Source organism: Pantoea sp. VS1, assembly GCF_002207995.1.
GTDB lineage: Bacteria > Pseudomonadota > Gammaproteobacteria > Enterobacterales > Enterobacteriaceae > Pantoea > Pantoea dispersa.
Genome location: NZ_NHZE01000004.1, coordinates 228,612 through 284,997, shown reverse-complemented (window position 1 = coordinate 284,997; position 56,386 = coordinate 228,612). Strand labels below are relative to the sequence as shown.

55 protein-coding genes, 3 tRNA genes, 1 other RNA gene and 1 other annotated feature (2 of these 60 only partly in view) are annotated in these 56,386 nt (G+C 57.4%); of the genes, 30 read left to right on the top strand and 29 right to left on the bottom strand.

From position 1 onward, the window contains the following. From cho to CBW22_RS01960, 3 genes are all read right to left on the bottom strand, one after another. A protein-coding gene (gene cho / locus CBW22_RS01970; RefSeq protein WP_088515872.1) for an excinuclease Cho crosses the window boundary here: on the bottom strand, positions 1-346 show its beginning. Its footprint begins 515 nt before the window's first position; the window shows 346 of its 861 coding nt (coding positions 1-346); it begins with the start codon at positions 344-346; its stop codon lies off the left edge, out of view. 111 nt (positions 347-457) lie between these two features. Further along, on the bottom strand, positions 458-1,285 hold the full coding sequence (nadE, locus tag CBW22_RS01965; protein ID WP_088515871.1) for an ammonia-dependent NAD(+) synthetase: 828 nt from the start codon (positions 1,283-1,285) through the stop codon (positions 458-460). Positions 1,286-1,402: 117 nt separating this feature from the next. Continuing rightward, positions 1,403-2,593 (bottom strand): multidrug effflux MFS transporter, encoded by a 1,191-nt coding sequence (locus tag CBW22_RS01960; protein WP_058785642.1) that lies wholly within the window; start codon positions 2,591-2,593, stop codon positions 1,403-1,405. Positions 2,594-2,784: 191 nt separating this feature from the next. Between CBW22_RS01960 and osmE the strand changes: the two genes are divergently transcribed. Continuing rightward, the gene (gene osmE, locus CBW22_RS01955) at positions 2,785-3,120 is read left to right on the top strand and encodes an osmotically-inducible lipoprotein OsmE (RefSeq protein ID WP_021506259.1); all 336 of its coding nucleotides are present in this window, start codon (positions 2,785-2,787) and stop codon (positions 3,118-3,120) included. Between the two features lie 54 nt (positions 3,121-3,174). Here the strand turns inward: osmE and CBW22_RS01950 are convergent, their stop codons facing one another. The 4 genes from CBW22_RS01950 to hxpB all read right to left on the bottom strand — a co-directional run bounded on the left by CBW22_RS01950 (position 3,175) and on the right by hxpB (position 6,793). Beyond that, complete coding sequence (locus CBW22_RS01950; protein WP_031279187.1) at positions 3,175-3,561, bottom strand: DUF6515 family protein; 387 nt, start codon at positions 3,559-3,561, stop codon at positions 3,175-3,177. A gap of 196 nt (positions 3,562-3,757) precedes the next feature. Then, positions 3,758-5,149 carry an L-cystine transporter gene (locus CBW22_RS01945; protein WP_088515870.1) on the bottom strand — a complete coding sequence of 464 codons (1,392 nt, stop codon included), beginning with the start codon at positions 5,147-5,149 and terminating at the stop codon, positions 3,758-3,760. Positions 5,150-5,335: 186 nt separating this feature from the next. Then, positions 5,336-5,923, bottom strand: coding sequence for a metal-dependent hydrolase (locus tag CBW22_RS01940; protein WP_021506256.1), 588 nt, complete (start codon positions 5,921-5,923; stop codon positions 5,336-5,338). Between the two features lie 201 nt (positions 5,924-6,124). After that, positions 6,125-6,793, bottom strand: coding sequence for a hexitol phosphatase HxpB (gene hxpB, locus CBW22_RS01935; protein WP_058757670.1), 669 nt, complete (start codon positions 6,791-6,793; stop codon positions 6,125-6,127). A gap of 144 nt (positions 6,794-6,937) precedes the next feature. On the opposite strand from hxpB, the gene CBW22_RS01930 reads away from it, so the two are divergent. After that, the gene (locus tag CBW22_RS01930) at positions 6,938-7,474 is read left to right on the top strand and encodes a YniB family protein (protein WP_021506254.1); all 537 of its coding nucleotides are present in this window, start codon (positions 6,938-6,940) and stop codon (positions 7,472-7,474) included. 4 nt (positions 7,475-7,478) lie between these two features. On the opposite strand, the gene CBW22_RS01925 is transcribed toward CBW22_RS01930, so the two are convergent. Next, positions 7,479-8,372: a fructosamine kinase family protein gene (locus tag CBW22_RS01925; protein WP_058776250.1), complete on the bottom strand. Its 894-nt coding sequence runs from the start codon at positions 8,370-8,372 to the stop codon at positions 7,479-7,481. 90 nt (positions 8,373-8,462) lie between these two features. Further along, positions 8,463-8,753, bottom strand: a complete 291-nt coding sequence (ghoS, locus tag CBW22_RS01920; RefSeq protein WP_058757672.1) for a type V toxin-antitoxin system endoribonuclease antitoxin GhoS — start codon at positions 8,751-8,753, stop codon at positions 8,463-8,465. A 332-nt stretch (positions 8,754-9,085) separates the two neighbouring features. On the opposite strand from ghoS, the gene CBW22_RS01915 reads away from it, so the two are divergent. From CBW22_RS01915 to CBW22_RS01850, 15 genes are all read left to right on the top strand, one after another. Continuing rightward, positions 9,086-9,847: a DUF481 domain-containing protein gene (locus CBW22_RS01915; RefSeq protein WP_031279185.1), complete on the top strand. Its 762-nt coding sequence runs from the start codon at positions 9,086-9,088 to the stop codon at positions 9,845-9,847. A 246-nt stretch (positions 9,848-10,093) separates the two neighbouring features. Beyond that, a complete protein-coding gene (gene thrS, locus CBW22_RS01910) occupies positions 10,094-12,022 on the top strand; it encodes a threonine--tRNA ligase (protein WP_088515869.1) in 1,929 nt (642 codons plus the stop codon). A gap of 4 nt (positions 12,023-12,026) precedes the next feature. Next, entirely contained in the window at positions 12,027-12,569 is a 543-nt protein-coding gene (gene infC, locus CBW22_RS01905; RefSeq protein ID WP_058757673.1) for a translation initiation factor IF-3, read from the top strand. Between the two features lie 99 nt (positions 12,570-12,668). Beyond that, the gene (gene rpmI, locus CBW22_RS01900; RefSeq protein WP_006118955.1) at positions 12,669-12,866 is read left to right on the top strand and encodes a 50S ribosomal protein L35; all 198 of its coding nucleotides are present in this window, start codon (positions 12,669-12,671) and stop codon (positions 12,864-12,866) included. Between the two features lie 168 nt (positions 12,867-13,034). Continuing rightward, positions 13,035-13,391, top strand: a complete 357-nt coding sequence (rplT, locus tag CBW22_RS01895; RefSeq protein ID WP_088515868.1) for a 50S ribosomal protein L20 — start codon at positions 13,035-13,037, stop codon at positions 13,389-13,391. A 115-nt stretch (positions 13,392-13,506) separates the two neighbouring features. After that, positions 13,507-13,632 (top strand) — a sequence feature (Phe leader region). Further along, positions 13,512-13,556, top strand: coding sequence for a pheST operon leader peptide PheM (gene pheM, locus CBW22_RS25900; protein WP_121626058.1), 45 nt, complete (start codon positions 13,512-13,514; stop codon positions 13,554-13,556). (Overlaps the previous feature by 45 nt.) A 71-nt stretch (positions 13,633-13,703) precedes the next feature. After that, the gene (gene pheS, locus CBW22_RS01890; protein ID WP_021506248.1) at positions 13,704-14,687 is read left to right on the top strand and encodes a phenylalanine--tRNA ligase subunit alpha; all 984 of its coding nucleotides are present in this window, start codon (positions 13,704-13,706) and stop codon (positions 14,685-14,687) included. A 14-nt stretch (positions 14,688-14,701) separates the two neighbouring features. Continuing rightward, positions 14,702-17,089 carry a phenylalanine--tRNA ligase subunit beta gene (pheT, locus tag CBW22_RS01885; RefSeq protein ID WP_088515867.1) on the top strand — a complete coding sequence of 796 codons (2,388 nt, stop codon included), beginning with the start codon at positions 14,702-14,704 and terminating at the stop codon, positions 17,087-17,089. Between the two features lie 4 nt (positions 17,090-17,093). After that, entirely contained in the window at positions 17,094-17,396 is a 303-nt protein-coding gene (gene ihfA, locus CBW22_RS01880) for an integration host factor subunit alpha (protein ID WP_021506246.1), read from the top strand. A 133-nt stretch (positions 17,397-17,529) separates the two neighbouring features. After that, positions 17,530-18,513 (top strand): vitamin B12 ABC transporter permease BtuC, encoded by a 984-nt coding sequence (gene btuC / locus CBW22_RS01875; protein WP_021506244.1) that lies wholly within the window; start codon positions 17,530-17,532, stop codon positions 18,511-18,513. A gap of 39 nt (positions 18,514-18,552) precedes the next feature. Further along, positions 18,553-19,098: a glutathione peroxidase gene (locus CBW22_RS01870; protein WP_058769691.1), complete on the top strand. Its 546-nt coding sequence runs from the start codon at positions 18,553-18,555 to the stop codon at positions 19,096-19,098. Continuing rightward, positions 19,098-19,844: a vitamin B12 ABC transporter ATP-binding protein BtuD gene (btuD, locus tag CBW22_RS01865; protein WP_088515866.1), complete on the top strand. Its 747-nt coding sequence runs from the start codon at positions 19,098-19,100 to the stop codon at positions 19,842-19,844. Before CBW22_RS01870 ends, btuD begins: the two co-directional genes overlap by 1 nt. Positions 19,845-19,908: 64 nt before the next feature. Next, entirely contained in the window at positions 19,909-20,367 is a 459-nt protein-coding gene (locus CBW22_RS01860) for an NlpC/P60 family protein (protein WP_021506241.1), read from the top strand. A gap of 317 nt (positions 20,368-20,684) precedes the next feature. After that, positions 20,685-21,428, top strand: a complete 744-nt coding sequence (locus tag CBW22_RS01855) for an EAL domain-containing protein (protein WP_058757677.1) — start codon at positions 20,685-20,687, stop codon at positions 21,426-21,428. Positions 21,429-21,525: 97 nt separating this feature from the next. Continuing rightward, positions 21,526-22,965 (top strand): protein adenylyltransferase SelO, encoded by a 1,440-nt coding sequence (locus CBW22_RS01850; RefSeq protein ID WP_088515865.1) that lies wholly within the window; start codon positions 21,526-21,528, stop codon positions 22,963-22,965. A gap of 6 nt (positions 22,966-22,971) precedes the next feature. On the opposite strand, the gene CBW22_RS01845 is transcribed toward CBW22_RS01850, so the two are convergent. Both CBW22_RS01845 and ppsR read right to left on the bottom strand, forming a co-directional pair. Continuing rightward, a complete protein-coding gene (locus CBW22_RS01845) occupies positions 22,972-24,018 on the bottom strand; it encodes a 3-deoxy-7-phosphoheptulonate synthase (RefSeq protein WP_021506238.1) in 1,047 nt (348 codons plus the stop codon). A gap of 150 nt (positions 24,019-24,168) precedes the next feature. Further along, on the bottom strand, positions 24,169-24,996 hold the full coding sequence (gene ppsR, locus CBW22_RS01840) for a posphoenolpyruvate synthetase regulatory kinase/phosphorylase PpsR (RefSeq protein ID WP_021506237.1): 828 nt from the start codon (positions 24,994-24,996) through the stop codon (positions 24,169-24,171). A gap of 449 nt (positions 24,997-25,445) precedes the next feature. Between ppsR and ppsA the strand changes: the two genes are divergently transcribed. Next, entirely contained in the window at positions 25,446-27,833 is a 2,388-nt protein-coding gene (gene ppsA, locus CBW22_RS01835; RefSeq protein WP_088515864.1) for a phosphoenolpyruvate synthase, read from the top strand. A 140-nt stretch (positions 27,834-27,973) separates the two neighbouring features. Here the strand turns inward: ppsA and rprA are convergent. Beyond that, positions 27,974-28,081, bottom strand: an RNA gene (gene rprA, locus CBW22_RS01830) — antisense sRNA RprA. 330 nt (positions 28,082-28,411) lie between these two features. Continuing rightward, positions 28,412-29,524 carry an AI-2E family transporter YdiK gene (ydiK, locus tag CBW22_RS01825; RefSeq protein ID WP_021506235.1) on the bottom strand — a complete coding sequence of 371 codons (1,113 nt, stop codon included), beginning with the start codon at positions 29,522-29,524 and terminating at the stop codon, positions 28,412-28,414. A gap of 204 nt (positions 29,525-29,728) precedes the next feature. Here ydiK and ydiJ point away from each other — a divergent pair, with 204 nt between their 5' ends. Further along, a complete protein-coding gene (gene ydiJ, locus CBW22_RS01820) occupies positions 29,729-32,782 on the top strand; it encodes a D-2-hydroxyglutarate dehydrogenase YdiJ (RefSeq protein WP_088515863.1) in 3,054 nt (1,017 codons plus the stop codon). A 30-nt stretch (positions 32,783-32,812) separates the two neighbouring features. Here ydiJ and CBW22_RS01815 read toward each other — a convergent pair whose 3' ends face one another. Continuing rightward, positions 32,813-33,217: a hypothetical protein gene (locus CBW22_RS01815; protein WP_021506233.1), complete on the bottom strand. Its 405-nt coding sequence runs from the start codon at positions 33,215-33,217 to the stop codon at positions 32,813-32,815. A gap of 390 nt (positions 33,218-33,607) precedes the next feature. On the opposite strand from CBW22_RS01815, the gene sufA reads away from it, so the two are divergent. The 7 genes from sufA to CBW22_RS01780 all read left to right on the top strand — a co-directional run bounded on the left by sufA (position 33,608) and on the right by CBW22_RS01780 (position 40,278). Further along, positions 33,608-33,982, top strand: coding sequence for a Fe-S cluster assembly scaffold SufA (sufA, locus tag CBW22_RS01810; RefSeq protein WP_010616252.1), 375 nt, complete (start codon positions 33,608-33,610; stop codon positions 33,980-33,982). A gap of 7 nt (positions 33,983-33,989) precedes the next feature. Continuing rightward, a complete protein-coding gene (sufB, locus tag CBW22_RS01805) occupies positions 33,990-35,483 on the top strand; it encodes a Fe-S cluster assembly protein SufB (RefSeq protein ID WP_021506232.1) in 1,494 nt (497 codons plus the stop codon). Between the two features lie 39 nt (positions 35,484-35,522). Continuing rightward, positions 35,523-36,269, top strand: a complete 747-nt coding sequence (sufC, locus tag CBW22_RS01800; RefSeq protein ID WP_021506231.1) for a Fe-S cluster assembly ATPase SufC — start codon at positions 35,523-35,525, stop codon at positions 36,267-36,269. Then, on the top strand, positions 36,244-37,521 hold the full coding sequence (gene sufD, locus CBW22_RS01795; RefSeq protein ID WP_021506230.1) for a Fe-S cluster assembly protein SufD: 1,278 nt from the start codon (positions 36,244-36,246) through the stop codon (positions 37,519-37,521). The genes sufC and sufD overlap by 26 nt, the downstream gene beginning before the upstream one ends. Next, positions 37,518-38,741 carry a cysteine desulfurase SufS gene (sufS, locus tag CBW22_RS01790; protein WP_088515862.1) on the top strand — a complete coding sequence of 408 codons (1,224 nt, stop codon included), beginning with the start codon at positions 37,518-37,520 and terminating at the stop codon, positions 38,739-38,741. The genes sufD and sufS overlap by 4 nt, the downstream gene beginning before the upstream one ends. Positions 38,742-38,761: 20 nt before the next feature. After that, positions 38,762-39,178: a cysteine desulfuration protein SufE gene (gene sufE, locus CBW22_RS01785; protein ID WP_021506228.1), complete on the top strand. Its 417-nt coding sequence runs from the start codon at positions 38,762-38,764 to the stop codon at positions 39,176-39,178. Between the two features lie 62 nt (positions 39,179-39,240). After that, positions 39,241-40,278 carry a L,D-transpeptidase family protein gene (locus CBW22_RS01780; RefSeq protein WP_058757683.1) on the top strand — a complete coding sequence of 346 codons (1,038 nt, stop codon included), beginning with the start codon at positions 39,241-39,243 and terminating at the stop codon, positions 40,276-40,278. A gap of 75 nt (positions 40,279-40,353) precedes the next feature. On the opposite strand, the gene CBW22_RS01775 is transcribed toward CBW22_RS01780, so the two are convergent. The 6 genes from CBW22_RS01775 to CBW22_RS01750 form a co-directional block, all read right to left on the bottom strand. Further along, on the bottom strand, positions 40,354-40,590 hold the full coding sequence (locus tag CBW22_RS01775; protein WP_007374746.1) for a major outer membrane lipoprotein: 237 nt from the start codon (positions 40,588-40,590) through the stop codon (positions 40,354-40,356). 306 nt (positions 40,591-40,896) lie between these two features. Then, positions 40,897-42,309, bottom strand: a complete 1,413-nt coding sequence (gene pykF, locus CBW22_RS01770) for a pyruvate kinase PykF (RefSeq protein WP_021506226.1) — start codon at positions 42,307-42,309, stop codon at positions 40,897-40,899. 344 nt (positions 42,310-42,653) lie between these two features. Next, a tRNA-Val gene (locus CBW22_RS01765) sits at positions 42,654-42,730 on the bottom strand. A gap of 12 nt (positions 42,731-42,742) precedes the next feature. Beyond that, positions 42,743-42,819, bottom strand: a tRNA-Val gene (locus CBW22_RS01760). Positions 42,820-42,822: 3 nt separating this feature from the next. Continuing rightward, positions 42,823-42,899 (bottom strand) — tRNA-Val (locus tag CBW22_RS01755). A gap of 153 nt (positions 42,900-43,052) precedes the next feature. Then, positions 43,053-44,426 carry an MATE family efflux transporter gene (locus CBW22_RS01750; RefSeq protein WP_088515861.1) on the bottom strand — a complete coding sequence of 458 codons (1,374 nt, stop codon included), beginning with the start codon at positions 44,424-44,426 and terminating at the stop codon, positions 43,053-43,055. Positions 44,427-44,624: 198 nt separating this feature from the next. On the opposite strand from CBW22_RS01750, the gene CBW22_RS01745 reads away from it, so the two are divergent. Further along, positions 44,625-45,281, top strand: a complete 657-nt coding sequence (locus CBW22_RS01745; RefSeq protein WP_088515860.1) for a riboflavin synthase subunit alpha — start codon at positions 44,625-44,627, stop codon at positions 45,279-45,281. Positions 45,282-45,329: 48 nt separating this feature from the next. Here CBW22_RS01745 and cfa read toward each other — a convergent pair whose 3' ends face one another. Both cfa and punC read right to left on the bottom strand, forming a co-directional pair. Next, entirely contained in the window at positions 45,330-46,478 is a 1,149-nt protein-coding gene (gene cfa / locus CBW22_RS01740; RefSeq protein ID WP_088515859.1) for a cyclopropane fatty acyl phospholipid synthase, read from the bottom strand. Between the two features lie 310 nt (positions 46,479-46,788). Further along, complete coding sequence (punC, locus tag CBW22_RS01735) at positions 46,789-47,991, bottom strand: purine nucleoside transporter PunC (protein ID WP_088515858.1); 1,203 nt, start codon at positions 47,989-47,991, stop codon at positions 46,789-46,791. Positions 47,992-48,100: 109 nt separating this feature from the next. Here punC and punR point away from each other — a divergent pair, with 109 nt between their 5' ends. After that, complete coding sequence (gene punR / locus CBW22_RS01730) at positions 48,101-49,012, top strand: DNA-binding transcriptional activator PunR (protein WP_088515857.1); 912 nt, start codon at positions 48,101-48,103, stop codon at positions 49,010-49,012. Here the strand turns inward: punR and purR are convergent. After that, the gene (gene purR, locus CBW22_RS01725; protein WP_021506220.1) at positions 49,009-50,034 is read right to left on the bottom strand and encodes an HTH-type transcriptional repressor PurR; all 1,026 of its coding nucleotides are present in this window, start codon (positions 50,032-50,034) and stop codon (positions 49,009-49,011) included. The two genes, punR and purR, sit on opposite strands and share 4 nt — an antisense overlap. 273 nt (positions 50,035-50,307) lie before the next feature. On the opposite strand from purR, the gene cydH reads away from it, so the two are divergent. Then, a complete protein-coding gene (gene cydH / locus CBW22_RS25895) occupies positions 50,308-50,397 on the top strand; it encodes a cytochrome bd-I oxidase subunit CydH (RefSeq protein ID WP_021506219.1) in 90 nt (29 codons plus the stop codon). Between the two features lie 56 nt (positions 50,398-50,453). Here cydH and CBW22_RS01720 read toward each other — a convergent pair whose 3' ends face one another. Continuing rightward, positions 50,454-51,245, bottom strand: a complete 792-nt coding sequence (locus CBW22_RS01720) for a C40 family peptidase (RefSeq protein ID WP_088515856.1) — start codon at positions 51,243-51,245, stop codon at positions 50,454-50,456. Positions 51,246-51,611: 366 nt separating this feature from the next. Here CBW22_RS01720 and CBW22_RS01715 point away from each other — a divergent pair, with 366 nt between their 5' ends. After that, positions 51,612-51,944 carry a Grx4 family monothiol glutaredoxin gene (locus tag CBW22_RS01715; protein ID WP_021506217.1) on the top strand — a complete coding sequence of 111 codons (333 nt, stop codon included), beginning with the start codon at positions 51,612-51,614 and terminating at the stop codon, positions 51,942-51,944. A 53-nt stretch (positions 51,945-51,997) separates the two neighbouring features. Here CBW22_RS01715 and rnt read toward each other — a convergent pair whose 3' ends face one another. The 5 genes from rnt to eptA form a co-directional block, all read right to left on the bottom strand. Next, positions 51,998-52,666, bottom strand: coding sequence for a ribonuclease T (gene rnt, locus CBW22_RS01710; RefSeq protein ID WP_021506216.1), 669 nt, complete (start codon positions 52,664-52,666; stop codon positions 51,998-52,000). 108 nt (positions 52,667-52,774) lie between these two features. Continuing rightward, on the bottom strand, positions 52,775-53,182 hold the full coding sequence (gloA, locus tag CBW22_RS01705) for a lactoylglutathione lyase (RefSeq protein WP_021314698.1): 408 nt from the start codon (positions 53,180-53,182) through the stop codon (positions 52,775-52,777). Positions 53,183-53,283: 101 nt separating this feature from the next. Next, positions 53,284-54,381 carry an alkene reductase gene (locus tag CBW22_RS01700; RefSeq protein WP_058776267.1) on the bottom strand — a complete coding sequence of 366 codons (1,098 nt, stop codon included), beginning with the start codon at positions 54,379-54,381 and terminating at the stop codon, positions 53,284-53,286. A 49-nt stretch (positions 54,382-54,430) separates the two neighbouring features. Then, positions 54,431-55,027, bottom strand: coding sequence for a TetR/AcrR family transcriptional regulator (locus CBW22_RS01695; protein ID WP_031279165.1), 597 nt, complete (start codon positions 55,025-55,027; stop codon positions 54,431-54,433). A gap of 39 nt (positions 55,028-55,066) precedes the next feature. Then, on the bottom strand, positions 55,067-56,386 hold the 3' portion of the coding sequence (eptA, locus tag CBW22_RS01690) for a phosphoethanolamine transferase EptA (protein WP_088515855.1). The gene runs 318 nt beyond the window's last position; 1,320 of the gene's 1,638 nt are visible here — the last part of the coding sequence; the start codon falls outside the window, past its right edge; the stop codon is at positions 55,067-55,069.

Here is a 56,386-nt window from a genome sequence, read left to right as displayed (position 1 = left end):
GCTGGCGGTTTTTGCGCAGGCGCTTATTAAACAGTGGCTGCTGTGTTTTGATCATCTGCGCTTCGAGCAGCTGTGCGCCTACGTCCCCGGCGGTGGGGATCCAGCTGACGCGCCGCGCCTGGCGCAGCATACTGGCTTCATCCGCCGTGCGAAAATGGGCCATCACCCGGCTGCGCAGGTTGATACTCTTGCCGATGTACAGCGGCAGGTTGTCGTTATCACCGTGGAAAGTGTAAACGCCCGGCTGATTAGGCAAGCCTTCCAGCCACTGACGCAGATGTTCGGGATATTGATAGATAGCCGCCGCATCAAATTCGAGGCGATGGCGGTTTGCTCGTCTGACCAAAGAACGCTCCGCTTACTGGTTGTGCATACAGTATATCAGCGTGCGCGTTTTCCCGCCAGCGGGGACGTGAAGAGGCAGGCTTCCCGCCGGGGGAGCGGGAAGCCGCAGGGATTACTTCTTCCAGAAGTCGTCGAATACGGTGATCGGCGGACGACGTTTATGCTCGGTTTTGGTATACAAGCCTTCAATGATTTTCGCCGCGTCGGCGTCGATGGTTTTGCCTTCGAGGAAATCATCAATCTGCTGATAGGTCACGCCCAGCGCGACTTCATCCTGCAGACCGGGACGATCGTCCTCCAGATCGGCGGTGGGGTGCTTGAGATAGAGGTGTTCCGGGCAGCCGAGCGCTTCCAGCAGCTGTTTGCCCTGGCCTTTGTTGAGGCGGAAAATCGGGTTGATGTCGCTGCCGCCGTCGCCGTACTTGGTAAAGAAGCCGGTCACTGCTTCTGCGGCGTGATCGGTGCCGACCACGACACCTTTGGTCATGCCGGCAATACTGTACTGGGCTTTCATGCGTTCGCGCGCTTTCTCGTTGCCGCGCACAAAATCCGACAGGGCAATGCCCGCCTCCTGCAGCGCGCGCTCGCTGGCCAGTACCGCTTCTTTGATGTTGACCACCAGCGTGCGATCCGGCTGGATGAATGCCAGCGCATCCTGACAATCCTGCTCGTCAGCCTGCACGCCATACGGCAGGCGCACGGCGATAAAGCTGTAGTCGTGATCGCCGGTCTCTTCACGCAGTTCAGTAATGGCAGTCTGCGCCAGCTTGCCGGTCAGCGTTGAGTCCTGACCGCCGCTGATGCCGAGCACCAGGGTTTTGATAAACGGATGGGCTTTCAGATAGGACTTCAGAAAATCGACGCTGACGCGGATCTCCTGCTGCGGGTCGATAACCGGTTTAACACCCAGGGCCTGAATGATTTCCTGCTGCAGTGACATGAACCTCTCCTCAAGTCGGTAGCCTGACGGCACAATGCGAATCATGTGCTAAAGCTAACGCCTCCGCAGAAAAACAACAAGCCGAACGGCTTGTTGTCCGGTGTTTCTGTTGGCAATTCAGGCGCTTTTTGGTTTCTGCGCCAGCAGCATGAACATCACGATGGCCAGCATAAAGCAGCCAAAGATGGTGGCCGTCATGCTGATGACCGAGGTGCCGCCAAGGCCGGTGATCGGTACGCTGAGCGCGCCGAGCGAGAACATCGCAACGCCGATCACCGCCGAGGCGCTGCCGGCGCGGTGGCCCTGGCTCTGCATCGCCAGCGATGACGCGGTGGTGGCGATCACGCCGTTACTGGCGATGGTGAAGAACAGCGCCACCAGCACCAGCGGCAGCGGCGCGCCGCTCACGCCGGCCAGCAGCAGGCAGCTGGAGGCGACAAACGCCAGCGTCAGGCCGCCCTTCAGCACGCGATATTCGCCCCACAGCGGACAGAGCCGGGCGCTGGTCTGGGAAGCAATCACCAGGCCAATACCGTTCGCCGCAAAGCACAAGCTGAACGCTTGCGGTGACAGGCCGTAAATCTGCTGCAGTACAAATGGCGAGGCACCGATATAAGCAAACATGCCGGACATCATGAAGCCCTGCGTCAGGCAGAAGCCCATAAACGGCCGGTGGGTGATGACCTGGCCGAGCGCCGCCCAGGCGGAGAAGATCGATCCCTGGCTACGGCGTTCGGCCGGCAGGGTTTCGCGCAGCTTCCAGCGCGCCAGCAGAATCAGCAGCACGGCAATCGCGCCCAGCACTACAAAGATGCCGCGCCAGTTCAGCACCGTCATCAGCGCACCGCCCAGCACTGGCGCACCAATCGGCGCCAGGCCATTCACCAGCATCAGCAGGGCAAAAAAGCGCGTCAGCTCATGGCCGCTATACATATCGCGGGCAATGGCACGCGAGAGCACCGCGCCGCCGGCACCGGCCAGCCCTTCAAACAGGCGTGCCACCAGCAGAGCATGAATATCCTTTGCCAGCGCACAGCCAATCGAGGCGATGAACAGCAGCGCCAGCGACAGCAGCAGCGGACGAATACGACCAAACTTATCGCTCATCGGACCAAACAGCAGCTGTCCGGCGCCCAGCCCCAGCAGACCGGCGGTCAGACTTAGCTGGGCGGTGGCGGTTTCGCTACCGAGGTCGCGCGCCAGTTCAGGCAGGGCAGGCAGATAGAGATCGATACAAAGCGGCCCGAGCGCGGCGAGCAGGCCGAGCGTGATGGCATAAACCAGCCGGTTAGGGTGTGCAGGTGTCATTGATCCTCTGTGTTATTTTTGGCTTTAAGATGTATCTTGCGCCGCGATTATACGGAGCCGGTGACGGCAACACAGCATCTTTCGTAATCCTGACGCTTCAGAACTGACCGAAAGCACCGCCATTGAGTTGATAAATCTGGAATTATGTTCCAGGCTTAGTGGGACATGGACAAAGTATGAGGAACAACAAGATGAATAAAGTGCTGGGATGTATCGCTGCCGCTATGACGCTGGCAGCCCTGTCTGGTTGTACAACTTACGATCGTGCGGAAAGCTACGTGACTAAGCCTGTGGTGAAGGATGTGAAAAAAGGCATGACGCGTGAACAGGTGCGCCAGATTGCCGGACCGGCGTCAACCGAGATCACCATGGTTCACGCACGGGGTACCTGCCAGACCTACGTGATTGGTGAGCGTGATGGCAAACAGCAGACTTACTTTGTGAGCTATAACGACACCGGTCGCGTCATGAACTACGGCTTCCAGAGCTGTAAGGATTACGATACCGATCCGCAAGCCGCGCAGTAACGGCAGCAGAATAACAAACGGCCCGTCTCAGACGGGCCGTTTTTCTTTGTGCGCTTACAGCCCATACGGCCGCGGCACCTCAATGTAGCTGCCGCTGATCTCGCGCTGATAGTAGTGACCATCCTGCACGTAATAGCGTTTGCCGTTGTAATCCAGAACGCGCATGGCGCTGGCCGGTGGGCCATCCGGTGGCTGGACCACCACGTAGGTGTCGCCCTGCCGCTGGTAGTAGCTACCGTTCAGCAGGTAGTAGGTCAGTCCGCCAATCAGCACGGCGGTCGCGGCCTCCGGCAGAAAACGCAGCGGTCCGGGATGGCCCCAGCGGGGTCCCGGACCACCCCAGTGCGGGCCGGGGCCCGGACCCCAGCCATACGGATGAGCAAAACTTACAGTTGGCGCTATCAGGGTTAACGCCAGCATTGAGGCGATAACGTTTCTCATGAGGGTTCTCCTGCGGTAACTCCCCGCAGCATTCGCCTTTCAGCGCGCAAACTCAAGCAAAAAACCGTCTATTTTGCCTCCGTTTACCATGCTTAACGTTTTCCTGACGTTAGCGCCATGATTGCGGAAAAAAGTGCAGAAAACGGCAAAAAAAACGGCAGGCTTTGCGGCCTGCCGTCACGGGAAAACGGGTTACTTAGCGGTGCGCCAGTTCCGCGTGTTCGTCGCTCTCCAGCACTTTTTTGTCGGTCATACCCAGCCAGCGGCTGGTCAGTGAACCGGCGGTCATCGAGCCGTTAACGTTGAGCGCGGTACGGCCCATATCAATCAGCGGTTCGATGGATATCAGCAATGCCACCAGCGTGACCGGCAGTCCCATCGCCGGCAGGACGATCAGCGCGGCAAAGGTCGCGCCGCCACCGACGCCCGCCACACCGGCTGAGCTCAGCGTGACAATACCGACCAGCGTGGCGATCCATACCGGGTCAAACGGGTTGATACCCACGGTCGGCGCTACCATCACCGCCAGCATGGTGGGATAGAGGCCGGCACAGCCGTTCTGGCCGATGGTCGCGCCAAATGAGGCCGAGAAGCTGGCGATGGATTCCGGAACGCCCAAACGACGCGTCTGTGTCTCCACGTTCAGCGGAATACTGGCGGCGCTGGAACGGCTGGTGAAGGCAAAGGTAATCACCGGCCAGACTTTACGGAAGAAGCGCAGCGGGTTGATACCGTTGATTGACAGCAGCAGCGCGTGAACGCCAAACATGATCGCGAGGCCGAGATACGAGGCCACCACAAAGCCGCCCAGCTTGATGATGTCCTGGAGGTTGGAACCGGCAACCACTTTGGTCATCAGCGCCAGCACGCCGTACGGTGTCAGCTTCATGATCAGACGGACCAGCTTCATCACCCAGGATTGCAGGGTATCAATCGCCACCAGCACGCGCTCGCCTTTGGCTTTGTCATCTTTCAGCAGCTGCAGCGCCGCCACGCCGAGGAACGCGGCGAAAATCACTACGCTGATGATCGATGTTGGATTGGCAGCGGCCAGATCGGCAAACGGGTTTTTCGGGATAAAGGAGAGCAGCAGCTGCGGCGTACTCAGATCCGCGACTTTACCAACATAGTTGCTCTGGATGGCGCTCAGACGCGCGGTTTCCTGCGCGCCCTGTACCAGTCCCTCGGCGCTGAGGTGGAACAGGCCGGTCACCAGCACGCCCACCAGTGCGGAAATGGCGGTGGTAAACAGCAGCACGCCGATGGTCAGCACGCTGATTTTGCCCAGCGACGAGGCGTTATGCAGCCGCGCCACCGCACTGAGGATTGAGGCAAACACCAGTGGCATGACAATCATCTGCAGCAGCTGAACATAGCCGTTACCGACGATGTTAAACCAGCCAATCGACTCTTTCACCACCGGGCTGTTTTCGCCATAAATGGCCTGCAGTGCCAGGCCAAAGATCACCCCCAGCACCAGGCCGGTCAGCACACGCTTCGACAGGCTCCAGCTCTGGTTGCCGACGCGGTTTAATGCAATCAGCAGCGCGACAAATGCCACGATATTGATGATCAGAGGAATATTCATTGTTAACTCCTGAAGGTCGCCACGCGATCGCGCCGCGTAACCGAAAATAGCAGAGGGATCCTCTGTAACTGTCGCGGCATGGTACCAGTTGGCCCTGCGGGAACAATATATCTAAATCGTCTGGGTTATAACTAAATGGAATTTAAGGCGATTATTTCAGCAATCGCTGGCAGAAGGAAAAGCACTTCAGCGCGTACTGCCGTTCACCAGTCGGCCAATGCCGTTCTGCAGATTGTTGAACAGCTGCTCCGGCCAGCCGTTAGCGCCAAACGACGGCATACCGGGCGGAAACCACAGCGCATAGCCCACCAGAGCGAGGCACAGCGCGCGCTCCAGTTGATTACCTTGCTGGCTGTTGAGGATAGGCAGGCGAAAGCGCCAGCGGCACGGCCACAGCAGCGGCACGCCGGCGGGCGTCAGCATATCGGCGACAATGTGGCTCAGATAGCCGAGCGTCATGCCCTGCAGGACATCCGCTGGCAGGAACCAGTCAGCCGGCACGTTAATCTGAAACAGCCACAGGCTGACCGCCACCGCCAGCAGGCTATGGGTAAAGCCGCGATGGCCAAAAGCGCGGGCTATTGGCTGCGACAGCCACTTTAGCCGCTGGCCCAGCACCGATTTAGGGTGATCGATATCCGGCAGCAGGCAAGTCAGCAGCGCAGCCGGCACCAGATGCCACCAGTCGGCACTGGCCATCACCGGCGTCAGTTCGGCGCGTTTGGCAAATATCGCACTGGCGATGGCAAAAATGATATGGCCTTCGGCCGTCATGATGGAACCTGGCTGCAAAAACTGTCGATGCATCCAGTATAGGGATTTATCCAGTAAATGAGAACGGTGACGCTGTAACGAAGAGTGAATTTTTTGCTGACCCGCGCCTGAAAAAAGCGCGGGAAATTAACGGTCTGGCTTACTTTTGCACCTGGCAACCGGGCGAAACATCCGCCAGGCGTAACGCGCGATGCACACCGATCAGTTAAACAGATGTTCCGCCTGCAGCTGCGTCAGGTTTTCCAGTTGCACATTGGCCAGTGCCCAGCGCGCATCGTGGCGATGTTCGGCGGCAGGCACCACAATGGAACGCATGCGCGCGGCTTTACTGGCGATCATGCCGTTGAACGAGTCTTCCAGCGCCACGCAGTTGAGCGGATCAACCCCGAGCTTTGCCGCAGCATCCAGATACACCTGCGGATGCGGTTTGCTGTAAGGCAGCGCTTCAGCCGAGGCGAGGGCGCTAAAGTAGTGACGCAGATTGAACATCTCCAGCACGCGTTCCAGCATCGCCAGCGGAGACGCCGAGGCCAGCGCAATCGCCAGGCCCTGTTGCTGACACAGCTGCAGCGCCTGCTCTACGCCAGGCAACAGCGGCCGCGTCTCTTCGACCAGCGCCAGCGCGCGGGCAATAATGCGCTGAGTGACTTCGGCCTGATCCGGCCCGTTCCACGGCAGCGCTTCGTACCACATGCGCACGGTTTGATCGATGCGCAGGCCGAGCGTATCCGGCAGCTCGTGGCGGCGGCTAATATCCACATTCAGGCTGGCAAACACCTCCAGCTCGGCGCGATCCCATAGCGGTTCAGAATCAATCAGTAAGCCATCCATATCAAAAATAGCGGCCAGCACAGGGCGACGATAGGTCATACAACAGCTCCATTGACAGTTTGCCCTACCTTAACATGGGCGGCGGCGAAAACCGACTTACGGCAGGTTACGCATTTTTCAGGAAAATTTGCTGTAGTGCAGGTAGACTTAGGGCAAAACTACTGTTTGTGAAGGGAAGACACCATGACGTATCAACAGGCTGGCCGCATCGCCATCCTCAAGCGAGTGGCTGGCTGGGTGATTTTTATTCCGGCGCTGTTATCCACCCTTATCTCCATCTTAGGCTTCATGTTTAAACACAGCGAAAAGCAGCCCGGCATTGACGCCGTGATGCTCGACTTCGTGCATGTGATGGTGGATATGATTAAGTTCAACACGCCGTTTCTCAATGTGTTCTGGAACAATTCGCCGGTACCGGAGTTCAACGGCGGGGCCAATATTGGTTTCTGGCTGATCTATATCCTAATATTCGTGGGCATCGCTTTGCAGGCCTCGGGCGCACGCATGTGGCGTCAGGCGCGCCATATCAAAGAAGGCATTGAAGACCAGATGATCCTGGAACAGGCGAAGGGCAGCGAAGGGCGCACGCGGGCGCAGCTGGAAGAGAAAATCCATGTGCCGCGTCACACCATTTTGCTGCAGATTTTTCCGCTGTATATTCTGCCGGTGATCATCGCCGTGGCCGGTTACTTCGTGTTGAAACTGCTCGGCATGCTGTAAGGCGTCAGGCCGGTCTGACCTGGCGCTGGCCCAGCGCATCCTCCTCCAGCAACTGGCCGATAGCGAACTGCGCTTCGCCGGCCCAGTTGCCGCCAAAGACGTTGGCGCGGTTGAGCAGATAGTAGAGCTGATACACCGGCTGACGCTGTGAGAAGCCTTCCGGCAGCGGCCACACCGCATGATACCCTTCGTAAATCTGGCGCGGCAGATCGGCGTAGTAGCTGAGCATCGCCAGGTCGCATTCGCGATCGCCCCAGTAGCAGGCGGGATCGAACAGCCACGGGCCGCTGGCGCTGCCGGCGCAGTTGGCTGGCCACAAATCACCATGCAATAGCGACGGTTGCGGATGATGGCTGGCGAGGCTGCGCTGCACGCAATCCACGATCAACTCCATGTCACCGTAGTGCACGCCTTTCTCCGCCGCCAGCTGCAGCTGCCAGCCAATGCGCTGTTCGGCGAAAAATACCGACCATTTGCGTAACCAGCTGTTGGGTTGCGGCGTGGTGGTAATGTTGTTGTCGAAGTCGAGACCAAACTGCGGTTGCTCGCTCCACTGGTGCAGATGGGCCAGCTGCTGGCCGAGCTGGAATGCGCTTTGGGCGTCGAGTGGCTGCGGGGGAATGTATTCCAGCAGCAGAAAGCTGGTGTCACGATCGTTACCGACGCCGTAGACCTTCGGCACGCGCACCGTGTGGGTACGCGCCAGCAGATCAAGCTGGTCGGCTTCCCAGCTGAACAGCGTCAGCATGTCGCGCGTGTTGCATTTGACGAACACCTCCAGCTCACCGTAGCGCAGGCGCCACGCCGGATGAATATCGCCACCGGGCAACTCATGACGTTCGGTGATTTCGGCATCGCCGGCGTACTCGCTTAACAGACGACTAATGGCTGACCACATCGGGTAATCCTCTTTATTCGCTGCGTAAGGTCGATTGTAACGCGCAAAACTTGCACAACTCCAGCGGCAATGCGCAATTTGCGGATTGCGTCAGGCTTGCGCTTTGAGAAATGCTTCCAGCGTGGTGACATCAGCGTCCGGCTGCTGATCGAGCGCCACTGCCGCCAGCCCGGCGGCGTGTTCCGCCAGTGCCTGCTCCTCCAGCGCACTGACAATGCCAAAGCTGTTGGTGCCCAGCTCGTGGGGATGGCCATCCGCATCGTGTAACGTGGTGCTGTAACCGCCGTTAACCATCGCGCTATTCAGCGCCTGCAGATCGCCGAGACCCCTTTCCTGATAACGGAAGGTGACAACGTAACGCTTAAGATCATGATCGCTCATCTTTTCACCTCATTGTTATCGAACAGATTTCAGCGTAGACCAGCGCCTGCGATAGAGCGAATTCTGCACAATCGCCCGGCGGCGCACAGCGTAAAGTCCTGTCAGGGTCGACAGAAAATTCTTGTAGCATTTAAGCTGTTATTTGGTTATTTGCCGCCTATAATGCGCGCCGGAAATGGGAAGATTCCCAATCCACACGCGGTGCCAGCGCAAAACCTGGCGATTCTGGTGCTTTCATACTTTTTTACAAAACTTACCGTAAATTGCATTGATTGCCCGGGAAAATTCTCCAGACTCATCTCTTTTTCAACTGTCGTACGGGTTACCTTTTAATGAAAGCCTTCAATAAGCTGTCCGCTGTTTTGTTGCTCTCCGCCGGAGCATTTTGTCACCAGGCCTTTGCAGATAACGCTGTCTTCACCTCAATGGATGACCCTTCTACGGCAAAAAAACCGTTTGAAGGCACCGCGTCAGCCGGTTACCTGGCACAGACCGGCAACACCACCAGCTCATCGCTGACCGCGTCAACCAGCATGACCTGGTATCAGACCTCAACGGCGTACAGCCTGTGGGGTAACGCCGCGAATACCTCATCCAACGATGAGCGCTCGTCGGAAACCTATAACATCGGTGGCCGTAGCCGTTACAACCTCAACAGCGCTGACTACCTGTTCGGTCAGGCGAGCTGGCTGAGCGATCGCCTGAACGGTTATGATTCACGTGATGTCCTGACCGCCGGTTACGGTCGTCAGATCCTCAACGGTCCGGTGCACTCGCTGCGTGCTGAATTCGGTCCGGGTGTACGTTACGATGACTTCCACGATGGCGGCCACGAAACCAAAGCACTGGGCTACGGCGCGCTGAGCTATCAGTGGCAGCTGACTGACACCACCAAATTCATCCAGGGTGTGTCGGTGCTGAGCAGCTTTGGTGAAGACACTACGCTGAACTCCGAAACCGCACTGCAGGTGGCGATCAACGACCACTTCGCGCTGAAACTGGGCTACAACGTCACCTGGAATAACAATCCGCCAGAATCTGCGCCAGACCGTACCGACACCAAAACCACGGTCCAGCTCTCTTACGCGATGTAAACCAGAGCGCATTGTTACACCGTCGCCCGGCCTGTGCCGCGCGGCGGTTTTTTTTGATCTCTCTTTGGCTTAGCGCATTTCTTCGCGGGTTTTGCTCACTGCGGAAAGCTGTTATCATCGTTGCCGCTTTACGCGCCTGGCGTCATTCCGACAGTGTGGGTCTGACATCGCGCCAGGTTAACCAAACAAAACTCAGTGTTGCATGTAGGCTTTCGTGTGGCTTACCACTGCAATTAAGGATATGAAATGCCAGTAATTACTCTTCCTGATGGCAGCCAGCGCGTATTTGACCGTCCGGTCAGCGTGATGGACATTGCGCTGGATATCGGTCCGGGTCTGGCGAAAGCCTGCATTGCCGGTCGCGTCAATGGCGAACTGGTCGATGCGGTTGATCCGATCACCAGCGATGCGCAGGTCGCCATCATCACCGCGAAAGATGAAGCCGGTCTGGAAATTATTCGTCACTCCTGTGCGCATCTGTTAGGGCATGCGATCAAACAGCTGTGGCCGAATACCAAAATGGCCATCGGTCCGGTCATCGATAACGGCTTCTATTATGATGTCGATCTCGACCATACGCTGACCCAGGAAGATCTTGAGCTGCTGGAAAAGCGCATGCACCAGCTGGCTGAGACCAATTACGACGTCGTGAAGAAGAAGGTGAGCTGGCAGGAAGCGCGTGACGTGTTTGCCGCGCGGGGCGAAAGCTACAAAACCACTATTCTCGACGAAAACATCAGCCATGACGATCGTCCTGGCCTGTATCATCATGAAGAATACATCGACATGTGCCGCGGTCCGCACGTGCCGAATATGCGTTTCTGCCATCATTTTAAACTGCAGAAAATCTCCGGAGCCTACTGGCGCGGCAACAGCGACAACAAAATGCTGCAGCGTATTTACGGTACGGCCTGGGCAGACAAGAAACAGCTGGCGGCGTATCTGCAGCGCCTGGAAGAGGCCGCGAAGCGCGATCACCGTAAAATCGGTAAGCAGCTCGATCTCTACCATATGCAGGAAGAAGCACCGGGTATGGTATTCTGGCACAATGACGGCTGGACCATCTTCCGCGAGCTGGAAGTGTTTGTACGCACCAAGCTTAAAGAGTACGACTACCAGGAAGTGAAAGGTCCGTTCATGATGGACCGCGTGCTGTGGGAAAAAACCGGGCACTGGGACAACTACAAAGAAGCGATGTTCACCACCTCTTCAGAGAACCGTGAATACTGCATCAAACCGATGAACTGTCCGGGTCACGTGCAGATCTTTAACCAGGGTCTGAAATCGTACCGCGACCTGCCGCTGCGTATGGCGGAGTTCGGTAGCTGTCACCGTAATGAGCCGTCAGGTGCGCTGCACGGTCTGATGCGCGTGCGCGGCTTTACCCAGGATGACGCCCACATCTTCTGTACTGAAGATCAGGTGCGTGATGAAGTGAACAGCTGCATCCGCATGGTCTATGACATGTACAGCACCTTCGGTTTTGAAAAAATCGTGGTGAAACTGTCGACGCGCCCTGAGAAGCGCATTGGCAGCGATGAGATGTGGGATCGTGCCGAAGTGGACCTCGCCGAAGCGCTGAAAGAGAACAACATTCCGTTCGAATATCAGCCGGGTGAAGGCGCCTTCTACGGCCCGAAAATTGAGTTTACGCTGTACGATTGTCTTGACCGCGCCTGGCAGTGCGGCACCGTTCAGCTAGACTTCTCCCTGCCGAAACGTCTGGACGCCACCTACGTGGGCGAAACCAACGATCGTCAGACGCCAGTGATGATTCACCGTGCGATTCTGGGTTCGATGGAGCGCTTCATCGGGATTCTGACCGAAGAGTTCGCCGGTTTCTTCCCGAGCTGGCTGGCGCCGGTACAGGCAGTGGTGATGAATATCACCGACGGCCAGGCAAAATATGTCAGTGAATTGACGAAGAAATTGCAGAATGCTGGCATTCGTGTCAAAGCAGACTTGAGAAACGAGAAGATAGGCTTTAAAATCCGCGAGCACACATTACGTCGCGTCCCTTACATGCTGGTCTGCGGTGAGAAAGAGGTGGAAGCAGGAAAAGTTGCCGTGCGCACCCGCCGTGGTAAAGACCTCGGGAGCATGGACGTAGATGTGTTTGTTGAGAAGCTGCAACAAGAGATTCGCAGCCGACATCTTCACCAATTAGAGGAATAAGGTTATTAAAGGCGGAAAACGAGTACAACCGACGCGTCCGAACCGTATCAACGGCGAAATCCGTGCCACCGAAGTGCGCTTAACTGGCGTAGACGGCGAGCAACTTGGCATTGTCTCACTGCGCGAAGCGATTGAGAAAGCAGAAGAAGCTGGCGTAGATTTAGTTGAAATTAGCCCGAACGCCGAACCGCCGGTTTGCCGCATTATGGATTACGGCAAGTTCCTTTATGAAAAGAGCAAATCTTCTAAGGAACAGAAGAAGAAGCAAAAAGTTATCCAGGTCAAGGAAATCAAATTCCGTCCTGGTACCGATGAAGGCGACTATCAGGTAAAACTCCGCAGCCTGATTCGTTTTCTGGAAGAGGGCGATAAAGCCAAAATCACGCTGCGTTTCCGTGGTCGTGAGATGGCGCACCAACAGATCGGTATGGAAGTGCTTAACCGCGTGAAAGAAGATCTGAATGAACTGGCAGTGGTCGAATCCTTCCCGACGAAGATCGAAGGCCGCCAGATGATTATGGTGCTCGCACCTAAGAAGAAACAGTAGGCTTTCAAGTAATAATGCCGCGTAGCGTTCGCGCTGCGCGGATTTTTATTCGCCTGTCTGGTTCATTTTATTAACAATGCGAAGTGGATATTTGTAAAAATGCCAAAGATTAAAACTGTACGTGGCGCCGCAAAGCGCTTCAAGAAGACCGCTTCTGGCGGCTTCAAGCGTAAGCACGCAAACCTGCGTCATATTCTGACTAAAAAGTCTACTAAGCGTAAACGTCACCTGCGTCCAAAAGGCATGGTGTCTAAAGGCGATCTGGGTCTGGTTGTTGCCTGCCTGCCGTACGCATAAGTTAACCCTTTTTTAATTCCCCGATAGATTTCGGGTTGCAGTCAGGCGGCAACGGAATGAATCCTGGCGCTTACATCAGTAAGTGACTGGGATGAATGAAGCCAGCCAACGCCACTGCGGCACGAGAGATGATGGGGAAATCACAGAATATGATATAGGAGAGCTCACATGGCTCGCGTAAAACGTGGTGTAATTGCTCGCGCACGTCACAAGAAAATCTTAAAACAAGCTAAAGGCTACTATGGTGCACGTTCACGTGTTTACCGCGTTGCCTTCCAGGCTGTTATCAAAGCTGGTCAGTATGCTTACCGCGACCGTCGTCAGCGTAAGCGTCAGTTCCGTCAGCTGTGGATCGCACGTATCAACGCTGCGGCGCGTCAGAACGGTATCTCTTACAGCCGTTTCATCAATGGCCTGAAAAAAGCGTCCATTGAAATCGACCGTAAAATCCTCGCTGACATCGCTGTATTCGACAAAGTGGCATTCACTGCACTGGTTGAAAAAGCAGAATCAGCTCTGGCGTAAGTCAGGTAAAAAAGGGAGCTTGCTCCCTTTTTTATTGCCTGCAACCCACGCAAATGATTGACATTTTAGCCGCAGGGCATTTCAATAGTGCGGTTTCTATCAAGACAAGGTAACGCAAGCATGCACGCTGCTATTTTCCGTTTCTTTTTTTACTTTAGCGCCTGATCGTCAGGGGCTTTTGCGCATAAGAAAAGAAACGAAAAATCGCGCTGAAAGCCTCCCTCGTGGAGGCTTTTTTGTTTCCGGCGACACTTAATCGGATCGCACGATCCCAACGAGAACTGACCAGCCCGGCTGGAAGAAGAGGAAATCATGTCCCAACTCGCAGACCTGGTGGCCCGTGCCACGGCCGCCATCGACGAGGCGTCGGATATCGCCGCCCTGGACGCCGTGCGCGTCGAATTTCTGGGTAAAAAAGGGCACCTGACGCTGCAAATGACCACCCTGCGTGAACTGCCGGCGGAAGAGCGCCCGGCGGCCGGTGCGGTCATCAACGACGCCAAACAGCAGGTACAGGACCGTCTCAACGCGCGTAAAGATACGCTGGAAAGCGCGGCGCTGAATGCCCGCCTGGCGGCTGAGACTATCGACGTGTCGCTGCCGGGACGCCGTATCGAGAACGGCGGTCTGCATCCGGTGACCCGCACCATCGATCGTATCGAAACCTTTTTCGGCGAGTTGGGTTTCGCGGTGGCGACCGGTCCGGAAATTGAAGACGATTATCACAACTTTGATGCGCTGAATATTCCGGGGCATCATCCGGCGCGCGCCGATCACGACACCTTCTGGTTCGATGCCACGCGCCTGCTGCGCACCCAGACCTCCGGCGTGCAGATCCGCACCATGAAAAATCAGCAGCCGCCGATTCGTATCATCGCGCCGGGCCGCGTATACCGTAACGATTACGATCAGACGCACACCCCGATGTTCCATCAGATGGAAGGTCTGATTGTCGATAAAGACATCAGCTTCACCAATCTGAAAGGCACGCTGCATGACTTCCTGAACAACTTCTTCGAAGAGAACCTGCAGATTCGCTTCCGTCCGTCCTATTTCCCGTTCACCGAACCGTCAGCGGAAGTGGACGTGATGGGTAAAAACGGCAAATGGCTGGAAGTGCTGGGCTGCGGCATGGTGCATCCGAACGTGCTGCGCAACGTGGGCATCGATCCGGAAATCTACTCCGGCTTCGCCTTCGGGATGGGCATGGAGCGTCTGACCATGCTGCGCTACGGTGTGACCGATCTGCGCGCCTTCTTCGAAAACGATTTACGTTTCCTCAAACAATTTAAATAAGGGCAGGTTATCCAATGAAATTCAGTGAACTCTGGTTACGCGAATGGGTAAATCCAGCCCTGGACAGCGCCGCGCTGTCTGAGCAAATCACCATGGCCGGTCTGGAAGTCGACGGCGTCGACCCGGTGGCAGGCGCGTTTCATGGCGTCGTGGTGGGTGAAGTAGTGGAGTGCGGCCAGCACCCGAACGCCGACAAACTGCGCGTCACCAAAATCAACGTCGGTGGCGATCGCCTGCTGGAAATCGTCTGCGGCGCACCAAACTGCCGTCAGGGCCTGAAAGTGGCGGTGGCGACCGTTGGTGCCGTGCTGCCAGGCGATTTCAAAATCAAAGCGGCAAAACTGCGCGGTGAGCCGTCAGAAGGCATGCTGTGCTCGTTCTCCGAGCTGGGGATTTCTGACGATCACAACGGTATTATCGAGCTGCCAGCCGATGCGCCGGTGGGCACCGATATTCGCCAGTACCTGCAGCTGGATGACAACACCATCGAAATCAGCGTGACGCCGAACCGTGCCGACTGCCTGGGCATCATCGGTATCGCGCGTGACGTGGCGGTGATTAATGGCCTGCCGCTGCAGGCGCCGGTTATCGAGCCGGTTAAAGCCACCATTAGCGACACCTTCCCGATTCGCGTTGACGCCACCGATGCCTGTCCGCGCTACCTGGGCCGCGTGGTAAAAGGCGTAAACGTGAAAGCTGAAACGCCGCTGTGGATGCGCGAAAAACTGCGCCGCTGCGGTATCCGCTCGATCGATCCGGTGGTGGATATCACTAACTACGTGCTGCTGGAGCTCGGCCAGCCGATGCACGCCTTCGATCTCGACCGCATTGACGGCGGTATCGTGGTGCGCATGGCGAAAGAGGGGGAAACCCTGACGCTGCTCGACGGCAGCGAAGCGACCCTCCACAGCGATACGCTGGTGATTGCTGATCACCACAAAGCGCTGGCGATGGGTGGCATCTTCGGCGGTGAGCACTCCGGCGTCAACGAAGCGACGCAGAACGTGCTCTTTGAGTGCGCGTTCTTCGATCCGCTGGCGATCACCGGTCGTGCGCGTCGTCATGGTCTGCATACCGATGCTTCCCACCGCTACGAGCGCGGTGTCGATCCAGCGCTGCAGCATAAGGCGCTGGAGCGCGCCACTCAGCTGCTGCTGGCGATTTGCGGCGGCGAAGCCGGACCGGTTATCGATCAGACCGATGCCAGCAAACTGCCGGCGCGCGCCACCATTACGCTGCGCCGTGAGAAGCTGGACCGCCTGATTGGCCACGTCATTGCGGATGAGCAGGTGACCGATATCCTGACCCGTCTCGGCTGTGACGTCACCGTCGGCAACGGCGAATGGCAGGCCGTCGCCCCGAGCTGGCGCTTCGATATGGCCATCGAAGAAGACCTGGTCGAAGAAGTGGCGCGCGTATACGGCTACAACAATATTCCGGATGTGCCGGTGAAAGCCAGCCTGCTGATGACCCAGCACCGTGAAGCCGATCTGTCGCTGAAGCGTGCCAAAAACCTGCTGGTGGATAAAGGCTATCAGGAAGCGATTACCTACAGCTTTGTCGATCCGAAAGTGCAGCAGCTGCTGCATCCGGGCGAAGAAGCGCTGATTCTGCCCAGCCCGATTTCCAGCGATATGTCGGCGATGCGCCTGTCGCTGTGGACCGGTCTGCTCGGCGCCGTGGTGTATAACCAGAACCGTCAGCAGAGCCGCGTGCGCCTGTTTGAGAGCGGTTTACGCTTTGTGCCTGATACGCAGGCCGATCTCGGCATCCGTCAGGATCTTATGCTGGCGGGCGTGCTGAGCGGTAACCGCTACGAAGAGCACTGGGATCTGGCGCGCCAGACGGTTGACTTCTATGATTTGAAAGGCGATTTAGAGTCGCTGCTGGATTTGACCGGTAAACTCGACGCGATTTCGTTCCGTGCAGAAGCCAATCCGGCGCTGCATCCGGGACAGAGTGCAGGCATTTATTTAGCCGGCGAACGAATCGGATTTATCGGGGTGGTTCATCCGGAGCTGGAACGTAAGCTGGATCTTAACGGCCGCACCTTAGTGTTTGAACTGCTTTGGAATAAGGTCGCAGACCGCGTCCTGCCTGACGCGCGCGAGATCTCACGCTTCCCGGCAAACCGCCGTGACATCGCTGTGGTAGTGGCTGAAAATGTGCCCGCAGCAGATATCATCGCGGAGTGTAAGAAAGTTGGCGTAAATCAGGTAGTTGGCGTAAACTTGTTTGACGTGTACCGTGGTAAGGGCGTAAACGAGGGTGAAAAGAGCCTCGCGATTAGCCTGATTTTGCAGGATACCAGCCGGACACTCGAAGAAGAGGAGATTGCTGCGACCGTTGCCAAATGCGTTGCAGCATTAAAAGAGCGATTCCAGGCAACCTTGAGGGATTGAACCTATGGCGCTTACAAAAGCTGAAATGTCAGAGTACCTGTTTGAAAAACTCGGGTTGAGCAAACGCGATGCCAAAGAGTTGGTAGAGCTTTTTTTCGAAGAAGTTCGCCGCGCGTTGGAAAACGGAGAACAGGTAAAACTGTCCGGATTTGGTAATTTTGATCTGCGTGACAAAAACCAGCGTCCGGGCCGTAACCCGAAGACGGGGGAAGATATTCCAATCACCGCCCGCCGCGTGGTGACATTCCGTCCGGGGCAGAAGTTGAAAAGTCGCGTGGAGAATGCGTCACCCAAGGATGCTGACTGATTTCAGTATGACAAAAAGGCCGCTCAGCGGCCTTTTTTATGCGCGCAATCCCGGCAGCACGCTGCAGGCGCGGCTTTCTTTTTAGCGTAATCTCTCTACAATCAAATCTCTGTTTTCTCAGCCAATCTTACTTATGACTCTGCTGGATCAGCTGGCCCAACAGGCCGACCGTCGCAGCCGGCGCTGGCTCGGCGCGCTTACTGCCGCAGTGCTGCTGCTGCTGGTGCTCAGTCTGTGCACGGGCGACAGCTGGATTTCTCCGCTGCAATGGTTTTCTGCCAGCGGCGATCTGTTCGTCTGGCAGCTGCGCCTGCCGCGCACCCTGGCGGTGCTGCTGGTGGGCGCGGCGCTGGCAGTCTGCGGCGTGGTGATGCAGGCGCTGTTCAACAATCCGCTGGCGGAGCCCGGGCTGCTGGGCGTATCGAACGGCGCCGGCATCGGCCTGGTACTGGCGGTGCTACTGGGTAACGGCGCACTGTGGAGCCTGGCACTGGCAGCGATGGCGGGCGCGCTGCTGATCACGCTGATCCTGCTGCATTTTGCCCATCGTCAGCTGTCGGCCAGCCGTCTGCTGCTGACCGGCGTGGCGCTCGGCATTATCTGTAGCGCCATCATGACGTGGGCGGTGTACTTTAGCACCAGCCTCGATCTGCGCCAGCTGATGTACTGGATGATGGGCGGCTTTAGCGGTATCGACTGGCGCTACGGCTGGATGATGCTGGCGCTGCTGCCGGTGACGCTGGCGCTGCTGGCCAGCGCCCGGACGCTTAATCTGCTGGCGCTGGGGGAGGTGTCGGCGCGTCAGCTCGGCCTGCCACTGCTGCTGTGGCGTAATCTGCTGGTGCTGGCGATGGGCTGGCTGGTGGGCGTCAGCGTGGCGATGGCCGGTGCGATTGGATTTGTCGGACTGGTTATCCCCCATCTGCTGCGCCTCAGCGGCCTGAGCGATCATCGCTACCTGCTGCCGGCCGCGGCGCTGGCGGGCGCGGCGGTACTGCTGGCGGCGGACATTCTGGCACGGCTGGTGCTTACCTCGGCCGAGCTGCCAATTGGGGTGGTCACTGCCACGCTCGGCGCGCCGCTGTTTATCATGTTATTAGTGAAGTCTTCGCGCTAGCTGCGGCTGGCACAGTGCAATCAACAACGGGAATCGACGATGAGCCTTTATCAGACAGAACTGGTTACGCTGGACGGTGAAAAAACCACGCTGGCACAGTATCAGGGCAAGGTGCTGCTGGTGGTTAACGTAGCATCAAAATGCGGCCTGACGCCGCAGTATGAACAGCTGGAGTCGCTGCAGAAGGCCTGGCAGGACAAAGATTTCAGCGTGCTGGGCTTCCCCTGCAATCAGTTTCTTGAGCAGGAACCGGGCAGCAACGAAGAGATCAAAACCTTCTGCAGCACCACGTACGGCGTAACCTTCCCGCTGTTCGACAAAACGGAGGTTAACGGCGAGCAGCGTCATCCGCTGTACCGTCAGCTGGTCGCCGCGCAGCCGGAAGCCGAACGCCCGGCAGGCAGCGGTTTCCTTGAGCGCATGGAGAGCAAAGGCCGCGCGCCGAAAGCGCCGGGCGATATCCTGTGGAATTTCGAAAAGTTCCTCATCAACAAACAGGGTGAGGTGATTGCGCGCTTCTCGCCGGACATGACGCCGGACGATCCGATCATTCTGAAGCGCATTGAGCAGGCACTGGCGGCGTAATGCTGCTGCAGTGCCACGACCTGCGCGTGCCCGGACGGCTGAGCGCGGGGGAGCTGACGCTCTGCCGCGGTGAGCGCGTGCACGTGGTCGGCCCTAACGGCGCCGGGAAGAGCACGCTGCTGACCGCGCTCGCTGGCCTGCTCGACGCCGAAGGGCAGCTGACGCTGGCCGGCCAGCCGCTGCGAAGCTGGTCGGGTGCCGCACTGGCGCAGCAGCGCGCCTGGCTCCCGCAGCAGCAGCCGGCACCTGCGGCACTGCCGGTGTGGCACTATCTGCGGCTGCACAGCCCGCCGGGCGGCGATAACGCGCAGGCGACGCTCACTGACCTGCTGCTGCAGCTTGGCTTGCAGGATAAGCTGACGCGTCCGCTGGCGCAGCTCTCCGGCGGTGAGTGGCAGCGGGTGCGCCTGGCGGCGGTGGTACTGCAGATCCATCCGGCAATTAATCCGCGCGGTGCGTTACTGATTCTGGATGAGCCGCTCACCGCGCTCGACATCGCACAGCAGCGCGCGGTGGATAAGCTGCTGTTGCAGCTCAGCGAGGCCGGCATCGCCATTGTCGCCAGCGGACACGATCTCAACCACAGCCTGCGCCATGCCGACCGCGTCTGGCTGATGCATCAGGGCCGCGTAGTCAGTCAGGGCGGGGCGCGCGAGGTGCTGACCGCCGAGCGGCTGGCACCGCTTTATCAGGCCGAATTCGTGCAGCTGGAGACGCCACAGGGGCCGCTGCTTTATCTTCCCTGACTTGCGCGCCGCGCCGCTTTGTCGCTACAGTGTCAGCCGGACGACGTTTTTAAGGACTATTCTGATGCGGCTGACCCTGTTTCTCCTCGTGTTGCTGCTGGCGGGCTGTAGCCATCATGCGCCGCCGCCCAACGGCCGTCTGTCTGACTCCATCACCGTAATTGCGCAACTCAACGATCAGCTCAGCCGCTGGCGCGGTACACCTTATCGCTATGGCGGGTTAAGCCGCGGTGGCGTGGATTGCTCGGGTTTTGTCTACCTGACCTTTCGTGACCGCTTTGACCTGCAGCTGCCGCGCTCAACGATTGATCAGACTGATATCGGTACGCGCATCGATAAAAGCGATCTGCTGCCCGGCGACCTGGTATTTTTCAAAACCGGCAGCGGCGAAAATGGCCTGCACGTGGGCATCTATGACACCGACAATACCTTCATTCACGCCTCCACCAGTCAGGGCGTGATCCGCTCCTCGCTGGATAATGTTTACTGGCGCAAAGTATTCTGGCAGGCGCGTCGCATCTAATCCGCTTAACCCATTAGTGTTAAAAAAAGGCGTAATAAACAGATGGATTTTGATCCGATTTATTTGTTTTTTTTCTGCCAGATATAACTCTCATTTAAAATGGCACTTTACCGCAATCGGGTTTGCGACTAAAAATAGACGTCAGTGAATTTAATCAGTATGGACATTAACCTGGATCATTTGGCTTAAGTATTATTTGATGCAAAAAAGTCGGTAATTAGACAGAAAACGGCGTCTCTTCTAACGTTTGGTCCTATTGCCTGACCGTTTTCATTGATATACGATGCGCCAATTGCCACTGCATCTGGCTGTAAAAAATGAAAGTCCATTTATCTGCCGACTATCAGTCGGAAACCTGGTTTTATCCTGCCTATTCTCTGGCGGGCCAGCTGACTGCGGTTGAGCTGGTCACCCAGTTTGTTCACGACAGTGCGCCGATTACGCTGCCGCAGGACTTGCTGTTGCCGCAGCTTGACGATGCCCAGCAATTACGTTTGCTGCAGAGCCAGTTAGTGCTGCTGGAAAAGTACCGTGACTTTTTTGAGTTACATCAAATTATCGCGCTGGTTCGTATTGATGAATCTATGGCCACGACGCTATTGGCCAGTGAGTTTCTCTTAAGGAAATTTAAACAACTTCCCTTTATTGTTTTGGATATCAGTGAAACGTTTCCGCAATTATCGGCTGGCAAAAAGCAGCCGCTGTTAGCACGCCTGCAACAGGAATTTCGCTTATCGCTTTCTCAATTTGGGGCAGGAAAAGCACCGGCTACGGCAGTATACGAAAATCTGTTTAGCGTGTTAAAAATGGACAAAGCGTTTATTCAGGCGCTGGCGAAACGTGCCTCATTTACGCCATTTATTCAGACTGTTATCGATAATTTTTCCGCTTACGCCCCGCAAATAATTATTTGTGGCGTTGACGATAATGCCCTGCTGGAGAAAGTCAGTTCCCTGAGCGGCGCACAGCTGCAGGGCAGCCTGTTCCCGGTGGTTAAAGCGGAACGGTTAAGCGATCTCATCTATCCGCACGTCACGCTCACCACGCCTTCACAGCAGTAACCTTTCATCTGTCTTCTCCGTCACCCCGACGGTAGACTACGCTTTATCTTTAAACGCAATGCGGGTGGCGCACCGTTGCGCACCTTCCGGAGTGTCGATGCAATTTATTAATAGCTGGCAGCAGACGTTGCCGGGATTCTACACCGCGCTGGACCCAACGCCGCTTGCTGGCGGGCGGCTGTGTTATCACAATGGCCCGCTGGCGCAGGAGATGGGCCTGGATGCCGCGCTGTTTGCTGGCAAAGGCCATGGCGTGTGGTATGGCGCAGCGTTACTTCCCGGCATGTCGCCGCTGGCGCAGGTCTACAGCGGGCACCAGTTTGGCGTGTGGGCTGGCCAGCTGGGCGACGGACGCGGTCTGCTGCTGGGCGAACAGCAACTGGCCGACGGCCGCAAACGTGACTGGCATCTGAAAGGCGCGGGCCTGACCCCCTATTCACGCATGGGCGATGGCCGCGCGGTGATCCGCTCCAGCGTGCGCGAGTTTCTCGCCTCGGAAGCACTGCACCATCTTGGCATCCCGACCACGCGCGCGCTGGCGCTGGCCATTGGCGACGAACCGGTCCAGCGTGAAACCCGCGAGCGCGGCGCGATGCTGATGCGCATCGCCGACAGCCATCTGCGTTTTGGTCACTTCGAGCATTTCTATTACGGCGGTGAGCCGGAGAAAGTGCGCCAGCTGGCGGACTACGCGATTCATCATCACTGGCCGCAGCTGGAGCAGGAGGCCGATCGCTACCTGTTGTGGTTTACCGATATCGTCAAACGCACCGCCAGCCTGATTGCGCAATGGCAGAGCGTCGGCTTCGCGCATGGCGTGATGAATACCGATAATATGTCGATCCTCGGCCTGACGCTCGATTACGGGCCTTACGGTTTCCTTGATGACTACGATGCGGATTTCATCTGTAATCATAGCGATTATCAGGGGCGCTACGCCTTCAGCAACCAGCCGATGATCGGCTTGTGGAATCTTAACCGCCTGGCGCATGCGCTGTCCGGCTTGCTGAGCACTGAGCAGTTGAAACAGGCGCTCAGCCATTACGAGAGCGAGCTGATGCGGGTGTGGGGCGAGAAAATGCGCGCGAAGCTCGGGCTGCTGACCGCCGATGCGGGGGATAACGCCATTCTCACTGACCTGCTGGCACTGATGACGGCAGAGCACAGCGATTACACCCTGACGTTCCGCCTGCTGAGCGAGACGCAGCAGGCAGAGACGCGTTCACCGCTGCGCGATGAGTTTATCGACCGTGACGCCTTCGACCGCTGGTATCACGGCTATCGCCAGCGCCTGCTGCAGGATGGCGTCAGCGATGCGCAGCGTCAGGCAGTCATGAAAGCGGCTAACCCGGCGCTGGTGTTGCGCAACTATCTGGCCCAGCAGGTGATCGATGAGGTTGAGCAGGGGGAAACGGCGGCGCTGGCCAGATTACATCTGGCGCTGCAGCAGCCGTTTAACGAGGCGGCCATCAGTCCGGAACTGCGCCAGCGGCCGCCGGAGTGGGGAAAAACGCTGGAGGTAAGCTGCTCCAGCTAGCAGGCATCAGAAGCGGCTGTCCACGGCAGCCGCCAGCAGCGCCAGCACCTCCGCGCTATCATCCCAGCCGAGGCACGGATCGGTAATCGACTGGCCGTAGGTCAGCGGCTGGCCGCTCACCACTTTCTGATTCCCCTCCTGCAGGAAACTCTCAATCATCACTCCCGCCACTGCCCGCGAACCGGCCCGGATCTGCGCCGCCACGTCCTGCGCCACATCGCGCTGGCGGCGATGCTGCTTCAGGCAGTTGCCGTGGCTGAAGTCGATCACCAGTTGTTCCGGCAGGTTGAAGTCGCGCAGGTTGGCGGCCGCAGCGGCGACATCTTCAGCGTGATAGTTCGGCTGACGCCCGCCGCGCAGGATCACGTGACCGTGCGGGTTGCCGCTGGTCTGATAAATCGTCATCTGCCCGGTTTTGTCAGGTGACAGGAACATATGGCTGACGCGCGCGGCGCGAATCGCATCAACCGCGATCTGCACGTTGCCGTCGGTGCCATTCTTGAAGCCCACCGGGCAGGAGAGCGCCGAGGCCATTTCACGGTGAATCTGGCTCTCGGTGGTGCGCGCGCCAATCGCGCCCCAGCTGATCAGGTCGGCAATAAACTGGCCGATCACCATATCGAGAAATTCCGTGGCGGTTGGCATGCCGATGGCGTTGATATCCAGCAGCAGCTGGCGCGCGATAGCGATGCCGCGGTTGACGTCGAAGCTGCCATCGAGATCCGGATCGGAAATCAGACCCTTCCAGCCGACCACGGTGCGCGGCTTCTCAAAGTAGGCACGCATCACAATTTCCAGCCGGTCCTTGTGCTGTTCACGCAGCAGATTGAGACGCTCTGCGTACTCCAGCGCGGCCTTCGGATCGTGCAGCGAGCAGGGGCCGATAATCACCAGCAGGCGTGGATCTTCACCGGTCAGGATGCGCGCGATGCGCTGACGCGCGGCGGTAACGTTAGCGGCAATCGCCGCCGAAATGGGGTGTTGTTGCGCCAGCGCGGCCGGCGTCAGCAGCGTGCCGATGCGCGCGGTGCGCAGTTCATCAGTTTTGTTCATTGGGATTCTCAAAAATCTGTTCTTCGCAGCGGTGAAATACCGGGAAGTGATGATGATCACAATAAACCATTAGCCCGTGAATTCAACCAGCTAAATCAAAAGGCTATTCATTACTGACGGCAGCCAGGCTTTACAACCTGGCAGGTGAGGTCAGTACATGCTGCGGCGCAGGCCCATGATGTCGAGGATTTTGGTGGCGATCTCTTCGACAGAGTAATTGGTGCTGTTGAGATAGCGAATCTGATGGGTGCGGAACAGCGCTTCCACTTCACCGACCTCCAGCCGGCACTGACGCATCGACGCATAACGGGTATTTTCAGCGCGCTCCTGACGAATCGCCGCCAGCCGTTCCGGATCGATGGTCAGGCCAAACAGCTTGTGCTGATGGGCGCGCAGCGCAGGCGGCAGCTTTAGGTTATCCATGTCATCAGCGATGAACGGATAGTTAGCCGCGCGGACGCCAAACTGCATCGCCAGGTACAGGCTGGTCGGGGTTTTGCCGCAGCGCGATACCCCCAGCAGAATCACCTGCGCATCTTCCAGCCCGCGCAGCGAAATACCGTCATCGTGCGCCAGGGTGTAATCAATCGCGGCGATACGGGCATCGTATTTGCCTAAGTTACTGGCAGTCAGGCCGTGGGTGCGGTGCGCCACCGGCATCGAGGCCACGCCCAGTTCACTCTGCAGCGGTGCCACCAGCGCCTGCACGATGTCCTGGCAGAAGCCTTCGCTCTCCAGAATGATGTCGCGCACCTCGGGTGTGACAATCGAGAAAAACACCAGCGGGCGCACGCCGCTCTGCTGGTAGAGCGCATTAATCTGGGCTTTCACCGCCTGGGCGCGCTGCACGTTCTCTACGAACGGCAGCGTCACGCTGTTGGTATTCACCGGAAACTGTGACAGCACCGCGTGGCCCAGCACTTCCGCGGTGATGGCGGTGCCGTCAGAGATATAGAATACGCTGCGTTCAGTGCTCATGGTTGACCTCATGCTTTTGTTTACTTTTGCGTAACATTATCGCCTAAAATATTTCATTTTCACTAAGGGTAAAATGAAATATCCATATCTGGCCGGCGAATAATCTATTTTTTACGCTGCGCTGATTACCCATCATAGATGAAATGCCAGGTTATTCAGCGCTAATTTCTCGCTTTTGCCCGCGCGGGCGCAAAATAAAAACGGCAAGCGTTGCGCAACAAAAAACGCGGCTAACCTCATGAAAAAGTGAAAAATATCGTATTGCCAACAGGTTGGCAAAAAATAGCTGCGTTGCGCAACAAGGCGCTTTTCGGGGAGTAATCCGATTTTAACGCTGATTTTCTGCTTTAACGATTCAACACTTAGTCTTTATTAATTGATTGTGCCAGGCTGATTTGGCGAATAGCAAAATGTTCCATGTGCTCCAATCATTTAAAAGGATAATCTCAATGTCCAATCAAGACCAACAGTCGCTAGTGCTCTGGTACAACCAGCTTGGCATGCATGATGTTGATCGGGTAGGGGGCAAGAATGCTTCCCTGGGAGAAATGATTACCAATTTGTCGTCGCTCGGGGTATCCGTGCCAAACGGCTACGCGACGACATCTTACGCTTTTAATCAGTTTCTCGACCAAAGCGGACTGAACCAGCGTATTTATGCATTGCTGGACAACACGGATATTGATGATGTTGCAGCGCTGGCGCAGGCCGGCAAACAGATTCGTCAATGGGTGGTGGATACGCCTTTTCAGCCAGAGCTGGAAGCGGCGATCCGCAGCGCCTATGAACAACTTTCTGCTGATGACGCCGAAGCCTCCTTTGCGGTGCGCTCTTCGGCCACCGCCGAGGATATGCCCGATGCCTCGTTTGCCGGCCAGCAGGAAACGTTCCTGAACGTGCAGGGCTTCGACGCGGTGCTGGTGGCCGTGAAGCACGTATTCGCCTCGCTGTTTAACGATCGCGCCATTTCATACCGCGTGCATCAGGGCTACGACCACCGTGGCGTGGCGCTCTCGGCCGGTGTACAGCGCATGGTACGTTCCGATCTCGCCTCCTCCGGCGTGATGTTCACCATTGATACCGAATCCGGCTTCGACCAGGTGGTGTTTATCACCTCGGCGTTCGGTCTTGGCGAAATGGTGGTGCAGGGCGCGGTCAACCCGGATGAGTTTTACGTGCACAAACCGACGCTGGCCGCTAATCGCCCGGCGATTGTGCGCCGTACCCTGGGCTCGAAGAAGATCCGCATGGTGTATGCCGATTCGCAGGAGCACGGCGAACAGGTGCGCATTGAGGACGTGGAACAGGAACAGCGAGACCGCTTTAGCCTGACCGATGACGAAGTGCAGGCGCTGGCGCGCCAGGCGGTGCTGATTGAGCAGCACTATCAGCGTCCGATGGATATTGAGTGGGCCAAAGATGGCCACACCGGCAAACTGTTCATCGTGCAGGCGCGGCCGGAAACGGTGCGTTCCAACGGACAGGTGATGGAACGCTACAGCCTGCAGGGCAAAGGCAGCGTGCTGGTGGAAGGCCGGGCCATCGGCCATCGCATCGGTGCGGGTGAAGTGAAGGTGATTCACGACATCAGCGAGATGCACCGCATCGAGAAAGGCGATGTGCTGGTCACCGACATGACCGACCCGGACTGGGAACCGATCATGAAGAAGGCGTCGGCGATCGTCACCAACCGTGGCGGCCGGACCTGTCACGCGGCAATCATTGCACGCGAGCTGGGCATTCCGGCGGTGGTGGGCTGTGGTGACGCCACCGAGCACCTGAAGGACGGTCATAAGGTCACGGTGTCATGCGCTGAAGGCGATACCGGCTATGTGTATAACGATCTGCTGGACTTTGAAGTTACCAGTTCGCAGGTTGATACCATGCCGGATCTGCCGCTGAAAATTATGATGAACGTCGGTAACCCGGATCGCGCGTTTGACTTTGCCTGCCTGCCAAATGAAGGCGTTGGGCTGGCACGTCTGGAGTTCATCATTAACCGCATGATTGGCGTGCACCCGAAAGCCCTGCTGGAGTTTGATCAGCAGACACCGGAACTGCAGGCGCAGATTGGTCAGATGATGAAAGGCTTTGACGATCCGGTGGAGTTCTACATCGCGCGCCTGACCGAAGGGATCGCCACGCTGGGCGCGGCATTTGCGCCGAAGCGGGTGATTGTGCGGTTGTCGGATTTCAAAACCAATGAGTATGCCAACCTGGTCGGCGGCGAGCGTTACGAGCCGGAAGAGGAAAACCCGATGCTGGGCTTCCGCGGCGCCGGACGCTACGTGGCGGACAGCTTCCGCGACTGCTTTGCGCTGGAGTGTGAAGCCGTGAAGCGCGTGCGCAACGACATGGGGCTAACCAACGTTGAGATCATGGTGCCGTTTGTACGCACCGTCGATCAGGCCGAGGCTGTGGTGGCCGAGCTGGCGAAGCAGGGCCTGAAACGCGGCGAGAATGGACTGAAGGTGATCATGATGTGTGAGATCCCGTCCAACGCGCTGCTGGCAGAGCAGTTCCTGCAGCACTTTGACGGCTTCTCTATCGGCTCCAACGACATGACGCAGCTGGCGCTGGGGCTGGATCGCGACTCCGGCGTGGTGTCGGCGCTGTTTGATGAGCGCAACGATGCGGTGAAGGCGCTGCTGTCGATGTCGATTCAGGCGGCGAAGAAGCAGGGCAAATACGTCGGCATCTGCGGCCAGGGGCCTTCCGATCATCAGGACTTTGCTGCCTGGCTGATGGAGCAGGGCATCGACAGCCTGTCGCTCAACCCGGATACCGTGGTGGAAACCTGGCTGAGCCTGGCTGAGCTGGACGCGGCCAAAGCGTAATCTGTTATACCTGCCTGGTGCCCGGCAACCGTCGGGCACCTGTCCCTTTTCCCATCCCACTTTTCAAAATATAAGATTGCCATAAACCCAGCGCTGACGGCGTTCGCCGCCGGGCCGCTCTGTTTATCGCTGAATTGCAGGCAAAAAAAAGCCCATCACAGGGGATGGGCAAAGACTACACACAGCAATTCTTCACTTTACTCAGGGGAAAAAGGTTGTTTAAAAATCAGTGGCTTGATTTAAAACATAGTGAACATGTTATTCACCGCCGCCGCTGGCGTCTTTAAGAATCCTCTTATTAGTTTAAAGCTGATAATCTTTCATTACGTTTTATCACCCATCCGGCACAGGAATCAGTGCGAAAAATAATCATTTTATCGGTGCGATCGGGCTTAAACGCTGAAAAGTGCGTTTTTTCTTAAAAATCACTAATGGAAAAAATTATTGTGCCGCGAAATTAAGTGGTACGGATTAATGAGTGTTAACCACGGCTGACTAATGCAAATCGCGCTGGGAGCAGAGAGGGAAAAGCGGATAAGCAAACCGGGCTGAGCGCCCGGTTATGCGCCGGAAGCGCGTTACGGCTGCGGCTCTTCGTGTTCAGCCAGTGCTTCGATGGCCGTTTCCGGATCGTCATCCGGTGCCGGCGCTTCATGCATCCACACCGAAACCAGCCGGTAAGAGACCGCCAGCACGACCGGACCGATAAACAGTCCAATCATACCGAAGGCGATCAGCCCGCCGATGACGCCGGAAAGTATCAGAATCATCGGTAAATCGGCGCCCATGCGAATCAGCATCGGACGCAGCACGTTATCCAGCGTGCCGACCACGCAGCTCCACACCAGCAGCACCGTGCCCCAGGTGGTGTCGCCGCTCCAGTAGAGCCAGATAATTGCCGGCACCAGCACAATCAACGGTCCAAGCTGCACCAGGCAGGTAAGAATCATTAATACGGTCAGTAGCGTGGCATACGGTATGCCGGAAATCGCCAGGCCGATGCCGCCCAGCACGCCCTGCACCAGCGCGGTCACCACCACGCCGAGCGCCACGGCCCGGATCGCCTGACCGGCCAGCAGCACGGCGGCGTCACCGCGCCGTCCGCCCATGCGGTAGGCAAAGTGCCGGATGCCGAGACCAACCTGCTCACCGCGCCAGTACAGCAGCACGCTGAACAGCAGCATCAGGGCAAGGTGCAGCATGAAACGGCCAAAGTGTCCGGCCTGGGCGACAAAGAAGCCGGTGGTGCGGCCAATATAAGGCTGCACCTGGCTCATGATCGCCGCGCCGCCGCCGTCGATCAGTTTATGGTAGCTGGAATAGAGTTTGCGTCCGGCATAGGGAATATCGCGCAGCCAGGCGAGATCCGGCAGCACCAGATGGCGCTGGGTCGCCCAGGCGATGACCGGCGCGCTGTTATCAATCAGGCTGCTGACCAGCAGCGCGATAGGAATAATAAACAGCAGCAACAGCAGAATCGTCATGGCAATCACCGCCAGCGAACGGCGACCCCACAGCAGTTGCTGCAGACGAATCATCAGCGGCCAGGTGGCAATCACCACCATGCTGGCCCAGGCGAAGCCGAGAATGAACGGCTGCACCACCCACAGACAGGCAATGATCATCAGCAAAATAAACATCAGCGAGAACAACATTTGCGGTAGATCCACACCGCGTTGCAGGCTTTTCATCACAACACAGACCTCAGTAATCCTTCAGGAGGGCGCTCCGCGGCGCCTTCACAATGATGATCTATTTCCTGAAAATTAAACAGAAAAAGCAGCGCGACGCGGCCGTTTTCCTGAAAAAACAGCGGGCGGCAAAAAAATGTGATACAACCAAGAGCTGAAAAAAATTAACCACGCAAACGTTTACAACATCCCGGTCACGAAATAATGATCCCACAGATTTCTCAGGCGCCAGGCCTCGTTCAACTGGTGCTAACATTCCTGCAGTCGCTGAAAGAACAAGGTTTTACCGGCGACACCGCGACCAGCTATGCCGACCGCCTCACGCTCTCCACCGATAACAGCATCTATCAGCTCCTGCCCGATGCGGCGCTGTTTCCGCGTTCAACGGCGGACGTGGCGCTGATCGCCCGACTGGCTGGTGAGCCGCGTTTCAACAGCCTGGTGTTTACCCCGCGCGGCGGCGGCACCGGTACTAACGGGCAGTCGCTCAATCAGGGTATTGTGGTCGACATGTCGCGCTACATGAACCGCATCCTTGAGATCAACACCGAGCAGGGCTGGGTGCGGGTAGAAGCCGGCGTGGTGAAGGACCAGCTCAACGCCTGGCTCAGGCCGTACGGCTTTTTCTTCTCTCCGGAGCTGTCGACCAGTAACCGCGCCACGCTGGGCGGCATGATCAATACCGATGCCTCCGGTCAGGGATCGCTGGTGTATGGCAAAACCTCCGATCACGTCGAAGGCCTGCGTGCCGTGCTGCTGGGCGGCGAAATTCTTGATACGCGCGCCATGCCCACCGCGCTGGCGGAACAGCTGGCCACGACGCCGACCGCTGAAGGGCGCATCTACAAAGAAGTGCTTAACCGCTGCCGCGACCAGCGTGAACTGATTCTGGCAAAATTCCCCAAACTGAATCGCTTCCTCACCGGTTATGACCTGCGCCATGTGTTCAGTGATGATTTGCAAACTTTCGACCTGACGCGCCTGTTATGCGGCGCCGAAGGCACGCTGGCCTTTATCACCGAAGCCCGGTTGGATATCACACCCATCCCCAAAGTGCGCCGGCTGGTGAACATTAAGTACGATTCATTCGATTCCGCACTGCGTAATGCGTCTTTTATGGTCGAGGCGCAGGCCCTGTCGGTGGAGACGGTGGATTCGAAAGTGCTGAACCTGGCGCGCGAGGATATTGTCTGGCATTCGGTCAGCGAGCTGATCACCGATGTGCCAGGCAAAGAGATGCTCGGCCTGAATATTGTCGAGTTTGCCGGCGACGATGCGGCGCTGATTGCGCAGCAGGTGGCGACGCTGTGCGCGCGGCTGGATGAGCTGATGGCGCAGCAGCAAGGCGGCGTGATGGGCTATCAGCTGTGTGATGATCTGGCGGGCATTGAGCGCATCTATAACATGCGTAAAAAAGCGGTGGGTCTGCTTGGCAACGCCAAAGGGCGCGCCAAACCGATTCCGTTCGTGGAAGACACCGCCGTGCCGCCGGAGCATCTGGCGGATTACATTGTGGATTTTCGTGCGCTGCTCGACAGCCACGGCCTGAGCTACGGCATGTTTGGTCACGTGGATGCCGGCGTGCTGCACGTGCGTCCGGCGCTGGACATGTGCGATCCGCAGCAGGAGAGGCTGATGAAGCAGATCTCGGACGAAGTGGTGGCGCTTACCGCGCGCTACGGCGGTCTGCTGTGGGGCGAGCACGGCAAAGGCTTCCGCGCCCAGTACAGTCCGGCGTTCTTTGGCGAAACGCTGTTTAATGAGCTGCGTCGCATCAAAGCGGCGTTCGATCCGGATAACCGTCTCAACCCCGGCAAAATCTGTACGCCGCTGGGTAACGACGAACCCATGATGCAGGTCGATGCGGCCACGCGCGGCAGCTGGGATCGCCAGATTCCGCTGACGGTACGCAATGACTGGCGCGGCGCGATGGAGTGTAACGGCAACGGACTGTGCTTCAACTTTGACGTGCGCAGCCCGATGTGCCCGTCGATGAAAATCACCCGCAATCGTATCCATTCGCCAAAAGGACGCGCCACGCTGACGCGTGAGTGGCTGCGCCTGCTGGCGGAGCAGGGCGTTGACCCGCTTGAGCTGGAGCAGGCCTTGCCAGCACAGGGCGCCAGCCTGCGCAGTCTGATTCAGCGCACGCGCAATTCGTGGCATGCGAAGCAGGGCGAATATGACTTCTCGCATGAAGTGAAAGAGGCGATGTCCGGCTGCCTGGCGTGTAAAGCCTGCTCGACGCAGTGCCCGATTAAAATCGATGTGCCGAACTTCCGCTCGCGCTTCCTGCAGCTTTATCACACCCGCTATCTGCGCCCGGTCAGCGACCATCTGGTGGCGTCGGTTGAAAGCTATGCGCCGCTGATGGCGAAAGCACCGCGGGTGTTCAACTTCTTCCTGAAACAGCCGTGGATGCGCGACCTCAGCCAGCGCCACATCGGCATGGTGGATCTGCCGCTGCTCTCCTCGCCGAGCCTGAAGCAGCAGCTGAGCGGCCACCCGGCGATGCGGGTCACGATGGAGCAACTGGAGGCGATGGATGCGGCCCAGCGCGAACAGCACGTGCTGGTGGTGCAGGATCCGTTTACCAGCTATTACGAAGCGCAGCTGGTGACCGATTTCATCCGGCTGATTGAAAAACTCGGCTACCGGCCGGTGCTGCTGCCGTTCTCTCCTAACGGGAAAGCGCAGCACGTGAAAGGTTTTCTGCAGCGCTTTGCCCGCACCGCCGGCAAAACCGCTGAATTCCTCAATCGGGTGGCGCAGCTCGGTGTGCCGATGGTCGGTGTCGATCCGGCTACGGTATTGTGCTATCGCGACGAATATCAGCAGGTGCTGGGCGAGCAGCGCGGCGCGTTCAGTGTGCAGCTGGTGCATGAATGGCTGCACGGCGTGCTGGCCGGGCGCGAGGAGCAGATCGCCAGCGGCGAAGCCTGGTATCTGTTTGCCCACTGCACCGAGGTCACGGCGCTGCCGTCGACGCCCAATCAGTGGCAGGCTATTTTTGCCCGCTTTGGCGCGAAGCTGGAGAACATCAACGTGGGCTGCTGTGGCATGGCCGGCACTTATGGTCACGAGAGTAAAAACCTGGCGAACTCGCTGGGCATTTATGAACTGTCGTGGCATCCGCAACTGCAGAAGCTGCCGCGTCAGCGCTGTCTGGCGACCGGCTTCTCCTGCCGCAGCCAGGTGAAACGCGCCGAGGGCAACGGTATGCGCCATCCGCTACAGGCTTTGCTGGAATTGATGTAAACAAATTGTAGGAGCCGTCACAAAGCTGGATTAGAATATCCAGCCTGCGTGGCGGACGAAATCACTTTGCAGGCGGGTCGCCTGGTCCCAGTCGCCGCTGAGCGCCAGTTGATGACACAAACGGGTCAGCGACAGGCGCGCCAGCTGGTAAGCCTGAATACGGAACAGGCGATCGCGATCGGCATTGCCCATCTCCTGCACTAAGCGGTGGTGCAGCTTGCCCATCGCGTGCAGGTAGCTGTGATCGTCGCCGTTCAGCTGGCAGATTTCGGCCATGTCGAGACAGGTATCGTTAAAACGACGTAATTGTTCAATGGAACAATCGGTGCGGTTGAGCTTTGCCTGAGCCAGATAGAAGTCGACGGTGATATCGCGGACCGAAAACTTATATTCGTCGATTTTGTGTTGTAACCAGGCTGAGACGGAAAGCGTCATGTCGCCACCCAAAGTAGGTTAATGATAATCATTATCATATTAAACCGCGCCAGGAATGCAATTCCCGCCGTGAAATTTTATTGATTTCCTTTGCCTGTTACAAAAATCGGCAATAACAATCTCTTTACATTCAGCAAAGGCGTAACCTATCAATCAGAGCATAAACGTAAAAAGCGAACTGGAAAATTTACGGCTTATGAACAGGTTACGTTCTGACTGCGCGCGCGGGAATGGCGCGCACAAGCTGGTGGGAAGGGACTATGCTTAATAAAGCAGCAGTAAAAAACAGCACGAGATGATTATCCCTGCAAAACAAGAGGTTGAAGTGATATCTGATATCACTACCATAGGGGGATAGCCTGAAAAGGCCCAGACTTACGAGGTAGCACTATGTCATCAGTAAATGCAGCGTCTTTTTCACCTGACGAATTCGTCTGGAAAGGGCTCACGCTGACCGAGTCGGCAGCGAAACAGATTCTCAGCCTGGTGGAACAGGACCCGGAAGTTAAGGGCCTGAAACTGGGTGTGAAACAGTCCGGCTGTGCCGGTTTTGGGTACGTTATGGACCTGGTGAAAGCGCCTGCCGATGACGACCTGCAGTTCGAGCAATATGGCGCAAAACTGTTTGTGCCGCTTCAGGCGATGCCGTTTGTTGACGGTACCGAGCTGGATTATGTCCGCGAAGGCCTGAACCAGATTTTTAAATTCAACAACCCTAAAGCTCAGCACGCCTGCGGGTGCGGTGAAAGCTTTGGCGTCGAGTAAGTGAAATATGTCACGACACAGCGAAGCATCTGACGATGTACAAACCTGGGAAGGCAGCCTGAACTACAAAGAAGGCTTCTTCACCCAGCTGCAAACCGACGAACTGGCACACGGCATCAATGAAGATGTGGTGCGTGCCATTTCGGCCAAACGTAACGAACCCGAGTGGATGCTGGAGTTCCGTCTCAAGGCGTTTCGCGCCTGGCTGGAGATGGAAGAGCCACACTGGCTGAAAGCGCACTACGACAAGCTCGATTATCAGGATTACAGCTACTATTCCGCGCCGTCCTGCGGCAATTGCGATGACAGCTGTGCCTCTGAACCGGGTGCCACCCAGACGTCCGGCAGCGTCGCCTCCAGCGATTACCTGACCAAAGAAGTGGAAGACGCGTTTAACCAGCTGGGCGTGCCGGTGCGTGAAGGCAGAGAAGTGGCGGTGGACGCCATTTTCGACTCGGTGTCCGTGTCGACCACTTATCGTGACAAGCTGGCTGAGCAGGGCATTATTTTCTGCTCCTTCGGTGAAGCGATCCACGATCATCCGGAGCTGGTTCAGAAGTATCTTGGCACCGTGGTGCCGCACAACGATAACTTCTTTGCTGCGCTCAACTCGGCGGTGGCGTCCGACGGTACCTTCGTCTACATCCCGAAAGGCGTGCGTTGCCCGATGGAGCTGTCGACCTATTTCCGCATCAACGCGGCGAAAACCGGCCAGTTCGAACGTACCATTCTGATTGCTGATGAAGACAGCTACGTCAGCTATATCGAAGGCTGTTCAGCGCCGGTGCGCGACACCTACCAGCTGCACGCAGCGGTCGTCGAAGTGATCATCCACAAAAACGCCGAAGTGAAATACTCCACGGTGCAGAACTGGTTCCCGGGCGGAGAAGGCGAGGGCGGTATCCTTAACTTCGTGACCAAGCGTGCGCTGTGTGAAGGCGAGCACAGCAAGATGTCGTGGACGCAGTCCGAGACCGGCTCAGCCATCACCTGGAAATACCCGAGCTGCATCCTGCGCGGTGATTACTCAGTGGGCGAATTCTACTCCGTCGCGCTGACCAGCGGTCGCCAGCAGGCCGATACCGGTACCAAGATGATTCACATTGGTAAAAACACCAAATCGACCATCATCTCGAAAGGTATCTCAGCCGGTAAGAGCCAGAACACCTACCGCGGCCTGGTGAAAATCATGCCGACTGCGACTAACGCGCGTAACTTCACCCAGTGTGACTCGATGCTGATTGGGCCGGACTGCGGTGCGCACACCTTCCCGTATGTGGAAACGCGCAACAACAGCGCGCAGCTTGAGCACGAAGCCACGACGTCGCGCATCGGTGAAGACCAGATGTTCTACTGCCTGCAGCGCGGCATTAGCGAAGAAGATGCGATCTCGATGATCGTCAACGGCTTCTGTAAAGACGTTTTCTCCGAGCTGCCACTGGAATTCGCCGTGGAAGCGCAAAAACTGTTAGCGATCAGCCTTGAGCACAGTGTCGGCTGATGCCACACGCGTTGCCGGAAGCAATGTGAAGGAAAGAGTATGTTAAGCATTAAAGATTTACAGGTTAGCGTTGAAGACAAAGAGATTTTGCGCGGTCTGAACCTTGAGGTTAAGCCGGGCGAAGTGCATGCCATTATGGGCCCGAACGGTTCCGGCAAGAGCACCCTGTCTGCCACGCTGGCCGGTCGTGAAGATTATGAAATCACCGGCGGTTCCGTGACCTTTAAAGGCAAGGACCTGCTGGAGCTGGAGCCGGAAGAGCGTGCCGGTGAAGGCATCTTCATGGCGTTTCAGTACCCGGTCGAGATCCCGGGCGTCAGCAACCAGTTTTTCCTGCAGACCTCAGTCAATGCGGTGCGTAAATACCGTGAGCAGGAAGAGCTGGACCGTTTCGACTTCCAGGACTTCATCGAAGACAAGATCAAGCTGCTGAAGATGCCGGAAGATCTGCTGACCCGTTCCGTCAACGTCGGCTTCTCCGGCGGTGAGAAGAAGCGTAATGACATCCTGCAGATGGCGGCGCTGGAGCCTGAGCTGTGCATCCTCGATGAAACCGACTCCGGTCTGGATATCGATGCGCTGAAAATTGTTGCAGAAGGCGTGAACAGCCTGCGCGACGGCAAGCGCTCATTCATCATCGTAACGCACTACCAGCGCATCCTGGATTACATCAAGCCAGATCACGTGCACGTGCTGTATCAGGGCAAAATCGTGAAGTCTGGCGACTTTACGCTGGTGAAACAGCTGGAGGAGCAAGGCTATGGCTGGCTTACCGACCAGGAGTGATAACGCGCTGCAGCAGTGGCATCACCTGTTTGAGTCACGCGGCGAGCAGCGTTCGCTGCAGGCACAGCAGCACTGGCAGCAATTGATGCGTGTCGGCCTGCCGACGCGCAAGCATGAAAACTGGAAATACACCGCGCTGGACAGCCTGCTGGCACAGCAGTTCGTGCAGGCGGACGCGCCAGGCGTGAGCGCTGAGCAGGTGGCTGCGCTGGCGCTGCCGCTGGACGCGATTTGCCTGGTGTTCGTCGACGGCCGCTTCCAGCCTGAGCTGAGCGCGCGTGACACCGGTCTGTTTGACGTGCAGCACAGCCGTGCCGCTGAGCGACGTCCGTTACCGGCCGCGGTACAGCCGGAGGTGTTCCTGCACCTGACGGAAAGTCTGGCGGAAGAGGTGACCTCGATTCGTCTGCCGCGCGGCAAAGCTGCGGCGCAGCCGCTCTATCTGCTGCACATTACCAGCGGGCAGGCGGATGCGCTCAACACGGTGCATCATCGTCACCATCTGGAGCTGGAGTCCGGCGCGGAAGCGCAGGTGATCGAGCATTACGTGACGCTGAATGGCAGCGCCCACTTCACCGGCGCGCGCTTTACCTTTGCGGTGGGCGACAATGCGCAGCTGAAGCATACCAAGCTGGCGTTTGAAGAGAGCAGCAGCTATCACTTTGCGCACAACGACATCGTGATTGGCCGTGACGCGCAGGTGAGCAGCACCAGCTTCCTGCTGGGTGCCGGTTTGTCGCGTCACAACACCAGCGTGCAGCTGAATGGTGAGAACACCCAGCTGTCGCTGAATAGCCTGGTGCTGCCGGTAGGCAGCGAAGTGGCGGATACGCGCAGCTATCTGGAGCACAACAAAGGCCACTGCCTGAGTCGCCAGCTGCACAAAACCATTTCGCGTGACAAAGGGCGCTCGGTGTTTAACGGCCACATCAAAGTGGCGCAGCACGCGCTGAAAACTGACGGCCAGATGACCAACAACAACCTGTTGCTCGGTCGCCTGGCGGAAGTGGACACCAAGCCGCAGCTGGAAATCTACGCCGATGATGTCAAGTGCAGCCACGGCGCGACTATCGGTCGCATCGACGACGAGCAGATGTTCTACCTGCGCTCGCGCGGCATCGCCGAAGACGCGGCGCAGCAGATGATCATCCATGCTTTCGCCGCTGAACTGACGGAAGCGCTGGAAGATGACGCGCTGCGTCAGGTGGTGCTGCAACGTATTACCGATCGTTTCCCGGGAGTTGAGTCATGAGTTTCGATCTCGAACGAGTCAGAGCGGAGTTTCCGATTCTGAGTCGTGAGGTCAACGGACATCCGCTGGCCTACCTTGACAGCGCGGCCAGCGCACAGCGCCCGCTCGCGGTGATCAACGCGGAAAGTCACTTCTATCAGCACGGCTATGCGGCCGTGCACCGTGGCATTCACTCGCTGAGCGCGCAGGCGACCAGCGACATGGAAAACGTGCGCGCCCAGGCGGCGCGTTTTCTGCATGCCGCGGCAGCCGAAGAGATCATCTTTGTTAAAGGCACCACCGAAGGCATCAATCTGGTGGCTAACAGCTGGGGCGGCAGTCAGCTGCAGCCGGGCGATAACCTGATCGTCACTGAGATGGAGCATCACGCCAACATCGTGCCATGGCAGATGGTGGCGCAGCGCACCGGCGCGGAAATCCGTGTGCTGCCGCTTAACGACAACGGCGAGCTGGCGCTGGAACAACTGGCGGGGCTGATCGACAGCCGTACGCGCCTGCTGGCCGTGACGCACGTTTCCAACGTGCTCGGCACGGTTAACCCGGTGAAAGCCATCGTGGCGCAGGCGAAAGCCGCAGGCGTGGTGACGCTGGTGGACGGTGCTCAGTCTGTGATGCACCACCCCGTTGACGTGCAGGATATCGGCTGCGATTTCTACGTGTTCTCCGGCCATAAAATCTATGGGCCGACCGGGATTGGCGTGCTGTACGCGCGTAAGGCGCTGCAGGAGATCATGCCACCGTGGGAAGGCGGCGGTTCGATGATCGATCAGGTCATGCTGCCCACCGGCACCACCTGGAATGGCGCACCATGGCGCTTTGAGGCCGGCACGCCGAACACCGGCGGCATTATCGGTCTCGGCGCGGCGCTGACGTGGATCAGCGAACTCGGTCTGGAGACGATCCATCAGCGCGAGAGCCAGCTGATGCGTTACGCGCTGGACAAGCTGGCGTCGGTGCCGGACCTGGTTATTTACGGCCCGGCCGAGCGCAGCGGCGTGGTGGCGTTTAACCTCGGTAAGCACCACGCGTTTGACGTTGGCAGCTTCCTCGACCAGTACGGCATTGCCATCCGCACCGGCCACCACTGTGCCATGCCGCTGATGCGTCATTATGCGGTGCCCGCGATGTGTCGCGCCTCTTTCGCGCTCTACAACAGCGAAGAGGAAGCCGATCGCCTGGCGGCTGGCCTGACGCGCATTCATCGTCTGCTGGGCGGTTGAGCAGATTTCAGGAGTTATGCATGGCAAACCTGCCAGAAAAAGAGAAACTGGTGCGCAACTTCAATCGTTGCGCCAACTGGGAAGAGAAGTACCTCTACATCATTGAACTCGGGGCAAAATTACCAGAATCCTCTGAAAGCTTGCATCAGCCGCAGTACGTCATTTCCGGCTGTCAGAGTCAGGTATGGATTCGCATGACCCCACAGGCAGACGGCACCATTGCTTTTGAAGGTGACAGCGATGCCGCCATCGTTAAGGGTTTGATTGCCGTGGTATTTAGCCTGTATCAGGGTCTGAAAGCGCCAGAGATTCTGGCACTGGATGTCGCCCACTGGTTCGGCGAACTGGCCCTGACGCAACACCTCACCCCTTCGCGTTCGCAGGGGCTGGAAGCGATGATTCGCGCGATCCGGCATAACGCACAGTCTCTCAGCTAAGTTACACTCTCCAGACCCCGGCCATGACCGGGGTCTGTTCCATCCGACAAAGAGAAAATTGCATGAAACCTGCGCTTCGTTTAGCCGGTGCATTGCTGTTGTCCTGTTTCGGACTGTCTGCACCTGCGTTTGCTACGGAATACCCCCTGCCAGCCGCTGATAGCCGTTTGATTGGCGAAAACACCCTGACCACCGTCCCGGATGACAAACGGCCGCTGGAGAGCATTGCCGCGCGTTATAAGATAGGCATGCTTGGCATGCTGGAAGCCAACCCGGGCGTCGACCCCTGGCTGCCGAAGGCCGGAACGCAGCTTACCGTGCCGCTGCAGATGCTGCTGCCGGATGCGCCGCGTGAAGGCATCGTGATCAACCTGGCCGAACTGCGTCTCTACTACTATCCCAAAGGGGAAAATCGCGTAGTGGTGTATCCGATCGGCATCGGCCAGTTAGGTGCCGCCACGCCCAGTATGGTGACGAGTATCAGCCAGAAAATCCCTAACCCCACCTGGACGCCCACCGTCAATATCCGCAAACGCTACGCCAAAGAGGGCATCACGCTGCCCGCGATGGTGCCTGCCGGGCCGGATAACCCGATGGGGCTGTTTGCGCTGCGTCTGGCGCGCGGCAGCGGCCAGTATCTGATTCACGGCACCAACGCCGACTTCGGCATCGGGATGCGCGTCAGCTCCGGCTGTATTCGTTTGCGTCCGGACGATATCGAAGCGCTGTTCAACAGCGTGCCGCAGGGTACACGTGTACAGGTGATTAACCAGCCGATCAAATATGCCATCGAACCCGACGGCAAACGCTACATCGAGGTACACCAGCCGCTGTCGCGTAATGAACAGGACGATCCGCAGACCATGCCAATTGCGCTGAGCGCGCCGCTGAAAGCCTTTATAAAGAGTGCGAAGAGCGACAGTGCGCTGATTAAGGCGGCGATTGAACGTCGTTCAGGCATGCCGGTACTGGTGAGCAGTGGGGAACCGGTGAGTGAGGCGACGCCGCTGCCGGCAGTGCTGCAGACGCAGCAGGGGGCAACAGGCGGTGCGCAAGCCACCATCAGTCAGGCGCAGGGCGAAGCCGCTGCGACACCGTGATTCAGGGCCAGCGGACGGCAGAATCCGGACAAAAAAAATGGTGCCACAAGGGCACCATTTTTCAAACCAGAACTCTTACTTACGGTAAGAGTGAGCCTGGTTGTCCAGACGCTGGTTAGCGCGAGCTGCGTCGTCTTTAGCAGCCTGAACGTCAGAACGGATTGCGTTCACGTCGTTGCTCAGCTGGTCAACTTTAGCGTTCAGAGTCTGAACGTCTGAAGACAGCTGGTCGATTTTAGCGTTGCTTGAGCAACCAGCCAGCAGAGTTGAACCCAGGATTACCGCGCCCAGTACCAGTTTAGTACGATTCATTATTTATACCCTCTAGATTGAGTTAATCTCCATGTAGCGTTACAAGTATTACACAAAGCTTTTTAAGTTGAGAATAAATTTTTGATGAGAACATGCTTAAATTTGATCGTTCGCTCAAAGAAGCAGCGTTTCGCAGAACATGATGAAAATATTTAGCGAAAACAGAGAGATTTAATCGGATTAACCTTAATTCTGCGGGATATTGAATAGTTATTATCGATTGGAATTTTCCGCTTTCTGTCTTAGGCGCGGAATAAAAAAAAGCGCCCCGAAAGGCGCTCTTTTAAATAAACATCACCGGCTCGATCAGAGTACGTGCACCGACGCGGTGTTGGTGGTTCCGCTCGGTACCAGCGCACCCGAAACCATCACCACAACATCGCCTTTCTGCGCGTAGCCGCTCTGCAGCGCCATCTCTTTGCCGATGCGGTAGAAATCATCGGTCGAGGCGATTTCGCTCACCAGACGCGTTTCAATCCCTTTACTGAGGATCAGCTGACGCGCGGTGGTCTGGTTAGTGGTCAGGGCCAGAATGGTGGCATCCGGGAAGTATTTACGCACGGATTTAGCTGACTTACCGCCTTCGGTCGCCACCACAATCACCGGCGCTTCCAGTTTCTCAGCGGTCTCAACGGCGCCACGGCACACTGCTTCAGTGATACGCAGCTTGCGCGAATCCTGCAGGGAATCGATGCGCGATTTCATCACGCGATCGGTACGCTCGCAGATGGTCGCCATGATGGTGACCGACTCCAGCGGGTATTTACCCTTGGCGCTCTCACCGGACAGCATCACCGCGTCGGTGCCGTCGAGGATGGCGTTGGCCACGTCGCCGGCTTCAGCACGGGTAGGGCGCGGGTTCTTGATCATGGAATCCAGCATCTGCGTCGCGGTGATTACCACTTTGCGCGCTTTATTACACTTCTTGATCATCATCTTCTGCGCGAAGATCACTTCTTCAACCGGGATTTCCACACCGAGGTCACCACGCGCGACCATGATGCCGTCAGAGGCTTCCAGGATCTCGTCGAAGTTGTTCAGGCCTTCCTGGTTTTCGATCTTGGAGATGATCTGAATGTGCTCACCGCCGTGGGCTTTCAGGTGCTCACGGATTTCCAGCACGTCAGAACGTTTACGGATGAAGGAAGCCGCAACGAAATCCACGCCTTGCTCGCAGCCGAAGATCAGATCACGTTTGTCTTTTTCCGCCAGCGCCGGCAGCTGAATGGACACGCCCGGCAGGTTGACGCCTTTGTTTTCGCCAAGGTCGCCATTGTTCAGCACTTTACACACCACGGTGTTTTCCGTGACTTCGGTGACTTCCATGCCGATCAGACCATCGTCGACCAGCACGGTGTTACCAATTTTCAGGTCTTCGGTGAAACCGGCGTAAGTAACGGCAACGCGCTCGCTGTTACCAATCACTGACTGATCGGTGGTGAAGGTGAAGGTCTGGCCAGCTTTCAGGGACACATCGTTGCCACCGTCCAGTTTCATGGTACGGATTTCCGGGCCTTTGGTGTCCAGCAGAATCGCGGCCTGGCGACCGGTTTTTTCCATGACGGCACGCATGTTGGTGATGCGCTGACCATGTTCGGCATAATCCCCGTGAGAGAAGTTCAGGCGCATGACGTTCATGCCCGCTTCCAGCAGTTGAGTCAGCATCTCTTCGGATTCGGTTTTCGGACCGATAGTACAAACGATCTTGGTCTTTTTCATGTCAGATTTCTGTAAGTTGTGATGGATGATAAAGGTCGGGGTTCGATGCGCCTGGCACCGAAGTAAAAATCTGTTTGGTGTTGGTACGTTTGACACAGAAGTAAGAATAGGTGACGACGGCTAAGCGTGCAGAGAAGTTATGCGCCGGGCGGAGAGACCGTAGCGACGGCGTTGCGCAAATGATGTAAGTGGCTGGCATAGGCACGTTAGCGCTGAAACCTTTCAGGTGGAACAACGCGGCATAGTATAGTCGCTAAGTATGCGAAAACCAATATAAAAGCAGAGGGAGAAAACCGACTCAGATCAAGGAAAGGCGAGTTGCGCAAGGGAGATAACAGCAAAAGTGGTGCGCTCTAATGGACTCGAACCATCGACCCCCACCATGTCAAGGTGGTGCTCTAACCAACTGAGCTAAGAGCGCATTTCAGAAATCTGGTGCGTCCGAGTGGACTCGAACCACCGACCCCCACCATGTCAAGGTGGTGCTCTAACCAACTGAGCTACGGACGCACTTGGTGCGCTCTAATGGACTCGAACCATCGACCCCCACCATGTCAAGGTGGTGCTCTAACCAACTGAGCTAAGAGCGCAACACGCTGTCAGGGCGACAGCGGGGACGAATATTAACGGCAGGCCGTGATGCTGGCAAGCGGAAAAATGATTTTTCCTGACGACTGACCAGCAACTGTGCTATGCGTCGTTTTTTTCGCCATTGCGGGCCAAATAAACGCCCGCTCAGCCACTTAGCGCGCGGCGCGCGCCAGAATCACCTGCGCCGGTAAACGCTGCAGACGGCGGATGCGCCAGATCATCATCACCGCTGCCGACGTCAGACCGACGATAAATCCGCACCAGAAACCGGCCGGCCCCAGCGGTGCCACCACCCAGTCGGTCAGCGCCAGCACGTAACCCACCGGCAGTCCCAGCACCCAGTAGGCGATCAGGGTAATAAAGAAGATCGAGCGCGTGTCCTTATAGCCGCGCAGGATACCGCTGCCGATCACCTGAATCGAATCTGAGAACTGGTAGATGGCCGCCAGCAGCATCAGCTGCGCCGCCAGGGTAATCACTTCCGGATTCGCGGTATAGAGCGCGGCAATATCGTGGCGGAAGGTCACGGTAAACAGCGCGGTTATCGCCGCCATGGTGATACCCACGCCCTGACCGGTCCACGCGGCGATGCGGGCCTGTTCGGCCGAGCCCTGGCCCAGACGGTAGCCGACACGAATGGTGGTGGCGACGCCGAGTGACAGCGGCAGCACAAACATCAGCGAGCTAAAGTTGAGCGCGATCTGATGACCAGCGACTTTCACAATGCCGAGTGGCGACACCAGCAGCGCCACCACGGCAAACAGCGTGACCTCGAAAAACAGCGCCAGCGCGACCGGTAATCCCAGCGTGAACAGGCGCGTCAGGATGGTGCGCGACGGTGGCGACCAGCGGTTATGCATGCGAATATCGCGCATGGCCGGCATGCGCTTCAGCCAGAAGCGCATCACCAGATACATCACCCAGTAAACCGACGCGGTGGCGACGCCACAGCCCACGCCGCCCAGCGCAGGCATACCGAAATGGCCGTAAATAAACACATAGTTCAGCGGAATGTTGGTCAGCAGGCCGAGGAAACCCAGCAGCATCGCCGGCTTGGTCTTCGAAAGCCCTTCACACTGATTACGTGCCACCTGGAAAAACAGGTAGCCCGGTGCGCCCCACAGCAGCGCGTGCAGATAGCCTTCTGCTTTGGCCGCCAGCTGAGGATCAATGTCATGCATGGTGTGAATCAGGTAACCGGCGTTCCACAGCACCACCATAATCAGCAGCGCCACGCCCGCCGCCAGCCAGTAACCCTGGCGCACCTGTTCTGCGATGCGTTCGCGTCGCCCGGATCCGTTGAGTTGCGCAACGGTTGGCGTCAATGCCAGCAGCAGACCATGACCAAACAAAATGGCGGGAAGCCAGATAGAGGTGCCGACAGCAACGGCGGCCATATCCGTGGCGCTCACCGCACCGGCCATTATGGTATCCACAAATCCCATCGCGGTCTGTGCCACCTGAGCAAGAATGACCGGGATCGCGAGGGCCAGCAATTGACGCGCTTCTGTTAAATACTTCTGCACGTATCACCTGCGTAATTTAAGAAGAGAGCGGGGCGGAATCCCCAAAGAATGCGCGACCTAGTGTAGCGGTAGCCCGCACTTCCGCCAAACATTGATCGCATTTGGCTGCGCCATTTGTGTAAAGTTTGCGCGCCGGCAAATTAAACCTTGCGGCGCAAGCTGTGATAAACTGCCACAAACTTCGCAGAGGCTGAAATTATGTTTACCGGAATTGTGCAGGGCACGGCAGAAATTGTCGCCATTGAAGAAAAAGAGTTGTTCCGCACCCACACCGTGCGCTTGCCTGCTGAGCTGCTGCCCGGCCTGGCGCTGGGCGCCTCGGTAGCGCACAACGGGTGCTGCCTGACGGTGACCGCCATTGACGGCGATCGCGTCAGCTTCGATCTCATCAAAGAGACGCTGCGCATCACCAACCTCGGTGAATTACAGGTTGGTGACATCGTGAATATTGAGCGCGCCGCGAAATTCAGCGATGAAATTGGCGGACACCTGATGTCCGGCCATATTATGACCACCGCCGAAATCTGTAAAATTATCCAGTCAGAGAATAACCGCGAAGTGTGGTTTAAATTACAGGACGCTGAGCAGATCAAATATATTCTGCATAAAGGATTCGTCGGCATCGATGGTATCAGCCTGACAGTCGGTGATGTCACCAAAAGTAAGTTCTGCGTGCACCTGATCCCGGAAACGCTGGAGCGCACCACGCTGGGCGCGAAGAAGCTGGGGCACCGGGTCAATATCGAAATCGATCCGCATACCCAGGCGATTGTCGACACCGTCGAACGTGTGCTGGCGCAGCGTGATGCCGCGGCTGCCGCGCTGGTGGCACAAACGCTGCCGGACGCGGAGTAATCGCGAATAAAAAAGGCGCGGTAAGCGCCTTTTGTCCTGGCTCGGAAATCAACGCGCCACGCGCAAACCGCCTTCAGCGCCGCGGCTGAAAACTACCTGCCACAGCTGAATATCCCGCGCGCGAAACGCACCGGCGCAGGCGTTGAGGTAATAGCTGAACATCCGTTTGAAACGCTCGCCATACTTCTCCGCCAGCTGCGGCCATGCCGCCTGAAATCGCTCGTACCAGGCCATCAGCGTGGTGTCATAATCCGCGCCAAAGTTGTGCCAGTCTTCCATGATGAAGTGAGATTCGCTGGCATCGGCAATCTGCCGTACCGACGGTAAACAGCCGTTGGGGAAAATGTATTTATCGATCCACGGGTCGACGTTCATGTCGGTTCTGATCGCCCCAATGGTGTGCAGCAAAAACAGGCCTTCCGGTTTCAGGTTACGATCAACCACATCGAAGTAGGTGGCATAGTTTTTCGGCCCGACGTGTTCGAACATGCCCACCGACACGATGCGGTCAAACTGCTGGTTCAAATCACGGTAATCCTGCAGCAGAATGGTCACATCCAGACCGGCACAGCGCTGCTGCGCCATTTTCTGCTGCTCGGCAGAGATAGTCACGCCATGCACTTTCACCCCGTAATGACGCGCGGCGAATTCCGCCAGTCCGCCCCAGCCGCAGCCGATATCAAGTAGCGTCATGCCCGGCTCAAGCTGCAGCTTGCGGCAGATCATATCCAGCTTGTCCTGCTGTGCCTGCTCCAGCGTTTCCGCGCTTTTCCAGTAGCCGCAGGAGTACTGCATAAACGGATCGAGCATCAGTGAAAACAGGTCGTTGCCAAGATCGTAGTGCTCTTTACCAACAATCCAGGCGCGTTTCTTTGACTGCAGATTGGTGAGGCGCGCCGCAGCGATGCGCAGCGTGTCTTTAAAATGGTGCGGTAACTGCTTATCCAGATGATGTTTCAGCACGCGGTGGAAGAACATATCCAGACGTTCACACTCCCACCAGCCGTCCATGTAGCTTTCACCGAGGCCCAGCGATCCCTCCTGCAGGACTCGTTTGAAAAAATCCGCATGTCTGACCTGAATATCCCAGGGGCGTGTGCCGTTGATGTGAATGTCCGCCCGCTCCAGTAATTCATGGGCGATACGAAACCATTGGTTTTCTTCAAGGCTCACTTCTTCTATACACGATGAACTCATAGCTTCTCCATCACCTTTCCGATTTGAACCTGAGAAAAAGAATAGTCAAATTCCTCAGGCCTGTGAGAGAACTCACGGAAAATCCGTGCGCCAGATAGCCGACGTACTACAGAGGTATGAATCTGAATAGAGATGTCTGCCACAACTCCGGAGGTGAATATCGTGCAGACGCCATCCCAGCGACAGTGTCGCTAAAAAATACGCTCATTATGTTATTGATTTGTTGCAGAAATGCTGACCCACTGAGTATATGCTCACGCAGGTCAGTATTCAATGGCTTATCGTTAGTTTGCTAACGATAATCGTTGCCTTAGCAATTATCTTCGCAGGGGCGGGAAGCGTGAGCAATATCACTTTGTGCGCTGGCGCTGCGCTGCCACAGGAAACCGGCCCAGGCGAGGATCACCGTGGCCACCATGACCAGTGTGGTATGTAACAGCGCCTGCTGCAGACCGGCGGAAACAATCAGGCTGGCGAGGAAGCATAAGCCCAGCTGCAGCAGATTCTGCAGGCCGGCCGCTTTGCCGGTGGCCTGCGGGAACGGGGCGAGGGCGCTGGACACCACAATCGGGTAAATCGCGCCATTGGCCAGCGCCATGCCGCAGAACGGCAGCAGCAGAGCCACCAGCGGCGGCGTAGTCATCAGCGCCACCGCAAACAGACCCAGAATGCTCAGGCTGTAAATCATCAGCAACCACGGCAGCAGCTGCGCACCCTGAAAGCGGTTCAGCAGTGCGCGACAGCCAAATCCGCCCAGCAGGAAGGCGATGGTCTGCGGAATATAGCTCAGGCCAATGTCCGCCGGGCTCAGACCCGCGGCGGCGAGGATAAACGGCGAGCCGGTCAGCCAGGCGAAGAAACTGGCGGAGCAGGCGGCATAAATCAGTACGTTACCGCTGTAAATACGCGTCGCCAGCAGCGTCAGCCAGCCCGGCTGCGGCGTGCTGTCGTGGCGCGCACGCGGCGCGCTGGCCAGTTTCAGCGTGCCGAACAGCAGCACCAGCGTCACCAGCGTGAGCGCGAGGAAAATGGCGCGCCAGTGAAAATGGGCCATCAGCCAGGCCCCCAGCAGCGGTGCCAGCGCCGGTGACAGCGCCACCAGCGGCATAATCGTGGCAAACACTTTGTTGGCTTTGGCCTGCGGATAGCGATCAACCACCAGCGCCTGCCAGCTCACTGCTGCGGCGCACACGCCTGCCGCCTGCACAAAGCGCAGCGCCAGCATCAGCCAGACGTTAGTCACCCACAGCATGGCAAGACAGCTCAGCGCAAACAGGCTCAGGCCCGCCAGCAGAATGGGTTTACGGCCAAAGCGATCCGACAGCACGCCCCACAGCACCTGCGCACAGGCAAAGCCGCCCAGAAACAGGCTCAGGCTGGCGCTGATGGTGCCCGGTGCGGAAGCAAAGTCGCGCTGCATGGCGCCGAAGGCGGGTAAATACATATCGGTGGCCAGAAAGCCGAGCATGCTCAGCACGGCAAGGTAAGGCAGAAATCCTTTGGATGACAGCATGGTTTTTCTCATTCGGCAGGTTGAACGGCGGGGAGTGTAAAAGGGTGCAGCGGGCTTTGTGAAACGCTAATATTTGCAGGGTGCTGTTAAAATTTTTGATGGGAAAACTATGTGGTCGGAATATGCACTTGAGGTGGTGGACGCGGTAGCGCGCACCGGCAGTTTTAGCGCGGCGGCGCAGGAGCTGCACCGCGTGCCCTCTGCCATCAGCTATACCGTGCGCCAGCTGGAAGGCTGGCTGGCGGTACCGCTGTTTGAGCGGCAGCATCGCGAAGTGGTGTTAACGGCAGCAGGCGAGCACTTTGTGCGCGAAGGGCGATCTGTTATCAAAAAAATGCTGGCCACGCGCCGTCAGTGTCAGCAGCTGGCCAACGGCTGGCGCGGTCAGCTCAGTATCGCGGTAGATTGCATCGTCAAACCGCAGCGCACCCGCCAGCTGGTAAAGGATTTTTACCGCCATTTCCCCGATATGGAGCTGATCATCAGCTACGAAGTATTTAACGGCGTGTGGGACGCGCTGGCTGATGGGCGTGTCGATGTGGCGATTGGCGCCACCCAGGCCATTCCGGTCGGCGGCCGCTTCGCTTTTCAGGATATGGGCGCGCTCAACTGGCGCTGCGTGGTGAGTCCGCAGCATGCGCTGGCTCACAGCCCGCAGCTGGACGACGAAACCCTGCGCGCCTGGCCATCGCTGGTGCTGGAAGATACGTCGCGCGCGCTGCCGCGCCGCATGACATGGACGCTGGATAACCAGCGGCGGCTGGTGGTGCCGGAGTGGGAAACCGGGCTGGATTGCCTGCAGGCCGGATTGTGCGTGGGCATGGTGCCGGGGCACCTGGCGCGCCCGCTGCTGGACAGCGGCGCGCTGGTGGAGCTGGCGTTGCCGCAGCCGTTTCCGGACAGCCCATGTTGCGTTAGCTGGGCTGAGCAGCGCGCGTCACCGGCGCTGGCGTGGTTGCTGGAATATCTGGGCGATGCGGAGACGCTGAACCACGAGTGGCTCAGCGAGAAGGCGGCTTAACGGCGGTAATCGCGGAACGGGCCATCGGCCACGGAGCGGCGCTCAATCAGCGTGGGCTGCACTTCAATGGTCTGCGGTTCTTCGCGTTTGCTGGTGATTCGGTCCAGCAGCATCTCCAGTGCCTTTTCCCCCAGCTGCGCTTTCGGCTGGTGCACGGTTGTCAGCGCCGGGGTGAAGTAGCGCGCGTTGCGCACATTGTCGTAGCCAATCACCGAAATATCCTGCGGCACGCGCAGTCCCATCTCGTCGGCCGCGCAAATCGCGCCCATCGCCATGATATCGCCGCCGCAAAACACCGCCGTCGGGCGCTGTTTCTGATTCAGGATCTGCTGCATTGCCTGATAACCTGACTCCGGTTCGAAGTCACCCTGCACAATCCACTCGGGACGGACGCTGATGCCCGCTTCCTGCATCGCCTGCAGAAAACCCGCATGACGACCGCCACCGGTGTTGCGCTCCATCTGGCCAGGGATAGCACCGATATCGCGATGGCCGCGCTCAATCAGGTATCGTCCGGCGAGGTAACCGCCGTGGAACGCATTGTCCTGCACGGTATCGGTAAAGTCCCCGCGCGATTCGCCCCAGTCCATGACCACCATCGGGATATTGCGGTTCTCTTCCAGCATCTGCAGCAGATCGTCGGGATATTCGGAGCACATGACCAGCAGGCCATCGACGCGCTTTTGCGCCATCATCGAAAGATAAGCGCGCTGTTTTTGCAGATCGTTGTGCGCGTTGCCGAGAATCAGCGTGTAACCACGCTCAAAGCAGTGATTCTCCACGGCTTCAATAATTTCGGCGAAGTAGGGCGCTTCGCTGGAGGTCGCCAGCAGGCCCAGCGTCTTGGTGTGATTCACCTTCAGGCTGCGGGCCACCGCGCTCGGTGAGTAGTGCAGCGCTTTAATCGCTTCCCATACGGCGTTACGCGTCTCTTCCGCGACAAAACGCGTTTTGTTGATGACATGCGAAACCGTGGTGGTTGAGACCCCGGCGCGTTTCGCCACATCTTTAATGGTTGCCATGAAAATGGTACTCCTGGGCTTATCGCAACTTACTGATAAGTATATTGTTAAACGTTTGCGTCTGCTAATGGTTTTGCGCCCTGAATATCAGGGCCAATCTGCTTAATCGGGCAGGGAAACATCCTTCAGCAGGCTGTCAATGCAGCATGCGCTAAATCTGTTGCGCAACGAAAGGCGGCGATTCTAGCAAGCCGGGGCGGATAACACGAGATTTTTGCCCATCACTGTGCGAAAATTATTTAACCATGCAAACTGTGTGACTAAGGAGTTGTGATGAGTACCGATTTAAAACTGGCATTGACCACCACCGCCGCTGCTCTGCTGATGATTATTGCCTTTAGCTTTACCGCCATTCTACATTAATAAAAAAGCCGGTGCTGCTGAGCAGCCACCGGCTTTTTTGTTGCGCAACGCTGAGGTTAGCGCACGGTTTTCGGCGTCATCATACGGCGTGCGCCAACGTAATGCTTCTGCCAGTAATCCTCGCCCAGCGCGCTAATCTGAATGTCCTTACCGGTGCGCGGAGACTGAATGAATTTACCATTGCCCAGATAAACCCCGACATGGTCGGCGGTGCCGCGGTTGTTGATGCGGAAGAACACCAGATCGCCTTTCTCCAGCATCTCGCGCTTGATCGGCGCGGCGTCGCGCAGGTGATACATCTCATTGGCGGTGCGGGGAAATTTAAACTTCACCAGATCTTTGTAGGCGTACCACACTAAACCACTGCAGTCGAAACCGGTATGCGGTGAGGTGCCTCCCCACTGATACGGTTTACCCAGCTGGCCCATCAGTTTCGTCATCGCGGTTTCGCGCGCTTTTTGATAGCGCAGGCGGTGGGCTTTGCTCATTTTAATGCCGCTCAGCTGCTGCACTTCATCATCAACGGCAACGTCACGCGATTTTTTCGCCAGCCGCTGATGACCATATTTTTTCGCACTGAGCTTAAGTGAGGATTTGCGCTGGGTGGAGTGCTGAAGTACCGTTTCGCTTTTCTGCTGTTTTTTCAGCCTGAACTTCTGTACCGACGTCAGGCGTGACTTTTTGCTGGTGGTTTTCACCGGGCGTCGTTTGCGACGCTCATCTTCTCGCGCGTTCTTTTTCTCCGCTTTCTGCAAACTGGCATTAACCGGCGCATGCGGAGAAGCCGCCGCCACATTAAAGAACAGTTGGGCAAAAGCCAGTATGAAAAGCGTAATCAGTAAACGCATAGTCCGGTTACAGGTTAAGCCGTCGGCAGGAAGCCAGACCGCGGTAAAGTTAGAAAAATCTGATCGACGATCAGCACCGGGGCAATTCTAATCCACTTTTTTTGCAAAAGGTAAGGTCTTTTTCCATTAATCTGTCACGGTACTGAAAGTGGGGCAAAAATGAGCGATTTCAGCTGCTTAACCCAGCGGAATTATTGCTAATTATTAATTGATTAATGCTTATTAATGATATGAAAATGTTATTCGTGGCGCGCGAACTTAACAAACATGGCGATATGCGCCGGCTAAGGCAAAATCCCGTTTTCAGTCGCGGGGCGAAGTCGCTACAATAAACAAACACGAAGTGAAGGATTAAGGAAGGCAAAAATGAGTACTGTTGAAAAAATTCAGCGCCAGATCGCAGAAAACCCGATCCTGCTGTACATGAAAGGTTCGCCGAAACTGCCAAGCTGCGGTTTCTCTGCGCAGGCGGTACAGGCGCTGTCTGCCTGTGGTGAGCGCTTTGCGTACGTAGACATTCTGCAAAATCCGGATATCCGCGCTGAGTTACCGAAATACGCCAACTGGCCAACTTTCCCGCAGCTGTGGGTGGATGGCGAGCTGGTCGGCGGCTGTGACATCATCGTTGAGATGTTCCAGCGCGGCGAACTGCAACCGCTGATCAAAGAGACCGCTGAGAAGCATAAAGAAGCAGAATAAGAAAAAGGCCGACAGCAGTGTCGGCCTTTTTTTTGGCTGCGGTCTGACGGGCCTCAGGCTGAGGCATCGTCTTCGGCCGGCTCTTCACTCACCGCCAGCGGCCAGCCGCCGAGGCGTTTCCAGCGATTCACCAGTTCGCAAAACAGCGTGGCGGTCTGTTCGGTATCGTACAGTGCCGAGTGCGCCTGAGTGCTGTCAAAATCTATCCCCGCCGCTTTACAGGCCTTCGCCAGTACCGTTTGTCCCAGCACCAGCCCGCTCAGTGCGGCGGTGTCAAAGGTGGCGAACGGGTGGAACGGGTTACGCTTCATGCCGGTGCGCTCTGCCGCCGCCATCAGAAAATTGTGATCAAAGGTGGCATTGTGCGCCACGATAATCGCCCGGTTACAGCCGCTGTCTTTGGTGCCTTTACGCACCATTTTGAAAATGGCGTGCAGCGCCTCATATTCACTCACCGCGCCGCGCAGCGGATTACTGGGGTCGATGCCGGTAAACGCCAGCGCTTCGGGATTGAGAATCGCCCCTTCGAACGGCTCCACGTGGAAATGCAGGGTTTCATCGCGGTGCAGCCAGCCATCCTCATCCATTTTTAACGTGGTGGCGGCGATTTCCAGCAGCGCATCGGTTTGCGCATTAAAACCGGCGGTTTCAACGTCAATCACCACAGGATAAAAACCACGGAAGCGTTGATGGAGAGCGTTTAAGGCGTTCGATTCAGACATCAGGATCTCATTGCAGGAAATGGGGCAGCGCGCATTATGGCAAAAATCGGCGCAGGGTGCAGCAGGAGAGGGAAGTCAGCCCGCAAATTAGCAGGCTGACTAACGGCATTAGTTGCCGAGGCCGTGACCGGCGTGTTTGTTTTCGATCAGCTCGATTTTGTAACCGTCCGGATCTTCCACGAAAGCGATGATGGTGCTGCCGCCTTTGACCGGGCCAGCTTCACGCGTGACGTTACCGCCCGCCTGACGGATACGGTCGCAGGTCGCCGCGACATCATCCACGCCCAGCGCGATGTGGCCGTAGGCATTGCCGAGGTCGTATTTATCCACGCCCCAGTTGTAGGTCAGCTCAATGACCGCCCCTTCGCTCTCTTCGGTGTAACCCACGAAAGCCAGGGTGTATTTGTATTCGGTGTTTTCGCTCTGACGCAGCACGCGCATGCCCAGCACGCGGGTGTAAAAATCGATGGAGCGCTGCAGATCGCCAACGCGTAACATAGTGTGAAGTAAACGCATAACATCCTCTTTTTAAAAGTCATCAGGGAACCCGCTTAGTATAGCGAGGGAATGCCCTGAAGAAAGCACGCGGCCGCACATCCGCTGCGGCCGCGTTTGACTTACAGTGTCGGGTAGTCGGTGTAACCTTCCGCGCCGCCGCCGTAGAAGCTCTCCGGACGCTGCGGGTTAAGCGGTGCATCCTGCTGCAGGCGCGCCACCAGATCCGGGTTGGCGATGAAGTCACGGCCAAAGGCCACCGCGTCAATCAAGCCACGCGCAATCAGATCGTCCGCTTTTTCCACGGTGTAGGCACCGGCACCGATAATCACGCCCGGGAAGGCGGCACGCACTTTCTGGCGGAACTCATCGGTGTAAGGCTTACCGCCCGCCCAGTCAGGCTCAGACAGGTGCAGGTAGGCGAGGCCGCGCTTGCCCAGTTCGCTGATGTACCAAAGTGCCGCTTCTTCTTCATCAGGACCGTTTTCCAGATTCTGGAAGGCGCCGATTGGCGAGATGCGGATACCGATGCGATCGGCTGACCAGTTAGCAATCGCCGCATCGACCACTTCCAGCGCGAAACGGCCGCGCTTCTCAATCGAACCGCCGTATTCATCGGTACGCTGGTTAGAACCCGGTGCGAGGAACTGATGCATCAGATAGCCGTGCGCAGAGTGCAGCTCCAGCAGGTCAAAATCGGCGTCGCGCGCATTGGCTGCCGCCTGGCCGAAGTCTTTAACGATCTGCTGGATTTCTGCCACGCTCAGTTCACGCGGCATGGAGGTATCTTCGCGGTATACGCTGCCGTCGGCGGCGCGCAGCGAGGTGCGGGTGCCAGCGGCGATCGCGGACGGTGCGACCGGCGCTTTGCCATCCGGCTGCACGCTATTATGCGAGATGCGGCCGGTGTGCCACAGCTGAACGGCGCTGTGACCGTGCGCGGCGTGAATGCCTTCGTTAATCATTTTCCACGCAGCAATCTGCTCCGCGGTGTGTAAACCCGGCGCACCGGCGTAGCCTTTCGCCTGGAACGAAACCTGGGTGGCTTCGGTAATGATCAGACCCGCGCTGGCGCGCTGCTGATAATACTCCGCCATCAGCGGGGTAGGAATATCGCCCGGTTCAATGCTGCGCAGACGCGTCAGCGGCGCCATAAATACACGGTTAGGTACGGTAATCGCGCCCACTTTCAGCGGGGTGAACAGCTGTTTACTCGCCATGATGACTCCTGTAATAGACCGGTCGTCTAGAAATTGCCGTTTTTAAAAATCAGCGGTGATTAAGCCACTGTTCGATGGTGTCGAGCGCCAGGCTAATCGGCCCGGGCTCACGTGAAATCTTGCTCTGCAGGCTGGCACCCAGCCACAGCAGATAACAGCGTTGCGCCAGCTGCTGCGGGCTTTGCCCATAGGGCAGCGGCTGTTCGGCTGCGACCTCCGTCAGACAGCGTGCGTAAGCCGCCGTGATGGCCGTAGCACCGCGCTGCAGCGCATCGCGCATCGGCTCTGACAGATCGCACACTTCGCCGGAAAGCTTAACGCCCAGACAGCCGACGATGTGACCCTGCTCAATAAACAGCCGTTCCGCGTAGCGAAAATGCTGCAGTAAGCGTTCGCGTGCAGTAACGCCGGGCTGGGTCAGCTGCTGTTCAACCTGCTGCTGATAGTTGACGAAATAGCGCTCGAGCAGCGCCACACCGAACGCTTCTTTTGAGCGGAAGTAGTGATAAAACGAGCCTTTCGGCACTTCCGCCAGCGCCAGCATTTCGCTCAACCCCATGCCGGTGAAACCGCGCTGCAGGCAGACCTGCTCGCCGGTGGCGAGCAGATGTTCACGGGTTTCGTTGCGTTGCACTGTCTTGTTCATGGCAGGCAGAGTATTAGACCAGTCGGTCTAATGCAATCCTCAGGCACGATTCTGGCACGATTTGATCATATCCAGCTGCGGCTGATACTGCTGCGTCTGGATGTTGAACAGGCCGAGCACCGTGTGGAACAGATTATCCTGCGACACCGCTGTCTCTGCCGCCTGCTGGCGCAGACAGGCCTGATCAATGTGATACGCCGCGGCGTAGCCCGGCGACATCCACAGCAGCAGCGGGATGTGCGTCTGCTGCGACGGCGCAAACAGGTAAGGCGCACCGTGCAGGTACATGCCGTGTTCGCCCAGCGATTCGCCATGGTCGGACAGGTACACCAGCGCCACGTTAAAGCGATCGCTCAGGCCCTTCAGCTTATCGATGGTGCGACTCAGCATATCGTCGGTATACAGCAGCGAGTTATCGTAGGTGTTGACCAGCGCCTGGTGATCGCAATCCTGTATCTGATTGCTGTCGCAGGTGGGCGTAAAGCGCTGGAACGCGGCCGGATAGCGCTTAAAGTAAGCCGGACCGTGGCTGCCCATCTGGTGCAGTACGATGATGCCGTCATTGTGCAGGCTGTCGACATAGTTATCAAAGCGATGCAGTAAAACGTCATCGAGGCAGAAGCCATCGTGGCAGTACTGTGGCAGCTGCCACTGCGTCATATCGGTATGCGGCACGCGGTCGCAGGCACCCTTGCAGCCGCCGTCGTTTTCGCGCCACAGCACGCTGATTCCGGCATGGGCCAGCACATCCAGCACGCCTTCCTGATGATGAGCGAGGTTCGCGTCATAGTGCTCGCGCGGCATATTCGAGAACATGCACGGCACCGAAATGGCGGTTTCCGTGCCGCAGGAGCTGGCGTTGGGATAATAAATCACCTGCTGCTTTTTCAGCTGTGGGTTGGTGTCGCGCGCATAGCCGCCGAGGGAGAAGTTCTCCGCGCGCGCAGTTTCGCCCACCACCAGCACCACCAGCGTCTTTTTCGGCTCGGCGGTGATTAGCGGCCCTTTCTTCGCATCTTCGCCAATCTTCACCAGCGCCTGGCTGCCCTGCAGATAGCGCTGATCGACATAATGGCCGGTGCCGCTGACAATATTGGCAGGGGTGATCATCTTCACCAGTCCTTTGTTATTGCGGATCAGCGAAGCGTAGTCTTTGTAGAACAGCACAGCCATCAGCAGAATCACCAGTACGGCACCGAGCGCACTGGCGAGGCGCTGCAGCAGGTTCCACCACCAGCGCTGGCGATTGCTGATACGGACGCTGCACACCAGCGCCACCGGAAGAATGCCCATCAGCAGCATCCAGATGACATAGTTGCGGCTCATCAGCGCACCGGTTTCCTGGGCATTCGACTCAAA

Coding starts and splice junctions, on each gene's coding strand:
- CBW22_RS01815 (WP_021506233.1), bottom strand. CDS start 33,217: ATGACGCTTTCCGTCTCAGCCTGGTTACAACACAAAATCGACGAATAT.
- CBW22_RS01860 (WP_021506241.1), top strand. CDS start 19,909: ATGCGGCTGACCCTGTTTCTCCTCGTGTTGCTGCTGGCGGGCTGTAGC.
- ydiK (WP_021506235.1), bottom strand. CDS start 29,524: ATGAAAAGCCTGCAACGCGGTGTGGATCTACCGCAAATGTTGTTCTCG.
- thrS (WP_088515869.1), top strand. CDS start 10,094: ATGCCAGTAATTACTCTTCCTGATGGCAGCCAGCGCGTATTTGACCGT.
- CBW22_RS01950 (WP_031279187.1), bottom strand. CDS start 3,561: ATGAGAAACGTTATCGCCTCAATGCTGGCGTTAACCCTGATAGCGCCA.
- punC (WP_088515858.1), bottom strand. CDS start 47,991: ATGCTGTCATCCAAAGGATTTCTGCCTTACCTTGCCGTGCTGAGCATG.
- rpmI (WP_006118955.1), top strand. CDS start 12,669: ATGCCAAAGATTAAAACTGTACGTGGCGCCGCAAAGCGCTTCAAGAAG.
- CBW22_RS01925 (WP_058776250.1), bottom strand. CDS start 8,372: ATGTGGTCAGCCATTAGTCGTCTGTTAAGCGAGTACGCCGGCGATGCC.
- gloA (WP_021314698.1), bottom strand. CDS start 53,182: ATGCGTTTACTTCACACTATGTTACGCGTTGGCGATCTGCAGCGCTCC.
- pheS (WP_021506248.1), top strand. CDS start 13,704: ATGTCCCAACTCGCAGACCTGGTGGCCCGTGCCACGGCCGCCATCGAC.
- punR (WP_088515857.1), top strand. CDS start 48,101: ATGTGGTCGGAATATGCACTTGAGGTGGTGGACGCGGTAGCGCGCACC.
- CBW22_RS01745 (WP_088515860.1), top strand. CDS start 44,625: ATGTTTACCGGAATTGTGCAGGGCACGGCAGAAATTGTCGCCATTGAA.
- purR (WP_021506220.1), bottom strand. CDS start 50,034: ATGGCAACCATTAAAGATGTGGCGAAACGCGCCGGGGTCTCAACCACC.
- CBW22_RS01715 (WP_021506217.1), top strand. CDS start 51,612: ATGAGTACTGTTGAAAAAATTCAGCGCCAGATCGCAGAAAACCCGATC.
- CBW22_RS01855 (WP_058757677.1), top strand. CDS start 20,685: ATGAAAGTCCATTTATCTGCCGACTATCAGTCGGAAACCTGGTTTTAT.
- CBW22_RS01720 (WP_088515856.1), bottom strand. CDS start 51,245: ATGCGTTTACTGATTACGCTTTTCATACTGGCTTTTGCCCAACTGTTC.
- CBW22_RS01780 (WP_058757683.1), top strand. CDS start 39,241: ATGAAACCTGCGCTTCGTTTAGCCGGTGCATTGCTGTTGTCCTGTTTC.
- CBW22_RS01850 (WP_088515865.1), top strand. CDS start 21,526: ATGCAATTTATTAATAGCTGGCAGCAGACGTTGCCGGGATTCTACACC.
- rplT (WP_088515868.1), top strand. CDS start 13,035: ATGGCTCGCGTAAAACGTGGTGTAATTGCTCGCGCACGTCACAAGAAA.
- btuC (WP_021506244.1), top strand. CDS start 17,530: ATGACTCTGCTGGATCAGCTGGCCCAACAGGCCGACCGTCGCAGCCGG.
- CBW22_RS01930 (WP_021506254.1), top strand. CDS start 6,938: ATGACGTATCAACAGGCTGGCCGCATCGCCATCCTCAAGCGAGTGGCT.
- ppsA (WP_088515864.1), top strand. CDS start 25,446: ATGTCCAATCAAGACCAACAGTCGCTAGTGCTCTGGTACAACCAGCTT.
- CBW22_RS01775 (WP_007374746.1), bottom strand. CDS start 40,590: ATGAATCGTACTAAACTGGTACTGGGCGCGGTAATCCTGGGTTCAACT.
- sufC (WP_021506231.1), top strand. CDS start 35,523: ATGTTAAGCATTAAAGATTTACAGGTTAGCGTTGAAGACAAAGAGATT.
- btuD (WP_088515866.1), top strand. CDS start 19,098: ATGCTGCTGCAGTGCCACGACCTGCGCGTGCCCGGACGGCTGAGCGCG.
- rnt (WP_021506216.1), bottom strand. CDS start 52,666: ATGTCTGAATCGAACGCCTTAAACGCTCTCCATCAACGCTTCCGTGGT.
- CBW22_RS01870 (WP_058769691.1), top strand. CDS start 18,553: ATGAGCCTTTATCAGACAGAACTGGTTACGCTGGACGGTGAAAAAACC.
- CBW22_RS01940 (WP_021506256.1), bottom strand. CDS start 5,923: ATGACGGCCGAAGGCCATATCATTTTTGCCATCGCCAGTGCGATATTT.
- ghoS (WP_058757672.1), bottom strand. CDS start 8,753: ATGAGCGATCATGATCTTAAGCGTTACGTTGTCACCTTCCGTTATCAG.
- sufA (WP_010616252.1), top strand. CDS start 33,608: ATGTCATCAGTAAATGCAGCGTCTTTTTCACCTGACGAATTCGTCTGG.
- CBW22_RS01915 (WP_031279185.1), top strand. CDS start 9,086: ATGAAAGCCTTCAATAAGCTGTCCGCTGTTTTGTTGCTCTCCGCCGGA.
- CBW22_RS01960 (WP_058785642.1), bottom strand. CDS start 2,593: ATGACACCTGCACACCCTAACCGGCTGGTTTATGCCATCACGCTCGGC.
- CBW22_RS01945 (WP_088515870.1), bottom strand. CDS start 5,149: ATGAATATTCCTCTGATCATCAATATCGTGGCATTTGTCGCGCTGCTG.
- ihfA (WP_021506246.1), top strand. CDS start 17,094: ATGGCGCTTACAAAAGCTGAAATGTCAGAGTACCTGTTTGAAAAACTC.
- CBW22_RS01700 (WP_058776267.1), bottom strand. CDS start 54,381: ATGGCGAGTAAACAGCTGTTCACCCCGCTGAAAGTGGGCGCGATTACC.
- hxpB (WP_058757670.1), bottom strand. CDS start 6,793: ATGACCTATCGTCGCCCTGTGCTGGCCGCTATTTTTGATATGGATGGC.
- osmE (WP_021506259.1), top strand. CDS start 2,785: ATGAATAAAGTGCTGGGATGTATCGCTGCCGCTATGACGCTGGCAGCC.
- CBW22_RS01695 (WP_031279165.1), bottom strand. CDS start 55,027: ATGAACAAGACAGTGCAACGCAACGAAACCCGTGAACATCTGCTCGCC.
- CBW22_RS01845 (WP_021506238.1), bottom strand. CDS start 24,018: ATGAACAAAACTGATGAACTGCGCACCGCGCGCATCGGCACGCTGCTG.
- ydiJ (WP_088515863.1), top strand. CDS start 29,729: ATGATCCCACAGATTTCTCAGGCGCCAGGCCTCGTTCAACTGGTGCTA.
- nadE (WP_088515871.1), bottom strand. CDS start 1,285: ATGTCACTGCAGCAGGAAATCATTCAGGCCCTGGGTGTTAAACCGGTT.
- sufB (WP_021506232.1), top strand. CDS start 33,990: ATGTCACGACACAGCGAAGCATCTGACGATGTACAAACCTGGGAAGGC.
- cfa (WP_088515859.1), bottom strand. CDS start 46,478: ATGAGTTCATCGTGTATAGAAGAAGTGAGCCTTGAAGAAAACCAATGG.
- cydH (WP_021506219.1), top strand. CDS start 50,308: ATGAGTACCGATTTAAAACTGGCATTGACCACCACCGCCGCTGCTCTG.
- sufE (WP_021506228.1), top strand. CDS start 38,762: ATGGCAAACCTGCCAGAAAAAGAGAAACTGGTGCGCAACTTCAATCGT.
- ppsR (WP_021506237.1), bottom strand. CDS start 24,996: ATGAGCACTGAACGCAGCGTATTCTATATCTCTGACGGCACCGCCATC.
- pheT (WP_088515867.1), top strand. CDS start 14,702: ATGAAATTCAGTGAACTCTGGTTACGCGAATGGGTAAATCCAGCCCTG.
- pykF (WP_021506226.1), bottom strand. CDS start 42,309: ATGAAAAAGACCAAGATCGTTTGTACTATCGGTCCGAAAACCGAATCC.
- sufS (WP_088515862.1), top strand. CDS start 37,518: ATGAGTTTCGATCTCGAACGAGTCAGAGCGGAGTTTCCGATTCTGAGT.
- sufD (WP_021506230.1), top strand. CDS start 36,244: ATGGCTGGCTTACCGACCAGGAGTGATAACGCGCTGCAGCAGTGGCAT.